Below are 55,367 nucleotides of genomic sequence, written 5' to 3'. Positions count from 1 at the left end.
CTATAATCAGAAATTTTTGTGTCGGATTCATAAAGGTTTTAAAGAAATACAAGATACATTAGAATCAATGTTTTAACTTAACCGACAGAATGGTTTTTTCCATTTACACATAATTCTTGACGCAACCATCCAAAATGAAAAAGAAAAAAAGTGTGAGGTTATCTAAAAATAAAAAATATAAAAAAATAAGCAAATCTTGGAAAACATTTATTTATTCATTTTTCATAATAATGGGTTTAGTCAGTTCCTATTTATTTTTTAAAGCGTATCATTACATTAATGATATTCCGGAGGCACAAAATATCACTCAAGCAGAGATATATAGTTTAACTAGGATTGAAGACACAGATACTCGGTTAATCCGCGCTTTAAAAAATAATGCATTCGAATCGTGGCTTTATGAGGCAAATGATGAAAAGGTTAAGCAATTACCTAAAAATAAAAAATTACTATTAGAAGTAATGGAAGGTAAAACAGACGTTTCAGATATTGATGATGCGATGGATAATATAAAGAAACGTCTTGATATTATCGAAGATGTCGATATTGAAGAACTGTATATTTTGTACTATAAAAATAGATTGCCCAAACAATATGATGAATTGCTAGATGCTTTTAGAAAATCAACTGTTACAGATGCTGAAGAGATGAGCAAAGATGCACAAGAATTGTTAGATTTATTGAACAAAATATATAATCAAGAGGGCATGTTGGTAGTCACAAATGAGCAAAGTTTTAAAAAGTCTGTTAGCTTATTGGACGAAATAAATGATAACATAATTGAAGCGAATAAAATTAAAGATTTAGTTTATTCTTATGACAATCTCGTAGAAGATATTCCTACGCCAAATACTAAATTTGGAATGGAATTAGGTAAATATATTGATGAGGCAAATAGTTATCTTGAGTCCAAAACTATGGTGGAGGAGTTTGAAAGAAAGTACAGTGAATTACAATCTAATTTGAAAACTAATGAGAAATTAATCAAAAAGTCAGTAGACATTCCTGATTTAGTTGGTATGACTGTTAGAGAAGCTAAACAAGAAATGAATCAATTAAACTTAAGTTTAAGTATACAAGGATACACAAATACTAAGTATAAAAATGGTGAAATCGTTCCTGAGAATATCCGAGGTATTGAATCGTGGGATGGGAATGAACAAGATAAAATTTTAAAACAAGATCCTTCATCACAAGCTTATAATTTTATCATTAAAGGGTCTACTATTCAAATAATAGTTGAAAATCAATCTGTTGCCAAAAGAACCCAATCTTCAGAATCAAGTAGTTCGTCTACGTCTGAGTCCTCATCAACTAGTGAGACAACATCATCGACCAAAGAGTAGACAACAGATTTAACAAATAAGAAAAGGAGGTTTCGAATGTCCTCGAAAAAAGTTTATAAGAAGCGCTCTCGATATCTTAATCGACGTCATGTAGTATTAATCATTCTAGGTATGATAGCTATGCTTGTGATAGTGTCTGTGTCAGTTGGAACTTATATCATAAGCAAACGTTATAGTCCTTACAGTTCATTACTTGAAATTCAAAATATTGATGAGAAAATTACACAATCTTTTATTATTTTAGATAAAAACGATGAACCGTTAGATAAAAATAATGTCGTCGTTAAATTTGATCCAGTTCTACATAAGCCAACTTGGAATGTTGATAAATTGTATATAAATACACTTCTTGCTGTGGAAGATGCCTCTTTTTATACGAGAAAAACACATGGCTTCTCTATTAAAGACACAATGGGAGCCGCTGTTTCTCAAGTCAGAAAAAAAATGGGGCAAAAAGTTGTTTCTAGAGGTGGATCAACGATTGAGCAGCAATTAGTGAAGATTATGGTTTTTGGCACAAATAATAAAAATTCATTGTCAGATAAGATTATTCAGTTAATTGATGCTAGGAAGTTATCATTAAAGTATAATCGTGATGATATTTTAAAAGCTTATTTAAATGAACTTCGTTTAACCCCTAATACTGTAGGAGTTAGGGCAGCTTCAATTGAATTATTTGGTAATGATATGTCTGACATAGACAAGAATGATCCAAAACAGGTAGCTCAAATTGCTTATATGGCTGGTTTGGGTCAATCGCCTTCAGTATATGTTCAAGACTTCGAAAAGAGTGGAAAGAAGCGGACTCTTACCGTGTTATCCATTATGAAAGAAAAAGAACTCATCAGTGAAAAAATATATAAGCAGACAGTAGACCTGGTTCAAAGTGAAAATGAAGAGTTTACGTTAAAAAGATATAAACAACAAGGGACACCGAAAGAGTATCAATCTTACGTTTCAAAAGTTAAAGACGAACTGAGTGTTTTAAATTTACCGCAAAATACCACCATTACAGTTAAAACTTATGCAGATAGTAATCAATTAAAAGAGTTGCACAGTATTGTAGAAGGAACATACCCTCAAGATGATCAGCTGCCTAATGGATACATCGAGCATAAAGAAAGCTTGACCGCTATTTCAGTGATTGATACTCAAACAGGACACATTATCGGTCTAGCAACTAATTCAGATAATCCATTGATTCCATATACTGCAACGCGCTCATCAGGTTCTACGATAAAACCTTTGTTGGATTATGCTCCCGCCGTTGAGTATGCTGGATTGACACCAAATACGATTCAAAACGGGAATTCTTTTACAGTGGGAGATTGGAAAGTTAATAATTATGGCAATGAAAATTATGGTAAAGTGAGTGCATCTTATGCATTAGGATTATCACTGAATACTGCTGCTGTAGAAGCCTTTCAAATGACAAACGATCAGCAAAAGAATAGTATGATGGAACCATTTGGTCTAGCTTCTTATAACCCAAAAGGCTCAACTTACACAGCCGAACAAGCGATTAATTTTCCAACGAATGTTTTAGCATTGTCATCTGCATTTAGTGTGTTTGGAAACGATGGTGTTAGAGTTGAACCGACAACTATTGAAAGTATTAAAACCGACTCTGTTAAAATAAATCTTTCTGATGCTGAAAGTAAGCGAACCATGAGCTCAAGTACTGCAAAAACGATGGTGAGCATGTTAAAAGAGGCAACTGGAGAGAATGGATCAGAGCCATATGCTGGACCTAAATACACAGGCTTTAGTCAGGATACCTATGTCATGAAATCTGGATTAAGTAATTTTGATAGTTCTGTACCAAATAGTCAAAATAAATCTCCAGACGCACTTCTTGTGATGGCTTCTCCTGAGATTTCAATTGCCACATGGTTAGGTAGTCCAACCTATGTTGATGCGACTTATGCTCCAACTACCTATCCACACGATACAGCAAATCAAGGAAGAGTATATTTAATGAATAGTGCTTTTAAAGTCATGATGAATGGTCGACAAGCAAAACCGTTTAAATTTGGAAATGAAGTATTCATAGGTGATAAACAATCTAATCCACTTATTCCAAAACTTGATACCCTATCTGATACTGATTTAGATGATTTAAATATACAAAATAAGAAAATTGATGAAAAGGATATAGACGAATATCATTCACTTGAAGAAGAGTATTTAAAGACCAGAGAAATATTAAATCAGACATATCAAGATTAGAAAAATCTAGATATTATGTTAAAGTTTAAAATGTAAAGTAGCTTTTTAGATTATATTTCTTTAATTAGAAATATTAAAGAAATGATACTTTTGACCATAAAAATACACCTCCGTTTAGTTTCATTTTATATGAATTAAATGGTGGTGTTTTTTATAGTTGTCCCACCTTATGGTATTAGTTCCAAATGTCTTTAGAAGTATATGGATAATGATATTTTGTCTAGTTTTATGTGACAAATAAATTTGTTTACATTAAGTTAGAAAAATGATTGCTATTATTTCCCCTTCAAAAAAACTATATGGAATTTAATATTATTTACGTTATTTTTACACATTCCTGTTATAAATATGGTATATTTTACGAAGAATTAATTACTTAAAAAGGAAGTGTCGATTGTGTCAAAGAAAAAAATACTGGCTATATTATCTATCATTAGCTTAAGTGCAGTTTTATTAGCAGGATGTGGTACTAAAAAAGCAGATTCTAAAAGTGAAACAAAAGAGGAAACCTTGGAATTGCAATTTGTTCCAACTAATAATGATGGTTCTATGGAAGCAAAAGCAAAACCGTTTGGAGAATACTTATCTAAAAAATTAGGTAAAAAAGTGAATGTAACATTAGCTACAGACTATTCAACAATTGTAGAAGCCATGGCTTCAGGAAAAGTTGATATTGGAATCATGCCTCCATCAGCTTATGTACAAGCAAGAAATCAAAATGCGGCGACTGCTATACTATCTTCAGAACTTGGAGCATATAACAGAGAAACAGGAAAACCTGAAGAAGGTAAACTATCTGGGACATTTAAGGGTGAAATATTAGTTAAAGCAGATAGTGGAATGGATAAATTAGAAGATTTAAAAGGGAAAAAAATTGCAACACTTAGTCCAAATTCAGCAAGTGGTTATATATATCCAGTTGTAGAAATGAAAGAAGCTGACATTGATCCATTAAAAGATGTGACATTAACTACAGTAAATGACATACCTAGTGAAATAACCGCTGTATTAAATGGTCAACAAGATGCGGCTTTTGTCTTTGAAGGTGCAAGAAATGTATTTGCTTCTAAATTCGCTGACCAAGACTTATTTAAAGAATTAAAAGTTCTTTATTTAACAAAAGGGGATATCCCTAATGATGCTATTGCTGTTCAACCGAAAATGGACGATGATTTAAAAAATAAAATTAAAGAAGCTTTTCTAGCAATGCCAGATGATAAAGAAGGACAAGAAGCAATGGCAATGTGGGGTCACAAAGGATACGTAGAAGCAGATGATAAAAACTATGATACTGTCGAAGAGTATACAACGAAAGCTGCGGAATAAACAGTAAATAAAAGTGAGAGTCTATATTTAATTATGGACTCTTTAAATATTTTTATGTAGGAGAAAAAGATGATTGAATTTAAAAATGTAACGAAGACATATGCAAATGGTGTAAAAGGATTAAATAATATATCCATTGATATTCAGGATGGTGAATTTGTCTCTATTATCGGACTAAGTGGGGCAGGGAAAAGTACTTTTTTAAGATCAATAAATCGTTTAAATGATATTTCAGAAGGTGAAATAATAATAGATGGAAAGTCATTAACTAAGGCCAATAAAAAGGAGTTAAAATTAATCAGAAGAAATATCGGAATGATTTTTCAACATTTTAATTTGGTAAAAAAAATGACCGTACAAAAGAATGTCATCTCAGGTCGATTGGGATACTATTCTACGATGAAAAGCATTTTTGGTGTGTTTTCTAAAGAAGATTATCAACTGGTAAATGAATCATTAGAGCTTGTAGGATTATCAGATAAATTACATTCGAGATGTGATGAATTGAGTGGTGGGCAACAACAGCGAGTTTCTATTGCAAGAACACTTGTTCAAAATTCATCCATTATTTTGGCAGATGAGCCTGTTGCTTCATTGGATCCTATAACAACTGAAAGAATTATGGATGATTTAAAAAGAATTAATAATGAATACAATCGTACCATTATTATTAATCTACATTCTGTAGAACTAGCAAGAAAATATTCGACACGAATTATTGGTTTAAGAAATGGTGAAGTAGTATTTGATGGGGCAGCAGCAGAAGCGACGGATGAAGTATTGAAAAATATATATGGTGAAAAAATATTAGAAGAAGCAGATGGTGTGCTTGTATGAGATTAAAAGATACTATTCATTATAATTTATATAAAAAAATATTCATTTTATTTATTTTAATCATCTGTATTATGGCTAGTGCATCAGTTACAGATGTTCAAATTAGTGAAGTTTTTAATAATGTAGATCAAATGGGTTTATTTTTAAAAAGATTTTTACAACCTGATTGGAGTTATCTCTCAGACTTACTTTCCCCTATGATGAAAACTATTAAAATGTCGATTGTAGGGACGCTATTAGGAATGCTTTTTTCGATACCATTTGCATTTTTAGCCACTACAACCGTGACAAATAATTGGTTTGTCACAATCATAATACGATTTATACTCAGTATTGTTCGAACCATACCCAATTTATTATTAGCAGCCCTTTTTGTCGCTATGTTCGGAATAGGTGAATTTACAGGTGTTTTGACAATTGCTGTATTTACTTTTGGCATGACCTCTCAATTAATTTATGAGGCGATAGAAACAATTGATAAGGGACCGATAGAAGCGGCAAAATCAGTAGGAGCAAATAAAATGCAAATAGCTGTTTGGTCCATTTACCCACAAATAAATCAACAAATCATTAGTTATTCTTTGTATGCATTTGAAGTCAATATAAGAGCATCTACTGTGTTAGGTTATGTTGGAGCTGGAGGTATAGGAGTTCTTTTAAATTCTTCATTGAGCTTAATGAGATATGATAGAGTATCAATCATTATCCTATTTATTTTAGTAGTTGTAGGGATTATTGATGCTTTTAGTGAGAATGTAAGGAAGAGGTTATCTTAATATGTCTAATGTTAAAGTAAAAAGATATTTTCCGATTGTAATAGTAGTCATTATCATACTATATTCAGTTTTTACTATAGATTATTCAAGTGTAAGTGATATTTCATTTAATATGATTAAGTCTGTTATGGGAGGTTTATTTCAACCTGACTGGAGTTTTGTGTATGATGGATCGGGAGAAGATTTAATTAGTTTATTGTTATTAACTATATGTATTGCTTTCTTAGGTACGGTATTGGCAACGATTTTAGCTATCCCATTAACATTAATTAGTGCTCATAATTTATGGAAATCAAATATTATTGTGTCGAAAATTGGTAAATTTGTATGTAATGTGTTACGTGCATTTCCAGAATTAGTATATGCTATTATATTTGTTAAAATGGTTGGGCCTGGGCCTTTTGCAGGTGTTCTTGCTATTGGTGTCCATCAAATTGGAATGTTAGGCAAGTTATATACAGAAGAAATGGAAGCGATGGATGAAGGTCTTGTAGAATCAATGACAGCTGTAGGGGCAAATTTTTGGCAAACAATGTTTTATACTAGGTTTCCGCAAGTAATGCCAACTTATATGTCTTTATCATTAAATCATTTTGAAATTGCAGTTAGAAGTGCTGCGACTTTAGGGCTTGTTGGAGCTGGTGGAATAGGAGCCCCTATGATTTTTGCGATACAATCAAGAGCCTGGGATAAAGTAGGGATTATCTTATTCGGAATTATTATAACAGTCTTTGTTATTGATACCTTTACCGGTTATTTAAGAAAAAAATTACAGTAACGACAATGGAGAAGAATATGACAAACATTTCTATTATAGGAACAACAGATATTCACGGTTTTACTTTAGAAAAAAACAGTGGAATCTTTGCTTTGCCGTCGATACGCAGAGATTATGATGCCCCAATTTTGATTGATAATGGAGATTATTTAATAGGTAGTCCAGAATCAACCTATATGAATAACGAGTGTGACATTTCTCCATTAGTTAGCTTAGCTAATGAAATAGGTTATGATGTGATGATTCCTGGAAATCATGATTTTGACTATGGTATTGACTTTTTAAAGAAACAAGTAACACACTTTACTGGGAAATATTTATGTGCTAATTTATTTGATTTAGATGATCAACCTATTTTTGACCCTTATACGATTATAGAAAGGCAAGGTCTAAAAATAGGAATCATTGGTGTGATAACTAAAGCGATGCCTCAAATTACCCGGTATGAACTCATTAAGGACTTAAAATTTGTCGATGTAATCGAAACTTTGAGTTATTGGGTTCCGATAGTGAAACAACAATCAGATATCGTGATTGTTTGTTACCACGGTGGAATTGAAAGGAACATGGAAACAGGTACGTTGACTCAGTATGATACTGGAGAAGATCAAACATATAAAATAATTAATGAAATCAAAGGAATTGATGGATTAATTTGTGGGCATCAACATCGACTAAATTCAGGTATATGTCAAAATACTGTATTTGTACAACCTGGATATAAAGGTGAACATGTTGGTATACTAGAATTTGATTTAAGAAACAAAAAAATAGTTAATAAAAACAGCTATATTTTATCAACAAACAAATATCTAAAAAATAAAAAAAATGATATTATTGATTGTCAATTATATAATAATTGGCTACAAACACAATTTTTGGAGACTGATTTGATTGAATACTTATCAAATAGAATTGAAAATAGCCAAGTTGAACTCAGACTTGATGGAAATAAGTATATAGATTTACTGCAAGGATTTTCTCAACCTTATACTTTGTCTATGTATCACCTATCATCTGATGAGTTAAAGAAATTAAATGTAACAGTAAGTAATTGCAAAGAAGATTACAAAATTGTCACCAATTCAAACTCTCTTTTCCCGGATTATAGGCTTGAAGAAAACTTTGTGTATAATATTTTTGATGAATTTATTAGATATGACAGTAGAGAAATAAAATGAATTCATTTTTTGTTAAATGTTTAAAATTAGAAAGTAAATATTAAGAATGAATCCTTGGAAAACTAAAACTTTTTCCAATCTAACTGTGTTTATATTTTATTGACAGTGAAATTAGTTAGGGTTCTCTTAAAACAGAAAATATCATGAACTCAGTTTATAAAGGCTTTTTATCAATTTGGACTGATGATTTAAATCGATAAGATGGTGAATTTGAGAATAATCTCATATTTATCATCTTTTTTAGTTATTTAATTTTTATAATGCTGTTTGTCAATAAAATTTTTATTCTCATATTGTTGAATGGTTTGAATCCGTATGACATTCTTTTAGGTATTTTAATATGAGTATTTCAGTCATCCTTTCTAGCTAATATTTTGTGTTTATCGATAAAATTATTCATCTATGTATATTAAAAATAACATTGCTATTTTTAATTACTCTTCTTAATCAAGAGGTTTTAAGTTGTTAGTATCTTTCTTGTTAAATATAAATATTAACAAATGCATTAATATTTTTAATGAAACGATATAACAAATTTGAGTTATATAAGTTATAATTGATATAATAAAAAGGTTATCATTTGATATATGTATATAAAACAAAGATTATTTATATAAGGAGTTTCCTACAGTGATTACAAGACAAGAGGAAAATATTTTAAAACAATTGAGTGAAGTTGGAATCAATGATTTAAATATGCTAAAAAAATTACAACGAAAACGGATGATTGAAAAACTAAATTTTTCTGATGAACAAATCAGTTTGATTGAAGATATGAAAGAAAATGAGGAGAAAAATTTTTTTTATGACGAAGAATTAAAAAAATTATTTGAAAGAAAACCTCAAAAGCAAGCTAAATTTTTTAAAGAACATGGGATAAACTATGATACCATTTTTCAAAAAAATTTATTAACGTTAGTCGAACAAACAGGTGGTATGACGACATCAAAGATTGAGGTATTTAAAGAGTATAAGAATCAATGTCTACGGATTAAATATAATGATACAACTAAAGACAATGAAAAATCAGATGTTTCAATCATTACGTCTAAATATCTTGAAATATTTGGTGGGTATTTAACTAAAAATCAAGAAGAACAAATTAGTTTAATAGTAGAATCGAAATTTGATGAAGTTGGTTTTGAGTGTGTTGATCTGATCTTTTTTGGTAAAGATATTTTAGGTTGCTTAGATATTGACTATGAAATAAAATTGGCCAAGCTAGATTTAGAACGGTCATTAGTGTTGAGTATTATAAAAAAAGAAAGAAAACCAATTAGTCTATTTTCGATAAAAAATAAAATAAAATATTTCATTTATGAAAAAATAGATATTCAAAAAATTTTACAACAGTTGTCTGGTGAGGGATTTATTAGGTACACATCTGAAGGAATACAGTACCATACACCAACGATTGAAGAGTATATAAATTGTAATCGGGATAAATTTTTGATTTTAGATAGTCGATTAAAAGGAGCAACGTTAGAAATGATTGGGGAAGCTTCCTCTGTTACAAGAGAAAGAATCCGGCAGAAAGAAAAAAAGGAATTAAAACAAATACCACTGGAAGAAATATTCGAAACAAGATATGTAAAATATTTTAGCCATTATGACTTATCTCCTGAAGAGTTTTGTCAAGTTTTTTCATTAAGTATGTATCAATATCGTTTTTTAAGTTTATATCATAAAAAGGAAAACAGGCTATTATCAAAAGAAGCATTAATGGAATCAGAACAACTAACGTTCAAGGAAAGAGAATATTTAGAAACGATATTAAATAAAAATTTTTTAATTATTGGAAATAAAAAAATAAGAAATAGAAAAATTGATTTAATCGAATACTTAATAGAAGAATATGCACAAGCTGAAATAGCACGAGATGATTTTAATCAGATAGTAGTGGAATATAATAATGAACATAAACTTGGCTTTGATTTCTCATCAAAAAGAGCAATTGAAGGTGTAGTAGATCGTGCCAGTAATGTCTTACTGAAATATGGAAGACGAATGATTCATTATAAAGTAGAAAAAGAAGACGTCATAGATACAATTAATAAATTTGATTTCCTTCATTTTGTAAATCAAGAAATTACGGCTAAAAAGCTTTTAGAGGCATATAAAATGCCATTAAATGACATTGATATTTACGATGAATATGAACTTCATAATTTGTTAAAAAAGTATAGTAATATCTTACCAGAGTATGTAAAATTAACGCGAATGCCATTTATTGAAATAGGAACAATAAAAAGAGATGAACAGGTTTTGAATTTGTTGATAGAGCTTAGTCCAATTAGTGTGGATAACTTTGTTTTAGCCTATTCAGAAAGATATGGTGTCATTGAACAAACGATCAAAGCAAATTTTTTAACGGTATTAGAAGAATTTAGAAAAGAAGAGATGTATTTTGCCGACACACCTATCATAGATACGGAATTAATAGCCAATTTAGAATCAATGTTGGTTAATGATTTTTACTTTAAAGAAGATATTCAAAAAATGTATGAGGAAAAGTATGGTAGTACACAGATTCCAGACTTTATTTACAAAAAAATTGGTTATAAGAACTATTCGGAATTTATTTTAAAAGATAGCTATAACCGTGCTGATTTGTATTTTGAAGAAACGTATCTCAATAAAGAGATGTTTGATGTAGAAGATCCTCGTTTGTATGTTCTGGGTAGTTTTAGAAAAAATTTGGATCAAAAATTGTCCGAATTTACTGTGTTTCAATATGCTAAAAATGCCTACATAAATATCAATAAATTAACAGATTATGCTGGAATTCAAAAAGAAGACATTTATATCCTTTTACAGCAAATAACTGATTATATAGGGGATCGATTTTTTACATTTACTAACATTGAGTTTTTAGTAGAGAAAAGTAAATTAAATGATTTAGGTTTTGATTCTCTCTTTTATGAATCTATATTAAAAGGGGCTGATGACTATAGGTTTCAATATTTAGGTGGAACAACTGTATTTAAAAAAACAAAAGAAAAATTTTATTCATATGATTTAATGGAGGATATTGTTTCAAGGTATAAGTCGATAGACATTTATGATTTGATCGATTTGCTAAATCAAAACTATGGTATTGTTCTATCCAAAGAAAAAGTATTAAATGCTTGTATGAAGCGTGATTTATACTACAATCCAATAATGGAAATGATTTATTTAGATATAGACGATTTTTATGAAATGATGGAGGAATAATTTATGTTATTATCAGAAGGAATTAATCAAGGGTTTGTTATCCCTACAGACTATACAAGAAAGTTAACCCTTGATGGTATTACACAATCTTATCAAGTATATAAAATTAGGTTAGATAAATTATATTATAATGACCAAAATGACCGTATTGCGACTTGGGTAAATAAATACAAAGAAGAAAATAATATAGAAGATTTTGATGTGCTAAGTGATGACTATAATCAAATAATAGAAAATTTTATTTTTGAGAGTAATCCTAAAGCAATTGAAAAAACTAAAAAGAATATAGAACTTGTCGGTCAAAGGGAGCCAGGAGTTGTTTTAAATGATGGTCGAATTATAGATGGTAACAGAAGGTACACATGTTTAAGAAAAATTCATGAGACCAATCCTAATACAAATCATTTTGAAGCAGTTATTTTAGATAGGGACATTAGAGAAAATAAAAAAGAAATAAAACTTTTAGAGCTTTCCATTCAACATGGAGAAGAAGGAAAGATTGATTATAACCCGATTGATCGTTTAGTTGGCCTACACAATGATGTGATAAAAAATGAATTAATTACAATAGATGAATACCAAAAGACAGTAAATGAGTCTAGAGCAAGTATCAATAAAAAAATAGAACAAGCGAATTTGATGGTTGAGTTTTTAGAATTTATCGAGGCTCCTGAAAAATTTTATATTGCACGTGATTTAGAATTAGATGGCCCACTAGGTGAAATTCCTGCCATTTTAAATAAAGTTAGGACAGAAGAGGAAAAAGAAGATTTAAAATTGATTATATTTTCTAATCTGTTGATGAAGCCTAAGGGAGATATTACACGATTTGTTCGAAAGATTAAAACAATTGCTGATTCAGAACATGTTAGTGATTTTGTTGAAGAGCAGCTAGAATTTGTTGAAGAAACTGCTGAAAAATTAGTAGAATTTGAAGATATTAATTCAAAAGTAATTAACAACGAGTTTAGAAGTGATGAAAAACTACAAAATAAAATGGTTCAATCATTGGAAAAATATGAAATTAAAACGAAAAAAGATTTAACTAGAATGAAACCCGTCCAAGATATGCAAAAATTTTATGTGACGTTAGAAAATATGGATACAAATATGTTTTCTAAATTAAGTTTTGAAGAACAAGAAGAATTAAATCAAACTATATGTGCCTGTAAAGAAGAACTAGATAAGCTATCAGCTAAGTTAGGAGAGATGCAAGCAGATGCCTAGTTTGACCATGAATGATGACCAGTTTATGTTAGTATTTTCTGATAATAATCAAATTAATCAATTTATCAGATCGCCTAAATATAAACTAAAGATAAAAAGATACGTTGATAGAGTAGAAAATCTAACTATTTTTTTTAAAGAAACCATCACAATACACGATGTAAAAAAAATGATAGGAATATTAAGTCAACAATTAGATGATTTACAAATTGAATCAGACGTAAAGATGAGTATTGACGAACGAGAATTTTATATCAATAATAGGTATCGTGTTGGCAATGATATTAAGAAGAAAGATGAGGCTATTGTAGAAAATTATATCTATTTTAAGTCGAAGGTTGACCAACTTCTAATCCGTCCATTAACAGATGAACAAATGTGGAATGCGTATTATATGTCTGTTATGAAGAATTGTTCTAATTTTTCTGTGCCAGGATCAGGGAAAACAGCGACAGTAATCGGAACATATGCTTTTTTAAAAGATAAAAAAGAGGTTGATAGAATCATTATGATTGGGCCTAAAAATTCTTTTGGGTCATGGATTGATGAATTTCAAGTATGTTTTGGTTTGGAAAAACAAGCAAAAGATTTTTATTTAAACATTCACTCAAAAGAAATGAAATCGACACAGGATAGAAAATATCAACTGAGTTTTGAGTCAGGAAATAAAGAACTTATTTTAATTAATTATGAATCATTGTCTAGTTTAGAGTCAGCGTTGTTAGATAGTATTGATGATCGAACATTATTAGTATTTGATGAAGTTCATAAGATAAAGAATCCGTCTGGACAACGTGCAAATGTGGCTATTAGGGTGTCAAAAAATGCCAAAAGAATCGTTGCTTTAACAGGAACGCCTATACCTAATTCTTATCAAGATTTATTTAATGTACTGAATATTTTGTATCCTGAAGATTATAAAGATTTTTTTGGTTATTCTGTTAGAGAGTTGAAAAATGCTGGAGAACATGAAATCGTTGAGATTAATCAAAAAATGAAGCCGTTCTTCTGTCGTGTCACAAAAGAGCAACAACAAGTTCCTCTTCCAAATGCAGATATAATCGAAAAAATAGAAGTGACAGAGTTTGAAAACAAGTTATTTAAAATAATTTATCAAACGTATAAATCTAATTTATTTGCATTGATGGCCAGATTAATGCAATTAGGTAGTGACCCAAAATTATTATTAAAAAGCTTGGATGTGTCAATTTTTGAATCAATTATTGATGATGAATCAGATTTTTCTGTGGATATTGAAACTAGAGATTACGCCGAAGATATTGTAGGTTTAGTTGATAAAATACCAGAAACAAGTAAAACAGCCACTACTTTAAATTTAATCAGTAACTTAGTGTCTGACAATAAAAAGGTGATTGTTTGGTGTGTATTTGTATCATCGATTCAATTATTAGAAGAAAGATGTAGAGAAAAAGGTTTAAATGTTAAATCAATATATGGAGAAACCCCTTTAGATGAAAGATTACAATTAATAAAAGATTATCAACAGGGAAAATTTGATGTTCTAATTACCAATCCTCATACATTAGCAGAGTCTGTTTCACTACATCAAGTCTGTCATGATGCCATCTACTATGAATACAGCTTTAATTTAGTTCATCTTCTCCAATCAAAAGATCGAATTCATCGCTTAGGATTAGCTCATGATCAATACACGCAATATTATTATATGGAAAATAACTATGTTTATAACAATCAAAATTATAGTTTAGACAATAGGATTTATACACGTTTGATGGACAAGGAACAAATCATGTTAAATGCAATTAACAATGATACATTAGAGCATGTCACTTCTTTTGAAGAAGATTTAAAAATTGTATTTCAAGATTTTTTTGATTAGCAATTTTTATAAATTAGTAGGAAATGTAAATGATGATTGATTTCTAATAGTACAGAAACTATTAAACTAATAAATATAAACTCCATGAAATCAATATTTTAATAAACTGATTTCACGGAGTTTTACATTTGTAAAGAATAAATTTTGTTTAGTTTCTATTTATTATTTTTCCAATTCGCTAGAAGACGAAATAATATTTGTGACAATACCATATTCTTTTGCTTCTTCTACAGACATCCAGAAGTTTCTGTCAGTATCTTCTGCGACTTTTTCATAAGTTTGTCCAGTTGCTTCAGCAATTAAACGGTTGATTCTTTCACGCATTTTCACGATTTCACGCGCTTCAATTTGAATTTCAGTACTTTGTCCTTGAACGCCACCAGCTGGTTGATGAATCATAAATCGAGTATTTGGAAGAGAGTAGCGATTTTCTTTTTTTGCTGCTAAAAAAATTGTAATCCCAGCACTTGCTACCCAACCAGTCCCAACTATTTTTACTTCAGGTTTCACAAATTTAATCATATCGTGAATGGTGTCTCCTGCTTCAACATGCCCACCTTGGCTATTGATATAAATAGTAATAGGGTCATCATTTAAAGCTGAAAGCAAGAGTAATTGACTGCTGACTTCTTTTGCTAGGTCTTGATCGATTCCTCCATAAATTAAGATAGTACGTGTTTCAATCATTTTTTGAGTTAACATGGTATTTGTATCCATTGGTGTTTTATCTGTCATAAAATAAAATCCCCTTTCAAGTCATTATTTAGTAATAGTTTAGCATAGATACTTAAAATATACGCATTATTAGCGTTTTGTTTTACGTCCTAACCCAACTGCATTTTTCATTTTTCGTAACGTTTTATTTGCTACTTTAGATGCTTCAATAGCACCATCATCAAGGATGGTTTGCAATTCTTCAGAATTTAATAATTCATTATAACGCGTTTGAACAGGCTCAAGAGCAGCAACTACAACCTCAGCTAAATCATTTTTGAATTCTGCATAACCAGCATCTGCATATTTTTCAACTAGCTCTTCAATACTGTAATCAGATAAAGAAGAATAAATAACGAGTAAATTAGATACACCAGGTTTATTTTCTACATCATATTCGATTTTGCCACTTGAATCTGTGACAGCTGAACGGATTTTTTTACGTATCATATTTGGTTCATCTAGCATTGAAATAAAACCTTTACTGTTACTATCTGATTTGCTCATTTTTTTCGTTGGATCTTGTAAACTCATGATGCGACCACCAGCATTTTTATCCGGAATTTTCACCTCAGGTAATGAAAGAAGAGGTTGGTTAGGATTTTCAGCATAACGAGAATTGAAGCGTTCAACAAAATCTCTTGTTAATTCTAAATGTTGTTTTTGATCTTCACCTACTGGAACTAAATCAGTATTATAAAGAATAATATCTGCAACCATAAGTGGTGGATAAGTCAGTAATCCAGCACTAACAGAAGTTGAACCGACTTTTTGTGATTTATCTTTAAATTGTGTCATGCGTTCCAATTCACCAAGGGATGTGTTACACTGTACAATCCAAGCAGCCTCAGCATGTGCTGGAACTTCTGATTGAATAAACACGGTGGCTTTTTCTGGATCAATGCCAACAGCGAGATATAAAGAGGCTAGTTGTAAAATTTGTTGTCTTAGTTTTAAACGGTCTTGTGGGACAGTAATCGCATGTTCATCTACGATACAAAAGAAACAATGATAGTCATTTTGCAGTTGAACAAATTGCTTCATTGCGCCAATATAGTTTCCGATAGTTGGAATGCCGCTTGGTTGAATCCCTGAAAAAATAGTTTTCATAAAATAATCATGCCTCCATAAAATTTTCTAGTCATATGTGTATTATACTAGAAAGTAAGAATAAATAGGGAATAAAAAGAAAGTAAATTTTATGGTGTACGTTGATTTGTTATAAAAAGGTAGAATTGCATGTGAAAATTTCGATAAAAGATTAAAAAAACATGTTTTTTTATACGATCGATATTCTAAAAAAGTATTAAGATTAGGCATATAATAACAAAAAAACCTAGTAATCATAGGTTTTTTATAGTACAATTTACACATACTATAGTTTAGTTAAATAAAATTTTTTCTACTTATTACTTGTGAAAGGAAGTGACATATATGTTAAAATTATACACTTCACCGAGTTGCACATCTTGTCGAAAAGCGCGTGCTTGGTTGCAAGAAAACCAAATAGAGTTTGTTGAACGTAACATATTCTCTGAGCCGTTGACACAAGATGAACTAAAGGAAATCTTACGAATGACAGAAGATGGAACGGAAGAAATCATCTCGACACGTTCGAAAGTGTTTCAAAAGTTAGATGTTGATTTAGACGAGTTATCACTTCCAGAGTTATTAGAATTAGTTCAAAAAAATCCTGGATTATTACGTCGTCCAATTATGATTGATGAAAAACGACTTCAAGTAGGGTTCAACGAAGATGAAATTCGTCGTTTCTTACCAAGAGAAGTTCGAGCGATTGAATTAAAACAAGCACAACTGATGGCAGGCATTTAACAGATAATTTTGTACAACATAATTAAATAGCGAAACTTGTTATAAGAAGATGGATTTGACGTATGTTCAAATGTATCTTTTTTTTCTTAAAAATTCTTAATTTTCGTAGGGAAAATAGACGAAATAAAGGTGATTTTCTTTACTTTTTACTAATATGCTATACAATGGAACTATATAAATACTTTTGAAAAGGGGTGTAGCCGTATGGAAATGGAACGAATTAATGAAAACACTATTCGAGTATCAATTGGAAACGATGATTTGGCAGAACGCGGAATTACTTTTTTAGATTTGTTAGGAAACCAAAAACAAATTGAGACTTTCTTCTATAGTATTCTAGAAGAAGTGGATGTGGATGAACAGTTCCAAGGAACAGACGCTGTAACGTTCCAAGTGCTACCCAATCATGATGGACTTGAATTGTTTATCAGTAAAAATGCGTCAATAGATGAAACAACTGACTTTAGTGGATTTGAAAATGGACAGGCAGATGGTTTTGTTGATTATCTGAAAAGTCAAATGCACTCTACAGAAGCAACCGATTCTGTAGAGGAACCAACAGAAAATGGTGAATTTAATTATTTAGAAGATAGTATGTTTGGCTCAACTTATGAAACAGTTTTTAAAGCAGAGGATTTTGAAAGCATAGTAGAGTTAGCTAAAAACAGTCAATTACTAAATGTGTTATCGTCACTTTATTTCTACAACAATACATACTACTTACAGTTAACTTTTTTACTTGAAGACAGCTCTATGGATCAAGCAAAAAATGATGTCTCAAAAATATATGAATTTATGCAGTTAACTAACATCACAAAAGATGTGTTGGATGAATATGGTGAGTTAATTATTGACCGTAATGCATTAAGTATTATGAAACACTACTTTAAGTAAAGAATGTTTTCGGACATTCTTTTTTTATGATTGAATATATATTTGGAGGTGATAGAGTGATTAAACGACGTGAATTGTTGTGGTATAGCGTTTTTGGAACAACAGCGACATTTATTTATTTTTTTATTCGGTTTATGTCTAAAAATTGGACGGATAATGTATTGATAACAGTTATGTTAGCGCAAAGTGTGGCAATCGTTTTTTCATTCTTCGCCAACAAGTTTTTTGTGTTTAAAAATACTGGATTAGGATTTGCCCGTTCGTTGAAGCAGTTTATAGAATTTATTGCAGGTCGGTTTTTTGTGATCATGTTAGATTTAGGGATTGCCTACTTTTTTGTGGAAAGATACAGTCGAGTCATGATTTCTTTGCTTCATTTACAACGAATTAATTATCAACAATTATTATTCCGCCACCCATTAATTGGTCCGTATATGGGAAATGCCTATTTACTAAATGAATTTATTTTTACCGTCTTATCACAAGTTTTGGCTACAATCATCAACTATGTGGTTTCTAAACGAATTGTTTTTAACGCAAAAAAGAGCTATGAAGGAGAGTTGGTCTCTTCCTCATAGTTCTTTTGTTAATAAGTTGAATTTTTATTTACAACCACAGTATTTTCAGGCACAGAACGTGTAATCCATGTTCCACTTCCAATGACTGTATTATCACCAATAAATGTGTCTCCTCCAAGAATAGTTGCCCCAGCATAAACAACCACACCATTGCCAATATTTGGGTGTCGTTTTCCATATTTTGCTAGTGTTCCATCTTCTGTTACGTTAAAGCTACGCACGCCCAAAGTGACATTTTGATAAATTTTGACACGTTCACCTATCACAGTTGTTTCTCCAATGACGATACCAGTTCCATGATCAATGAAAAAATATGCGCCAATTTGAGCCCCTGGATGAATATCTATCCCAGTTAAACTATGCATTTTTTCAGATAACATACGTGGCACAATGGGGACATCTAACAGATAGAGTTCATGTGCTAGTCGATGAATGCTAGTAGCTTTAAATCCAGGGTAAGTTAAAATGATTTCATCGGTGCTTTTAGCTGCAGGATCTCCTTGATAGGCTGCTTGAACGTCTGTATCAATTAACTGTTTAATGTTTGAGAGACGTTGTGTTAACTTTGTTACAATAACCTCACTTTGATTTTTTTGATCGATAGTGAAAGATAATAACTGTTCAAGAGAATGGTTAAAGGTAGATGTTGTCATCGTTTGGTCAAGTGAACCAAAAAATGCTGGAAATAGTAATGCAAAAAAGTCAGAAATAACCTGTTCGACAACTTGCTCCATTCCAATGTAATTCTTACTCATAGTTTTTGTCCTATTCTGTAAACATAGGTGTAGATAAATAGCGTTCCCCAGTATCTGGTAACAATACTACAATACGTTTATTTTTATTTTCTTCTCGTTTAGCTAGCTCCATTGCAGCAAACGTTGCAGCTCCTGAAGAAATTCCTGCAAGCACTCCTTCTTGTTCTGCCAATAAACGTCCTGTTGCAAAAGCATCTTCATTGGATACAGTGATAATTTCATCGTAAACTGATGTATCTAAAATTGATGGAACAAAGCCTGCACCAATTCCTTGGATTTTATGACTTCCAGCTACTCCAGTAGATAAGACAGCAGAGTCAGTTGGTTCAACAGCCACAATTTTGACGTTTGGATTTTTTTCTTTAAGGAATGTTCCAACTCCAGTAACAGTCCCACCAGTTCCGACTCCAGCAACAAAAATATCAACGTTTCCTTCAGTTGCGTTCCAGATTTCAGGTCCAGTTGTTTGATAATGGATTTCAGGATTAGCCGGATTAGAAAATTGTGACGGGATGAAACTGTTATCAATGCTTTCAGCTAATTCTTCTGCTTTAGCAATGGCACCTTTCATTCCTTTAGCTCCTTCAGTTAGAACCAATTCAGCTCCGTAAGCTTTCATTAATTGACGGCGTTCAACAGACATTGTTTCAGGCATAACAATAATCAACTTATAGCCACGAGCTGCTGCCATCATAGATAATCCAATACCAGTATTTCCAGAGGTTGGTTCAATAATGGTTGTTTCTTTTGTCAATTTTCCAGTTTTTTCAGCTGCATCAAGCATAGCTTTGGCAATTCTATCTTTGACAGAACCACCAGGGTTAAATGATTCAACTTTAGCTAAGATTGTTGCATCAAGCTTTTGGCTATCCTCCAAAGATGTTAATTCAAGTAAGGGTGTGTTTCCAATTAGTTGGTCAATCGATGTATAAATATTAGACATAAAATTCTCTCCTTTTTATTAAAATATATTTAGCACATTTTTTAGATATATAAATTATAACGTGTTTAACTGACTATTCAAAATATAAAGTTCATATGAATGGAAAAACATTTAAATAAATCTATTTATCGGCTTAATAGTTGGTTATAATAAATATAGTGCAATTATTAAAAGGGGGATAAATATGGCTAGACCGACAACAAAAGAAGATTTAATCCTATCAGCTGAAAGTGGATTTGAAAAATTAGAAAAAGTATTGAACAGCTTAACAGAAGAAGAAATTAACGGAACATTTGATTGGAATGGGCAGAAAATAGGGAAAGAAGCCCATTGGAATCGAGACAAAAGTGTAAAAGATGTATTGATTCATCTGTATGAGTGGCATGTGTTACTAATAGATTGGATTGATAGTAACATGGCAGGGAACACGACTTCTTTTTTACCAAGTCCATATAATTGGCGAACTTACGGACAAATGAATGAAGAATTTACCAAAAAGCATGACAATACAACATATTTAGAAGCAAAAAATGACATGGAACGAACACATAAAGAAGTCATGAAACGTATTCAATCATTTAATAATGATGAACTATTTAGTAAAGGGTATTTTAGCTGGACAGGTGGGACAACATTAGGGAGTTATTGTGTATCCACAACATCAAGTCACTATGATTGGGCTATAAAAAAAATAAATAAGTATAAAAAATCTTTAAAATAACCCCATTATCAATGTTTTAAGTATGGAATGGTTTTTTTGTTCATAGTTGTTTATAAAATGTTAGAATAATTAATGCTGATGTCATCTCTAGTTTATTAATATTTAGTATCATAAGTATTATAAAATAAGTCAAAGAAAAGAGTTGATACGTATGAGATTAACCTCTAAATATTGGATGATGGCATTAAGTAGTTTAATATTAGTTGGTTGTTCAGGAAATAAAGCTAACCAAACAACGCAAACAACGAGTGAAAAAATGGAAGAAAAACAAGTTGTTGTCAGTAATAGCTCATCTAAAACGCAAGAAACATCTGATAAAGAGAATGCTGTCTTATTTGATGAACATGAATATACTTATGACGTTGTAACAGGAGCGACGCAAACAACATTTGGTTCCACGCCTCCAGCTATTTATACAAAAGAAGAAAAAATGAAAAAAATGTTTTGGTCAAATCAACCACCATTAGGATTACTTGAGGGGTATTATTATAAAAATGAAGGCCTATTTCAAGGAAATAACTATGGGATTGTTGAAGTGGTAACAGACCCAAAGACACATGATATTTTAGATGTTGAGTTTACTGAGTTTGCTAGTGATAGTTATTATGAACCTAAATATGCTAGTGCAAATAAACGGTTGTCAGACTATGCCTTTTTTCAAGCAGATAATACACGAACAGATGAAACGCTTGTCACTGTGGTTAATGGCATCACATTTTTAGAGCAACAAATGAGAGATGAAAATCGTGTGACAGGAGATTTCTTAACTGTAAAAGGTTCTTCTACATCAGCTCGTGCAGGATTTATGCCATTAGCAGAGCAAATGCAAGATTGGATACGAGAACCATATGAAAATAAATATTTTGGTTACGCTAAAGAAATGTCGAATGGATTAATAGGACGATTACAAGTAGTGACGACAAACGATAAAATCACAGAGGTTAAGTATGATGAATATTTCGCAGATGAACCAGAAAAAATGACAGAAGATGCTCTAAAACCTTACTATCGTCAATCTAAGTATTATTCATTAGATTATAATAAAGCGACTAAAAATGAGTTTATTAATTTTGCGGATAAACTAACTGAAGAAATTAAAGAAAAGCAAACGTTAGATATCAATAATCAAGAACTACAAAAGCATCCATCTTATCAAACTTATCAAGAATTAAAAGAAAATATAGATATTTCGAAAAGCTGGTAAAGGTGGAAAACTAGAAAAACAAATAGTCATTTAATTAAGTTGATAAACACTCTCTGCTATTGTTGTTGGTAGTTACCAACAATAGAAGAGAGTGTTTTTTGATTGAATGACTAAAATGTTAAGAATTCGGGGTTAGGCGATAGTATTTAAGAGGTTTAAAGTTGGATATTTTCTATTTTTTTTAAAAACATTTTAGCAGTATTGGATAGAACTGTATCTTTTTTCCAAATTAAATTAAGAAATGCTTGCAATTTTGGGGAGAGTTCAACAAAACATAAGTCAGTATTAGTTGTGTTGATAATTCCATCAATACAAAGAATACCAACAGTTGGATCATGACATAAAAGAGAAGCATTGTATAATAAATTATAAAAACCAATGATATTTAAAGGAATATTATTTCCTTGCCATTCTTTTATTTGATTTTCTACCATAGCTTGGTTAGAAATAAACAAAGGAATTGTCAGAAGATTGTCTGCAGTGAGTGCTACATTAGAAGCTAAAGGGTGTTCCTTATTTAACAATACTCCCCAAGTTTCATTGTATGGTAATTTAAAACAATCGTATTTTTCTTTTTGAACAGGATCAATCACTAAACCAAAATCAAGTAATCCTTCATCTATTTTTCGAGTAATCTCATCAGCATTTCCACTATAAAGATTACATTTAATAGAGGGGTATTCCCTATGCATCTCATTTACTACGGATGCAACAATCTGGAACCCTCTAGTTTCACCACTTCCAATCATTAGTTGTCCACCAATGACATCTTCACTCATTAAATTCGAAGTAGTTGATTGAACAAGGGATAAAATTTCTTCTCCACGTTGTTTAAGATAATTCCCTTCTTCTGTTAAGGTGATTTCACGATTTCCACGAGTAAAAAGAGTGACACCTAATTCGTTTTCCAATTCTTTCAATTGTTTTGAAAGAGTTGGCTGAGATAAATGTAATACTTTAGCAGCACGACTAATATTTTTTTCTTTGGCAACAGTTAAAAAATAAGTTAAAACTCTTAATTCCATATGGAAACACTCTCCTATAATTTTTATCTATATTTAACTATTAAATATAGATATTATACATAGTTAAATTAACAGATTATACTATATTTAACAAGAAAAATAGGAGGAATGATTGATGGCTATTAAAGAAAAAGTTGTCATTATAACAGGGGCATCATCAGGTATTGGAGAAGAAACCGCATATCTTTTAGCAAAAAAAGGAGCCAAACTTGTTTTAGGAGCAAGGAGAGAAGAAAAATTAAGAACTGTACAACAAACAATTTTAAATCAAGGAGGAGAAGCAGTCTTTCAAGTAATGGATGTGACAAAACCACAAGATAATACTTCCCTAGTTGAATTAGCAAAAAAAGTTTATGGAAAAGTTGATGTTATGTTTTTAAATGCGGGACTAATGCCTAATTCTAGATTATCTGAATTAAAAATGACCGAATGGAATCAAATGATTGATGTGAATTTAAAAGGCGTTTTAAACGGAATTGAAGCTATCTTACCTGAATTTATCAAACAAAAATCAGGTCAGATTATTACAACCTCTTCAGTTGCTGGATTGAAAGCTTATCCTGGTGGAGCTGTTTATGGTGCAACAAAATGGGCGATTCGAGATTTAATGGAAGTGTTGAGGATGGAATCAGCAGAGGAAGGGACAAATATCCGTACGAGTACCATCTATCCAGCTGCAATAAACACAGAATTATTATCCACTATCAGTTCAGAAAAAGTATTAAATGATTTTCAACAAATGTATGCTCAATATGGTATTTCACCTGATAGTATTGCACGTATTGTAGCCTTTGCTATTGATCAGCCTGACGATGTTAATGTGACGGAATTTACTGTAGGACCGACAACACAACCTTGGTAGAAAGGAGAAAAATTAGGATGGTATCAGATTTATTAACAAGTATTCAAGGAAAAGAAATTGATAAAGGAACGGAACTATATGAACAAATTCATCGGGCAAAAGGAGAGAATGAACGCCTTGTGATGGAATTAAATCAGTCTTACAAGGAACAAGCTGATGTTCATAAAGCGTTAGAAAAAATAACCAGAAAAAAAATTCCATCAACAGCTCATATTTCTCTTCCGTTTTATACTGATTTTGGTTGTCATATTATATTTGGGGAGAGAGTATTCATTAATCAAAATGTGATGTTCGTTGATTTAGGAGGGATTACACTAGAAGACGATGTGCTGATTGGTCCAATGAGTCGACTAATCACAGTCAATCATATACAAGATGTCCATCGACGAAGAGGATTATCAGTAAAACCTATTTTGGTTAAACGAAATGCATGGATAGGTGCGAATGTCACAGTGTTACCAGGTGTGACAATTGGTGAAAATAGTATTGTTGCTGCAGATTCAACAGTGACAAAAGATGTAGAGGATAATGTTGTTGTGTCAGGAACACCTGCTAGGAAAGTAAAGAGATTGATTAATGATGAAACAAGCTAAAATAGGTTTACTTATGTTTCTGTTAATTATATTAACAGGTTGCGAGCAAGTACTTAATGATACAGGAGAAGAGATGATTCAATCACAGGATATAAAACAAAGTGAAGAGTTATTACTACAAAGTGATGGTGAAGACATAGAACTACTTATTGTTAATCAAGAAATAGTTAAGGAATTACAAGACTATTTACCTCTGTCATTATCACTTCATGAATTAAATGGTAACGAATGGTTTACTAACTTGCCATTGGAACTCTCTATGAAATCTGAAAATATAGGGGTAATTGAAAAAGGTGATATCACGTTGTTTGGAAATAACACATTGGTTATATTTTATGAAACGCATGAAACAAAGTATCCATACACAAGGGTAGGTAAAATAAAAGATGTATCTTATCTGGAAAATATAAAGAACTCAACAGAAATTTTAATAAAGAACAAATAACCCACCATGATACAACATGATGGGTTTTCTCTTTATTCGAATGTAAAGGTTGGATTATATTCTCCAGAATAGGGAGTATGTTCCACAAAGACGGTTACTTCTTTCCCATCTTTATCTTTACCAGTACGTTTGTAAGTAAATTTTTTATCATTTAATTCTGTTATTTCTAATACAGCGCCATATTTATTTTCCCCAATTGAGACATGGGTGCGTAGTTTATTATGATCAATGACTTTAAAGTAACCAAAATCGCCTTTAGACTCTCCAGTGTCAATATCAAAAAATTCATATTGATTATTTGATGCATCAAATTTTGCTAAGCTGATAAACATATTATTTTCTTCCGTTAAGTCATTACCATTTTCATCATAAACTTTTGTTCCATTCCATAATGTTTCTCCTAAAATAGTGTCTCCGGGAATATTAGTTTCAATTGTTCCTGTTTCGGTGGTTAGCTCTTCACGACCTTTAGTAAAGCTTAACTCTTTGTCATAGGGAATGTGTTGAACGAAGACTTCTACCTCATTTCCTTCTTTATCTTTTCCCATACGTTTATAAGTAAATAACTCGTCGCTTACTTCTGTTAATTCAACGACTGCTTGATAATTTTTAGTACTAGAGATTAGGATACGTTTGTTTCCGTCATTTGTAATAAAAAATGTTCCCTCATCACCCCGAGTTTCCCCAGTTTCTTTATCAAAAAATTCATAGTATCCAGTTTCTGCATCGTATTTAGCTAAACCAATAAATTCTGAATTTTCTTTTGTCAAATCTTGCCCTTTTGCATCTTTTACAACAGTTCCTTGCCAATTAGTAGATGATAGGATAGAAGTATACTTCCCGCCTTTCGAGTCATCTTTTGCTACCCCATCTTTTTTAGAAGAATCAGTTGTTGTACTTGACTGAGATGACGTAGACTCACTAGAATTTGAAGTTTGATTACCTGTCGAGCATCCTGTAAGAAGGGCTCCTGTTAGGGCTGTCGTAAATAATACTGTATATACTTTTCTTTTCATAATATGTGTCCTCCTCTTGTTATCTATAACCTTAGTATAGGGGTTAAAAATAAACACCAAATAAACTACAAGTGAACTATTATTAATGAAAAATGAATCAATATGAACGATTCGATAAATCTGTTTATAAAATAAGCTTAATAGGCTACACTAGAATGAAAGAGGAGGCCTGTTATGACGATAAAAAAACGTTTTATGTATTCTTATATAAGTGCCATTATGATTACGATGGCATCTCTTTTTCTCATTATCTCATTAGTTTTTTATGTTGCTTTAGGTAAAGTACCAAATATTACAACGATTTATAAAATGATTACCACACAACGGTCATTGACAATGGATGAAAAGAATAGTTATTTAGGATTAGACCATTTAATACAAGAAAATCCTGATCAACTAATGCTTCCTTTAGCTGATAACGTGACACAATTAATCAAAACAATAGAAGAAAAAAATCTTTATGTTGTGATTCGAAAAGGAGATGATTTTTCCTATTATTCAGATGGTTTAGTTGAAAAGTCTCTAAAGGTTCATGCTCCCGATTATGAAATAAATAATTTTGAGCCAGTAGGAACACTAGATAATGCTGGACGGATGTACCACTATATTAAATCGGATTTTTTGTATAAGGATGGCAAATACGGCAGCATGATTATTTTAAAGAGAGAAAGCAATTTGTTAGAGTTCTTCACCAAATGGGGGATATGGTTAATCCTGTTCATTATCCTTTTAGCCGTATTGATAGCTTCTTTAATTATTCATCGTTTGAAAAAAACAATTATTCAACCTATTGAACACTTAGAAGAAGCCACTTATTTTGTGAAAGAATCGGATAATTTATCTGAAACAATCGAACAATTTCCAGAAAAAAATATTGTGCGAGAAGTTGAACGTTTGCAAGTAAGCTTTAAAAATATGTGGATTGAATTAGAAAAAGCAGAGAAGCTTAGTAAGCAGTATGAAGATAATCGTAAAGAACTCATCGCTAATATCTCACATGATTTAAAAACACCGATTACTTCTATTATGGGGTATGTTGAGGGAATGCTTGATGGTGTAGCGAACACAGAAGAGAAAAAACAACGATACTTACAAACGATTTATAAAAAATCTCAAAGTTTGAATGAGTTAATCGAAGAATTATTTTTATATTCAAAATTTGATATGGATGCCGTTCTTTTCCATTATGAACAGATTAATTTGACAAGCTTTATACAAGAATTTATGGAAGATTATTTGGTTGAAGAAGAGGTTGAATGGACATTAAATTTACCTGAAGAAGCCATTTATTATGAGATAGATACTATTCAATTTCACCGAGCATTGACTAATATTATTCAAAATAGCTTGAAATTTTTAGATTGGACAAAAGAAATACCTAAGATAAGTTTATCTTTAATTAACACAGAACAATCTATCATTATCGAGGTAATAGATAATGGAATAGGCATGACAAAAGAACAAGCGAATAAAGCTTTTCACCGATTTTACAGAGGAGATGAGTCAAGAACCCCTTCTACAAAAGGATCAGGATTAGGTTTAAGTATTGTAGAATATATTATTAAGCAACATGGAGGAGACGTCTCTGTAACCAGTGAAGAAAAAGAATGGACTAAGATGCAAATTATTCTACCAAAGAAAAAAGGAGCAGATAACAATGAGTCATGTATTAATTATTGAAGATGATGAGAGTATCGCAAGTTTACAAAAAGATTATCTTGAAATTAACGAGTTTGACGTTCATGTAGAACATGATGGAAAAAAAGGACTGGATGAGGCGATAAATGGCGAATATGATTTGGTTATTCTAGATATTATGTTACCAAATATGGATGGATTTGAAATATGTAAGCAAATACGTTTAAAGAAACAAATTCCTATCATAATGGTTTCTGCAAAAACAGAAGACATTGATAAAATAAGAGGCTTAGGATTAGGTGCAGATGATTACATGATTAAACCATTTAGTCCAAATGAGTTAGTTGCCCGTGTAAAAGCTCATTTATCTCGTTTTACTATGTTGACTAACCAATCCTCTACAGAAAAAAATGTGATAAAAATTGATAATGTTGCGATTGACTCATCTGCTAGAAAAGTTTTTATTAATAATGAAGAAGTAATTTTTACCACGAAAGAATTTTCATTATTACTTTTTCTAGTGACACACCCAAATACTGTTTGGAGTAAAGAGAAATTGTTTGAAATGATTTGGGAACAAGATGTTTTTTATAGTGACGTATCCACAATCACTGTACACATTAAGCGAATTAGAGAAAAACTAAAGCAACAGGGTGTTCAAAATTTTCCAATTGAAACAGTTTGGGGAAGTGGTTATCGATTTAATTCATAATATAAATCATCCTATTTTAAAATGAATAGGTCAAAAAATGGTTATAAAAATCCAAAAATTGACCTACTTTAAAAAATGAAACAAGATAATATAAAAAGAGAATAACCATTTTAGGGGATGACACAGCATGGAAATTAAAGAATTGATTTCTTATTACACAACAGAAGTAAATAAAATGAAACAAGAAAAAGAAAAGGGCTATGTTGATGATTTTGAATCAGAATGGACAACTTCTCTTTATCAAGAATTTGTTGAAAAATTAAAAGAATTAGATGAGTATAATCAAAAGTAGAATGGTTATGAATAGAAATAGAAAAAGCATCTATGAAATCAGGAATGATTATCTGATTTTATAGATGCTTTTTGGTGTTTGAATAAACTGATTATTTTTCATGAACGTTTTCTAATGAGTTCATTTCTTTAATTTCTAAATTTGTTGGATTTGTTCCAGGAGAACCTGCCATTGCACTTGAACTTAGCCCACTGTTAACAAGATTTTTCCCCCATTTTTTCTCTAAGTTAACTCCTTGAGCTCTTAACTGATCATTTTTCATACGGATTTTCTCTGACTTCAATAACTTTTTCTCTGACATAAAAATCCCTCCAATGCTTTTTTTAATTATACTATATATTTTTATAGAAAGTCGAATGAAATAGTGAGAAGGTTAGATTAACGAAAAAACAAGCAGCCAAATTTTAGGCTACTTGTTATCTCTATTTCTTTTTATTCTTCATGTAACTGTCACGCAATTTAGCAAGTTGCTCTTTTTTGTCGATTTTATGTGGTGTTTGTTTTTCATGATATTTAGAAACAGCTGTTTTTCCTTTTTGATCTAATTGGTATTTTCCCATAGTATCACCTCTTTTAATTGATTTGTCTTCGCTTTTATAATATACCTTAATATAGGGGTAAAACCAATGAAAAGATAGGAGAGAGTATATGGAACAGGTAGATAAGCAATTATTAAAAGAATTTCAGACATCTTGGGCTAAACATAAATATTGGATCATGTCTCGTTCACAACAAGCGTATAATGATATCCGTTTACTAGCTAAAGGCAATCAATGGACGCAAGAAAAACATACCCAATATAAAAATACGTTATCAGAGTTAGCCACTTATCAACCAACAGATAAAACATTGACTGTTGCATATCAACATATTTGGGGTTATTTTAAAAAGGTTGCGACCATTGATGAAAAAAAACAATACAAAGATTTAATTGAAACCACACCTTTAAACAGTAAAGAATTAGAAATTTTTTTAAAAGAGTTAAGTCAAAAGTACCACCAGACTTATTTATTAAATATGAAGTGGGATTTAGCACCTAAATAGGCAATCATAAAAAACGAATTATTGGACAGATTTTTTTTATAAGTGCTATCATAAACGTATAATAAAAGTAAGGAGTGATATGATGACAGACTATCAACTACCAAATGTATGGCAATGGGAAGATGAAAATTCCAATAGAGGTGGAAATCGACCAACAGCAGGCAGCAGATTTGAGAAAAAATTACCAGTAGGAAATGCGCCATTTCAAGTGTATTCTTTAGGGACGCCAAATGGTGTAAAAGTTACCATTTTATTAGAAGAGTTAAAAGAATTAGGTGTGAAAGGTGCATATTATGACTTATATAAAATTGATATAGGTGAAGGAGATCAGTTTGGATCGGATTTTGTTTCCATTAATCCCAACTCTAAAATTCCAGCAATGGTTGATCAAAGTCAAACTCCTCAAGTAGACGTGTTTGAATCTGGTTCTATTTTAGTGTATTTAGCTGAAAAATTTGGAAAATTTTTGCCAACAGATATACATGGAAAAACTGAAACACTTAATTGGTTATTTTGGCAAGTAGGTTCAGGACCTTTTGTTGGTGGTGGGTTCGGACATTTCTTCCACTACGCTCCTGAAAAATTAAAATATCCAATTGATCGCTACACAATGGAAACAAAAAGACAGCTAGATTTGTTGGATAAAGTATTAGCTGATAGAAATTATATTGCAGGAGAGGAATATACTATTGCAGATATTGCTATCTGGTCTTGGTATGGTCAACTTGTATTGGGTAATCTTTACAAAGGTTCTGCAGAATTTTTAGATGTTTCTAACTATTCTAACTTAATCGAATGGACAAACCGAATTGCTGATAGACCGGCAGTAAAACGTGGATTGTCAGTGAAATATCAATCAATTGATTAAATAAAAAATCATCTAACTTATCATAAAGGTTAGATGATTTTTTTTGATTTATTTTGTTGAAAACTTAAATTTTGCAAACACAGCTGTCATACTACCTAATAAAAGTAACATCAAGCCAGGTAAAACAGTGTTTGATTGACTAGTTTGAGGTAATTTTTTGTTATCTGCATATTTTTCACTAGTATCACCTGTTTTTTTAACGTTATTAACAAACTCTTTTTCATTTTGTTTTACAGCATTTGTTTTGTTATCTGTCGTATTTTTAGACTCAGTTGTGTCATTTTGATTTTGGCTATTGTTTGTCGTATTTTCAGGTTGTTCCACTACAGCGTTATTTGTATCATTGTTTTCGCCATCTTCACTAGGTTGTGGTACGTTAGTAAAAATAACTCTAATGAATGCACTGTAAGTACCGTTAGGAGTTTCGAAGAACGGTGCACCATCACTTATTTCTCCACCAAGATATGGAGTCGGTCCAACTTGTCCTGGATAATTTTCTTGACCAACATTCATGTTTCCTTTTGTTGGTTTGAATACTAGTTTATCTCCCTCGTCATAAATTCTATAGTATAATTCTGAATCATATTTATTATCTAGCACAGTATGGAAAAGTCTGACAAATCCAATAAGATTAGGATCAGATGGATCATGTTGATAATTAATAGTTTTTAATTCACCGGGCTTTAAACCTTGAAACTCTGCAGGTTTTGCTACAGAAAACTCATAGTCTCCACCTAGATGCTCATAATCATTAAAAGCTTCACCAATCAATGTCACTTTACCTAAATTAGGTTTGACATCGTCCACTTGTTCTTTAGCAACTTCTTCAGTTTTAACCTCATCAGTTGTTTCCTCTGCCAACGTGTAAACTGATGTTCCGCCAACTAACAATAAAGCTGAAAATAACCCAACGTAAACTTTCTTTTTCAATTAAAATACCTCCAATATTATGTTATAATACATTAACATAATAACACAAAAAAAAGGAAAAAGTAAATTAAAATGAAAAAAAGAGAAGAAATAAGAAGAAATAAACAGAAACTAAACAGAAGAAGAACGATATTATTTTTTTTATCATTTACTATTATATTAGTGTCTCTAGTTTTAGTTTTTAATGAACCATTAACCTCTTTTATTTTAAAGTGGGATGACAAACCAAGTATTAGTGAAACGGATAAAGATAAGATAAAAAAACATTCTAAAGAATTGGATAATCATGATTTTGATTTTTCGAAATCTAATAAAGCAGATATTACGGCAGCATTAAAGTCGACTTTTAAAGATGATAAAGTGCCAGTATTGGGTGGTATAACGATTCCTGATTTAAATATCAATCTACCTATATTAAGAGGAGTTTCTGATTATGCTATTTTAATGGGTGCTGGTACGATGAAAAAAGACCAAGAGATGGGAAAAGGAAATTACGCTTTGACTAGTCATCATATGTTAAATCAAGAAGTTCTATTTGGACCAATCATTCTTGCTAAAGAAGACATGTCGATTTATTTAACGGACTTAGAAAATGTATATGAGTATAAAGTGAAAGAAACGAAATACATTCAAGCAACAGATGTTCATGTGATTGAAGATCATGACAGTCAATCAGAGTTAACACTTATTACATGTGATGAAACAGGAGAAGGGCGTTTTATGGTTAATGCATCTTTTTTAAAGAAACTACCTGTTGAAAAAACTGAAAAAAGAATTATGGAGTCATTTTATCAAAAACAAAATGTATATGAGTAAACGAAATATATGATTATCGTGGTACAATGAACCAAATAGGTGGTGGATAAAATGGAGAAGGAAAATAGAAAGCAGAAAGTATTATTATTTGTTTTAGGTATTCTATGCTTGCTAGTCGTTTTGGGATATCAACAAACTAAAATACAAGAAATTAGGTCAAGTAAACAGATAGAGTCATTAGCAATTGAGGATAGTGATGTGATGGTAAGTCTTAATTTACCGTTTTATCGAAGCATCAATTCTATTAGTACTAATCAAAGTGTACAAGAGCCGACTACTATAGAAATTCGTTTAGAAGATAGAATTGATTGGTCTATGGCAAATAATAAAACAATAGAAACTAATTTGTATCGTTATTCAGAAAATATAAAAAAAGTAAATATTATCAATAGTAAAGGTGAGATTATTTATACAAAAGATATTGATTAGAATAAGGAGAGATAAAATGAAACGTGAAAGAAAAGTGAATAATAAGAAAAGCAGGAATGGAATGGTTGAAATTGTATTGGATTTATTGACATCAGTCTTAATATTTTGGAAATAACTTTTCATATTAGATTGATTGAAAATTGACATTTTAAAAAAGATACGTTATCTTTATTAAAATTAAATGAGAAAAGGTTCGGTTGTTCCACCGATCCACTTAGCAACGACTTATGTTTAAAAAACGTTGTCAAATTTCCGAGAATTTGGTTATGGAAGAGGAGAAAATCCAACTCGTTTTAATTTAGAAGAGCTAGTCGGTTAATTAGAAGGAGTCCGCTATGGATTTGCCTTTTCATCTGGTATGGCAACAACAACTGTTTTTAATTTGTTTAAAACAGGGGATAAAGTATTGTTAAATTGTGATTTATATGGTGGAACTTATCGATATGCTGATAAATTATTTACTAGACAGGGAATTGATTTTGAATTGGTAGATGATGTGAATCAATTAACAGCAGCAGATTTATCTGACAATGTTAAAGCGATTTTTATTGAAACCCCATCTAATCCACTACTAAGAGTAATAGATATTCAGCGTTTGAGTGATTTAGCTCATGAAAATGACTGTTTGGTTGTCATAGATAATACATTTATGACACCTTATCTTCAAAGGCCATTTGAATTAGGAGCTGATATTGTGGTGTATTCAGCAACAAAATATTTAAGTGGGCATTCAGATATTATAGCAGGATTAGTTACAGTAGAAAATGATGAGTTGGCAGCAGAAATCAAAGTACTTCAAAGTACATTAGGTAACATATTAAGTCCAAATGATTCTTATCATTTAATTCAAGGCATCAAAACACTTACTGTAAGGATGGATAAACAAGAGGAAAATACGAAACAGATTATCCAGTTTTTGGAAAATCATCCAAGAGTAGCTAATGTGTATTATCCTGGATCTTCTTCAGCTGTTGAAGCAGAAATTCAAAACAGACAAGCATCAGGAATTGGGGCAGTCTTTTCAATTGAACTTGTGCCAGAAGCAAGCCCAGAAAAATTTGTGGATGGACTAGAAATTATTAATTTAGCCGTTAGTTTAGGTGGTGTAGAAAGTTTAGTATGTCATCCAGCAAGTATGACTCATGACTACTATAGTCCTGAATTAAGAGAAAAAATTGGAATATCAGAAGCGTTACTACGCTGTGCCATTGGAATTGAAAATGCCAATGATTTAATAAATGATTTAGAACAAGCACTTGAAAAATCAATATAAAACAAAATAAACCACCCTAGACAAGAGTTTTTATTCTTATTTGGGGTGGTTTTGCTAGTTTTACTGAATTCGTTGAAAAAAATGTGTTTGCCATTCTTGCGTTTTTTTTGCTGTGTTATTTAAATTTACTTCCCAATCAGGATAGACCCTGATTCCCATTTTTCCTTTTTTAGAAGCTGTTTGTAAAATAGTTTTCTGCAATAGAATCTCTTTAGGAAAAGTAAATAACCCTTTTTTGTTATCATCTATAACCCAAATTAAAGTGTTATCAGGAGCTTTTGAAAAAGAATAAGGTTGATTGTTATTTGAGGTATCTTTTTCCCAGAAAGAGACGAAATATCCTAGTTTAGAAGGTGTTTTTTTCGCCAAACGACTTCTATAAGATATAGAACAATGATAGAAAAACATCCCCTCATAGTCAGCATTTTGTCTCTCATAAGATAAAGAATAGGGTGAAAAATAGTGATTAATATAGGCTAAAGATATCAAAAATATTATCCTTTCTCAGTACTTATTTTTGGTGATGCAAATAATCTATTATTAATCCAACGATAGAAAAGGCAATAAAAATGAGCGGAATAATGATTAATGGTGTTTTAAGTAAGAGTGTTTTATCAAGAAGACCGTTCATTACCCCTTGATCCAATAATAGATAATTAATATAGCTGAGTAATTGTAAAATAAATAGCATAATTAGTCCAGTAGCTAGACTGATTAGATAATATTTCTTCATATTTTATCCTCCTTTTTTTACATAATACCTTATAGGAAATAACTAGTCTAATAAAAGAAAAAAACAGAACAAAAATTTGTTCTGTTTCAGTATAATTATTTGTTTAAATTCCAGGAGCTTCGTTAAGAGTTGCTTGTAGCATCCATACTTTTTTCTCTAGGTCTGTCTTAAATGAAATAAAGATATCTTGAGTTCCTAGGTCGCCTTCTTTTTCACTCACTTCAATTCCTTTTTCATAAACACCGATTAGATATTTATAACCAGCGACTAAGTTTTTAAGTCGTTCAGGAATTGGTTTAGTATAGCTTCCTTTTTCATCTTTAATACCAGTGTTGTCAATAAATTCTTGTAAGGTAGAGTAAGGCTCACCACCTAAAGTGATTAAGCGTTCAGAAATAACGTCTAGTTGATCGTTTATTTCATCCATATACTCGTCCATTAATGGGTGTAATGATAAAAATTCAGGTCCTCTCATATACCAATGCGTTTGATGAATAACCACCGAAAACTGACTTAAATCTGCTACTAATTGATTCAATGTACGTTTAGTTTCTTCTAATTTCATATATATCACCCTCCTGTCTATATGATACAACTAAAGAAGAAAAATTACCAAAAATTTGAATACCCTTTATTGTTCTATCAAAAAATTGATAAAATCATGGTAAGTCTTATATTTTATCGCTTCTTCTAATGTATTTTTATCAGAGAAAAATCAATAATTGACAATTATCTCGTCATGTAAGATAATTTGAGTAACTTAATATGAGGGAATGAATGTCTCCCACAGTTCGTTATAGATACTGAAACCGCAAAAAATGCTAATGACTTCTACATATCTTATTTAGGTGTGTAGGAGTCATTTTTTTTAGGAGGAAAAAATGAGAGAGTCAATCAAAAAACAAATAATTTTAACGATTAGTAGTATTATTATTGGGGTAATGGTTGGTGGATTGGACACTTTTTTTGGTAAAATATTGATTTGGTTATCCACTATGAGAGTGGAATATTTTTATCAGCTTATACCATTTTTAGCTGTTGCTGGTATGATTTTTATGCATGTATTTATGAAGTATGGCAAAGAAAGTTATAAAGGTATGTCTCTTGTTTTTGAAGCAGGGCATGAAACAAGGCAGGAGATTCCATTGAGGTTGATTCCTTTTGTTATGATTGGAACATGGATGACGCATCTATTTGGTGGAAGTGCCGGTAGAGAAGGTGTCGCTGTTCAACTTGGTGCAACAGTGTCAAGTTGGTTTGGGCGACTCATAAAACAAGAGGAGTTAAAAAGTCATTTTATCATTATAGGGATTGCAGCAGGTTTTGCAGGATTATTTGAAACCCCTATTGCGGCAACTTTTTTTGCGTTGGAAGTTTTAGTAGTAGGAATATTACGTCATGATGTACTATTTCCTACGTTGATTGGGGCTTTTGTAGCTAGTCAGACATCAAAACAATTAGGACTGGAAAAATTTCAGGTTCTATTAACGACAAAATTAGACATTGATTTATCGTTGTTTATTACTTTAGTTTTATTAGGAGTATTATTTGGGTTAACTGGTCGACTATTTGTCGGACTTTTAGAGCATACTAAAGGGTATTTGAGCAAATTAATTAAAAATCCTGTTACTAAAATTGGGATAGGTGGGGCAGTTTTAAGTGTATTATTGATGCTATTGGGACAAGGTAGATATTCAGGTTTAGGAACAAATCTTATCGAGATGTCATTTACTAGCCAACCGGTTCATTATTATGATTGGTTGTTAAAATTGTTATTAACTGTGTTAACCTTATCAGTCGGATTTCTAGGCGGGGAAGTCACACCATTATTTTCTATTGGAGCGACATTAGGTGTTGTCTTGGGGCACTTACTTGGGTTACCAATAGAACTGACTGCAGCTTTGGGATATGCGAGTGTTTTTGGTAGTGCAACGAACACCCTTTTTGCTCCTATTTTTATTGGAGGAGAAGTATTTGGTTTTAGTTATTTACCGTTCTTTATTATTGTCTGTGTGACATCATTTGTGTGTGGAAAAGGAAAAAGCATTTATCCTTTACAAAAACACAATTAAGAAAGTTATTAAAAAATGTGAGACAGATTTCTGCTTTTTAATGTATAATATTTATATAGTTGTTGATTAATTTATCATAGGAGACGTATCATGAATAAAAAATGGAAAAAAATATTATTAGTATGTGCTGTGTTGGTGAGTGTTACAGCTTGTGGGAAAAGTGGTAACTTTGATCAATCAATGCAAAAGACAAAAGAAGCGATTGTCGAGAAAAAGTTTGAACAAGCTGAAGGATTTGTAGAGATGGCTTTAGAGAGTAAACCAAAAGATGAAGAAGCAAAAAAATATCAAAGTCAGTTAAAACTTTACATTAATGCGTTGGATAAAAAAGAAAAGAAAGAATACGACGAAGCCAATGCTAGTTTAGATGCTGTCATAAAAATTGAACATGGCTCTGATAAATTAGTAGAGTATGCTAAAAAAGAAAAAACAGAAATATCTAAGATGAAAAAAGAAGCCGAAAAAGATGACAGTAAAAAAGAAGAAAAAACAACAGAGAGTTCTGATAAAAAAGAAGAGGCATCAAATGCTATATGGAATGATAGCAAAAAAGATAGTTTAAGAGAATTTATGTCACAGTTTAGTCGTAACATGGGACAAAATTATAAAGAATATAGCAAAACAAATAGTGTTGATTTATATGGTGTCAATGTTCCAGGAGATATCTTTAGTGGGCAATGGACTATGGCAATTAATAACCAACCAGTAAAAGTTGAATGGTCAGAAACAGGAGAAGGTAGCTCACCTTATCAATTAGTAGCTGTTTATTCAGATGCTGATACACAGCCTTATTTACAAAAACATGTGTATTTCTTTATTATTGAAAATGGTCAACCAAAAGTTTATGTGACACAACAAAATCAAGGAAATAATGAAAATTTCCTTCACTTTAGTGAAACGCAAAACCCAGATATTAAAGCAGGATTTAGTCAGATTGTTGGAGGAGAACAAATTTCCATTAATGCAGAGAAATCTTCTGATATAGCTAGTTTTGATGATGCTAAAAAATATCTTTTAAATAATAAAACATCTTGGAGTTACGCTACTCAAGATAAAAATGCATCCAATATTGAGGTAATTAGTGTCAATGAAAATAATAAAGAGCAGCATCAAGATGGGAATGGTAGTTATTATTCAGTAGTGATTCAAACAAATGATGATGATGGAAGCACTACTGGTGGAGGAAAACAGTTTAGAGTATATACAGATGGACGTATCTACCAACGAGCAGGAATGCATGATTTTAGTCAAGTATATCCTTAAAGAGAATTATGTTTTATTATAAAAGTATGATATAATGTATATAATATGAAAAATATTTATTAAGCGAAATTTGGAATATTTTAATGAAATTTATTCAAACTGGCGTAGCTATAGGGCTACAAGGATGCAATAGAGGTTCGGGATTGCGTCGTTTAAATGAGAAGTAAACCTAAATGTAGTAAATAGTCACTCACAACTTTAAAACTTAAATATTGATTAGTTAGATAGCCTGTTTTCCCACAAGGAAGACAGGCTATCGTTCATTATATAGAAGAGAGGTGTAAAAATGTATATTAAACAACTACATTATGATGGAGTAGAGGAAGGTTATTTTCCTTACAACTTACCCTTTATTAAAGATATCAATAATATCTTATTTACTAGACCAATGACACTGATTACTGGAGAAAATGGTGTTGGAAAATCAACTTTTCTTGAAGCGATTGTTGAATTATTAGGTTTGAATTTAGAAGGAGGGTCTAAAAATAATCAATTTCTGACTCGAGAAACACAATCTGACTTGGCAAAAGATTGTCGATTAATACGATATGCTTCTTATCCTAAAGATCACTATTTTTACCGCGCAGAATCATTCTATAATTTAACAACTGATTTAGATGACTTAGGTGTGTCAGATGATTTATTTGAGCGTCCTCTGCACTCTTTTTCTCGAGGTCAATCGATTAAAGCTCTTGTGCAAAAGCGATTTTTTGGTCATGGTATTTATCTGTTTGATGAGCCTGAGACAGGATTATCATTACAATCACAACTAGAGCTAATGGTAATGATGAATGATCTAGTGAAATTAGATTCACAATTTATTATCTGCACGCATTCTCCCATTCTATTAATGTTTCCAGAAGCAGATATTTTAGAAATAACTGAAGAGGGAATCAAAAACACAACATTAGAAGAATCAAACATAATAGAACAGTGGGATATGGTATTTAGTAGAAAAAATCATTTTTTTAATCAATTATTCGATTCTTAATCCCTTGTTTTTACCATCAGCGTACATCTTCCTACGCTGATCTTTTGTTGTGTTTGATTAGTAATCACAGCTTGCCAAACTTGTGTCATCTTTCCAATATGGTTTGGTGTTGCAGTGATAGTTAGACTATCTCCTTTAACAGCAGATTTCAGATGATTGACTTGTAAATCAAGTCCTACAGCAACTTGTTTTGTTGTATCAAGCGAGTCATTTGCACCAATACTTGTTGCTGTTTCAATTAAAACAGCATTTATCCCTCCATGCATCAGCCCAAAAGGTTGTAGGTGCTTATCATCTACCATCATTGTTAGCACCACTTTTTCTTTTGACGTTTGTTCTAATTTGATATCTAAATAATTAAGAGTATTCATTTATTATCAGTCCTTTAATTTGAGTAGATTGATTATAACATTGAGTAGTATTTTATAAAAGTTTCGTCCAAATAAGCATCCATCCTACTATTTCATAAAAGATTGTGTATAATTGGTGAGTAGAAAAATAAGGGGGAACTTTATAAAATGTACGATTGGAAAACAATTAAAGAATATGATGAGATTTTATTCACACAACATGGAAAAGTGGCAAAGATTAGTATTAATCGTCCCCATGTACATAATGCGTTTACACCTAAAACAGTGTTTGAATTAATAGATGCGTTTACAATTAGTCGTGATATGACTGATATTGGAGTGATTATTTTAACTGGTGAAGGAGATTTAGCCTTCTGTTCTGGTGGCGATCAAAAAGTTCGCGGTCATGGTGGTTATGTAGGAGAAGATCAAATTCCTCGTTTAAATGTTCTAGATTTACAACGCTTAATCCGTGTGATTCCTAAACCTGTTATTGCCATGGTTAAAGGTTGGTCAATTGGTGGAGGGAATGTCTTACAATTAGTGTGTGACTTAACCATTGCAGCAGATAATGCTATGTTTGGTCAAACTGGACCAAATGTTGGTAGTTTTGATGGTGGTTATGGTTCAGGTTATTTAGCGCGTGTGATTGGTCATAAAAAAGCAAAAGAAGTGTGGTTTATGACAAAACAGTACACAGCTGAAGAAGCATTAGATATGGGATGGATTAATACGATTGCACCATTAGATAAAGTAGAAGAAGTGACGATGGAGTGGGCAAAAGAGTTGTTAACTAAAAGTCCAATTGCTTTACGTATGATTAAAGCTGCGATGAATGCTGACACAGATGGATTAGCTGGTATTCAACAATTAGCAGGAGATGCGACACTGTTATATTACACAATGGATGAAGCAAAAGAAGGACGCGATTCATTTAAAGAAAAACGCGACCCTGACTTCGATCAATTTCCAAAATTCCCTTAAACGAGTGATTGAGATGTTACCATGGTTAAAAAAACAAGTAGAAACGAACCCTAAAAAAGTAGGGTTATATACTAACAGTCAATCTTGGACCATTCAAGAAATAGCTAATGAAGTGGATGAATGGGCAAAAAAAGTGATGGCGTTTTTACCAGAAAAAGAAAAACGTGTGGCTATTTTGAGTCAAAATTCAAGTGAGCTATATTTTTTGATTTTAGCATTATGGGCGTTGCATAAAGAAATAGTCTTTTTAAATACGCATTTAGTAGCGGATGAATTATCTTTTCAATTGAGTGATTCAGAGGTCAACACAGTATTTGTATCAGATAGTTTATTAGATAAATCATTGCGTCATTGCCAAGTTATCTCTTTTTCAGAGATAAAAAATCAAACTCAAAGTCAGAACATTCCAACTACTAAATTTTGTTTGGATAATACGGCTTCTATTATGTATACGTCAGGGACAACAGGAAAACCCAAAGGAGTTATCCAAACTTTTCGTAATCATCAAGCAAGTAGTTTGAGCACACAAAAAAATATGCAGATTACATCTGATGATGTTTGGGCATGTGCAGTACCTTTATTTCATATTAGCGGTTTATCTATTCTGATACGTCAACTAGTGTTAGGTTGCAGTATTTATATTTTCGAAAAATTTGATGCACGTCAATTGACCAATCAATTACAAATGGGAAATGTCACTGTTGCCTCTGTTGTGAATGTCATGTTAAAGCAACTGCTAGCTGATTACCCCAAACAAGGCTATTCTGATCAATTTAAATGCATGTTGGTAGGTGGGGGACCTGTATCAAAAGAGATGTTGCAAGAGTGTTTTACAAAAAGCATTCCTGTAATTCAATCATTTGGTATGACAGAAACATGCTCACAAGTGATTGCTTTAAGTTATCAGGATGCTTTAAATAAAATCGGCTCATCAGGTGTTCCATTAGAGGGGATTGCGCTCATAATTAGACAGGGTGAAAAAGATTGTCAGCCATTAGAAGTGGGTGAGATTTTATTATCTGGTGAAAATATCAGCACAAGGTATTTAAATCAACTAGCTAAATCTAGTTGGACAAAAGATGGCTATTTTAAAACAGGTGATTTAGGCTATTTAGATAAAGATGGGTATTTGTATGTTGTGAGTCGACTGAGTGAGTTAATTATTTCAGGTGGTGAGAACATTTATCCAGCTGAGATTGAACATTGTATCGGAAAAATACCTGGAGTAGTAGAAGTAGCTGTTGTTGGTGAGGAAGATGAGTATTGGGGAGAAGTTCCTGTTGCTTATCTTGTGACAGAAAATAAAATAGACTCATCATTTTTAGACAAAGTGTGTCAACAATCTTTAGCAAAATATAAATGTCCTAAAAAATATTATGTTATCGATGCCCTTCCACGAACAGCTAGTGGAAAAGTGGCCAAGAAATTATTATTAAACAAATAAAAGAAGCACTGTGTTTTTTTTAACATAGTCTGCTTCTTTTACTTGTATTAAAGGAGTTCACGTTATGTTTTTTTTATTACCAAATCAGTTACGTCAATTAGACATAAATACACCAACCTTAATTAGTTGGGTATTTGAATTGACAGATGTGTCACATGATTTAGTTGATTATTTTTATTTAGCAGAAGCATGTGAGACACGCTATTTTTGGCGGACACCAGATGCTTCTTTTTCATTAGTAGGGATTGAGGCATGTCAAACATATTTCTCTAAAACATATGAAGAGATGGCACTTTATCAGCAAACAATACAACAAAATATTGTTACTAATAAGTCAGAGTTTGGAACAGGGCCAGTGATATTAGGTGGATTTCCATTTGATGATTCTGTTAATAGTCAAAAAGTATGGAATCAATTAGGAAATGGGTATTTATTTTTACCCAAAATCATGCTAACAGAAACGCACCAGGGACAATTTCTAACAGTTAATGTAATGGCTGAGTCAATGAGTGATTTAGAGGATAAATGGCAAGAAATAACTCATTTATGGCAAGAAGTAGTGAATAAAAAAATAGCATCAACATCTAGTGATGCATCAGTTGAAATGACTGAAGTATCTGTTCCAGAATGGCTAACCACAGTTGAACAGGCCATTGATGAAATCAAGTCAGATAGTCCGATTAAAAAAATTGTTTTAGCAAGAGGATTAAAAATAGAATCAGAATCATCAATTTCTGTTAATGAGGTGTTAAAAAATAGTTTAGCTCAACAAGAAAATACTTATTTTTTTGCATTAGAATTAAATGACGTCGCTTTTGTTGGGGCAACACCGGAACGATTATTGTCATTATCTGAGGGAGTCGTGTCAACTGCTTGTGTGGCAGGTTCTATTCCTCGAGGAAAAACGACGGTAGAGGATGAAAAATTAGGTAAACAATTATTAGAGGATATGAAAAATCAGTCTGAACATAATATTGTGGTCGATGCGATTGAGAAAGAAATGAAAGCTATCACGACAACATTATCTGAAAAAGGTCAACCGTCACTATTGAAAAATCGAGATATTCAACATTTATTTTTTCCATTTAGTGGTCAAAAAAAAGCAGATGTTTCCTTTTTTCAATCAATAAAGACATTACATCCTACACCTGCTTTGGGTGGAGAACCAAAAGAATTGACGACAAAATGGATTAAAGAATATGAACCAGGGTGTCGAGGACTTTATGGAGCTCCAATTGGGTGGTACGCTATCTCGGGAGAAGAAGGAGAGGTTGCTGTAGGGATTCGCTCAACTCTTATCAGCCAGAATGAAGCTCTTTTGTATGCGGGATGTGGGATTGTCTCAGATTCTGTTCCAATTGAAGAACTAAACGAAACACGTGTAAAATTTCAACCAATGCTGCGAGCAATAGGAGGAGAAAAAAGTGTCACATCAAAGTAGTATGACCAATTATATTAATGCGCTAATTCAAGGTTTGATTGATGGGGGAGTGAGACAAGCGGTTATTAGTCCTGGCTCACGATCAACTCCTGTTTCTATTTTGTTGCATCAATGTCCAGAGGTGACAACGTATATTGATGTAGATGAACGCTCAGCTGGATTTTTTGCATTAGGTTTAAGTAAAGTCTATCAAGAACCTGTTGCTCTAGTTTGTACATCAGGAACAGCTGCAGCTAATTATTTACCTGCCATATCAGAAGCAAACCAATCAAATTTACCTTTAGTTGTGTTAACGGCCGATCGCCCACATGAGTTACGAGATAGTGGCGCTCCTCAAACAATGAATCAACTGAATTTGTATGGGGCACAAGTCAAACAGTTTGTCGAGCTTGCTTTGGCAGAGGACTCTAAAGAGATGTATCAATATGCTTACACGCAAGGAGTAAAGTCGACAACCTTATCACAGGTGTTGCCTATGGGACCAGTTCATCTTAATATACCATTACGTGAGCCACTTTTACCAGATAACCTTTTACCTCGACCAATTGTTAAACAGGTCAATACATTCATTGGTAAAACGGAATTATCATCTGAAATAACCAACTCGCTGTCAGACGAATGGTCAAATAAAAAAGGCGTCTTCGTTGTAGGGCCTTCATTTAACCAAGAAGCGATTAATTTATTAATAGATGTGTCAGAAAAATTAGGCTGGCCGATTTTAGCTGATCCATTGGCAAATATTCGCACGTTTGGACGAAAAAGTGAAACAATCTCTCCTTATTATGACACGTACTTACGTTACATGAAAAAAGAGATAACACCTGATGTGATTGTTCGTTTTGGAAAATCACCTGTTTCTAAGCCATTGAATCAATGGTTATCTAGTTTGACTGGTGCTTATTATTTGGTTGAGTCACAAACTGAATGGCTGGATTCATCTAAAATGATGACAACATTGATTGCGTCAGATGAGGTCTCTTTATTATCTCAGTTATTATCTAAAGAGTTACTTGCAACAGAGGATAACTGGTTAAAACTATTTAAAACATTAGACAAACTTGTTTTAGAAACTATGACGAAACAAGATGAGACGTTTTTAAGTGAAGTGATGATTACACAAGTTGTTTATCAAACAATGACAGAAAATGATCAACTATTTGTTTCAAATAGTATGCCGATTCGAGACTTGGATACCTATCTTCCAGTAATGGATACACGATTTTCGATTTATGGTAATCGTGGTGTGAATGGTATTGATGGGGTGACGTCAACCGCCCTAGGTTTAGCAGCAAGAAACAAAGAGATGAATACTCGTTTACTAATCGGAGACTTGGCTTGTTTTCATGATACAACTGGATTAGCGATGGCAAAAAAATATCAGTTACCTGTGACCATTATTTTAGTCAATAATGATGGTGGAGGTATTTTTTCAATGCTGTCACAAAAAGAATTACCTAAAGATTTGTTTGATGATTTATTTGCAACCTCAACAGGTGTGACATTTGAACATGTCGCCCATATGTATGACATTGAGTATGTTTCAATACACTCTGTTAGTCAGTTACATGAGGTATTAAGTAAAAAATCAACTAAGCCGAGATTTATTGAAGTTTTTACTAATAGGGAAGAAAACGCGGATATGAGACGTCAATTTCAGGAACAAGTAAAAAAAGCGATTGAGCGTGATTTTTTATGCTAATGGACGTCAAAGGTGTGACGTATTCCATCCATTATTTAACAGAGTTTACTCCGTCACGTCCCACGCTTGTTTGCCTTCATGGGTTTACTGGAACATCAGCTACATTTGATTGTTTAAACGAAGCTAGATTATCGCATAATCTTATCGCGATTGATTTGATAGGTCATGGTGATACGAGTGTGTTTGTTCATCCTTATCGATACACAACGGCCTCCCAACTGTCTGATTTGGATTGGATAATCTCTGCGTTAAATTTAGAGAAAATTGATTTATTAGGTTATTCAATGGGGGGACGGTTAGCGTTATCTTATGCGGTAAAACATCCCACAAAAATTAATCAACTAATATTAGAAAGTTCTTCTCCAGGTTTATCTGGATATGACGAGAGAAAAAAAAGACGTATGTCAGATAACCGACTAGCGTGTTTACTAACCGATAAAGGGATTCATCATTTTGTCGATTTTTGGGAAAATATACCATTATTTGCGACTCAAAAAAAACTATCAACATCGACTCAAGAAACAATAAGAAACGAACGATTGTCTCAAAATCCATATGGACTAGCGATGAGTTTACGCTATTTTGGGACAGGAATTCAACCACCATTATGGGATAAGTTGTCTTTATTAAATGGTGTACCTGTTGCCTTATTAGTGGGAGAGTATGATAAAAAATTTGTCTCATTGGCTAATCAAATGGTTGAAAAAATAAGTAGGGGTCATGTGATAACTTTTTCAAAAAGTGGTCACTGTATTCATCTTGAAAAGCCAAATGAATTTGCTGAAACGATAAGAGATATTTTAATAAGTGAGGGACCATAATGAACATCACAAAAATTGAAAGCTATCGCATAAAATTACCATTACTTTCTCCATTTAAGACAAGCTATGGTTATTTAACACATAAAGCTATGGACATTTTAGTTGTGACAGATGAATTGGGTAATCAAGGGTTTGGTGAGCTTGTGGCATTTGAACAACCTGATTATACAGAAGAAACGCTAGAAACAGCTCGGCTTGTGCTAGTACATCATTTACTTCCTTTAGTAATAAACAAAAACATACATCATCCAAATGACGTAATCCCTTTATTCTCAGTTGTGCGTGGAAATTGGATGGCAAAATCAGCCATTGAAACAACTATTTGGGATATGTATGCAAAACGACAGAAAATGAGTTTCGCAAAATTATTTCATAGTCAGTCTACGGATATAGAGGTTGGAGTGAGCATTGGTATTCAAAAATCTATTTTTGATTTATTAGCTGTCGTATCAGGGTATGTTGATGCAGGATATCGACGCATTAAATTAAAAATAGCCCCCAATCAAGATATTTCATTTGTTAAAGCTGTTAGAGAAGCTTTTCCTAATATTTTATTAATGGTTGATGCGAATTCAGCATACACATTAAATGATGTATCTATTTTTAAAGAATTAGATTGTTATGAGTTATCAATGATTGAGCAGCCGTTTGGTTATTCGGATTTTTTAGAACATGCGATATTACAAAAACAAATTAAGACACCAATTTGTTTAGATGAAAACATTCGTAGTGTGGAAGATGTCATATTGGCTCATCATTTGGGAAGTTTAGGAGCAGTTAATTTAAAAATTTCGCGAGTAGGTGGTATTTTTCAAGCACAAAAAATAGTTGATTACTGTAATGAACGAGGATTAATGCTGTGGTGTGGCGGTATGTTTGAATCAGGCGTAGGGAGAGCGTTAAATATCGCGTTTGCATCACAACAAGGATTTAATTTTCCAGGAGATATTTCCGCATCAAATCGTTATTTTGAAGAAGATATTATTAATGAGTCTTTTGTGCTAGATAATGGGCGAATTTCAGTTCCTAACAAAGATGGGTTAGGAGTCAGTTTAAATGAAGAGATGCTGAGTAAATATGGGACACATCATATACTTTATCAGGTTTAAATTTTTTATAGATATTATTGTTCAGATTAAAATTCCTCCGTTATACTAACAATAGAATGAAAATTTAGTATATTGGAGGAAAAAATATGTTATCAGTGTTTGCCAGTCCATCAAAATATATACAAGGGCAACAGGCGATGAAAGAAGGAATTCCCTACATCAAAGAATTGGGTAGTTGCGCATTACTATTAAGTGATGATATGGTTTATGATATTGTAGGGAAAGAATTTGAAAAAGAATTAATAGCACAAGATGTTGCAGTTTGTTATGCGCGATTTAATGGGGGGGCAACATTATCTGAAATTAATCGTATTCAAGAAGTAGCAAAAAAAGAACAAATTGATTTAGTAATTGGATTAGGTGGGGGACAAACAATAGATGTGGCAAAAGCTATTTCTAATCATTTAGAAAAAGCAGTGGTCATTGTCCCTACGACAGCTTCAACGGATGCCCCAACGTCTAGTATTTCAGTTGTTTATACGGATGAAGGATTATTTGATCATTATATTTATTATAAAAAGCATCCTGATTTAGTGTTAGTTGATACAACGGTCATCTCAAAAGCCCCAGTAAAATTACTGATATCAGGAATAGCCGATGCGTTATCCACTTGGGTGGAAGGTCGTTCGATTATTGAACGAGGAGAAAGTACGCTGATGCAAGGTGTTCCGACATTAGCTGCAGAAGCTATAGCTGAAAAATGTGAAAAAGTTTTATTTGAAGAAGGATTACAAGCCGTTGCGGCTAATGAAGCCAAAATAGTCACACCTTCACTAGAGGCAGTGATTGAAGCAAATACCTTATTAAGTGGTATAGGGTTTGAATGTTGTGGCTTAGCAGCAGCACACTCTATTCATAATGGCTTTAGTGCATTGAGTGGGGAAGTTCAGAGATTAACGCATGGTGAAAAAGTTGCTTATGGGACATTAACACAACTTGTCTTAGAAAAAAGACCTAAAAAAGAATTAGATCGGTTTATCGATTTTTATCAGAAACTAGGATTACCTACAACACTAGATGAATTATACTTAGATAAAACAGATACAGATGAGTTGTTAAAAATAAGTCTACAAGCCACAAAACCAGGTGAAACCATTCATAAGTTGTCTCCTAATATCAAGGCAGAAGAAGTGATGAATGCTCTTTTATTTGTTGATACTTATGTGAAAAAATATTTTTAATATTAATAACAATTTTTAAAGCAACTTTTTGATTAAATGGTTGCTTTTTTATTTTATTTATTTATAAAAATACAATATAATAGTTAAAAGTCTAATAGTGAATATTTTTTAATCAGTCTTAAGTCGGGGAATAAATCGCCCTCTGGTTCAATAGATAGAAACAGTATTTTGGTTTAATCTATTGATAGCTATTATAAAGGACAATTATTTGGAAGTAAGCATAGGAGGATACATATGACATCAGTTGTAAGTGTGAAAGATTTAAAAAAAGTATATGGAAAAAGCAATGAGAAACAAACTACTGCTTTAGACGGTGTGACGTTTGATGTAGAAGAAGGTGAATTCATTGGTATTATGGGAGCTTCTGGTTCAGGAAAATCAACCTTATTAAATATTTTATCAACATTAGATAAACCAACAAAAGGTTCTGTAAAAATTGCTGGTGAAGATGTGACAACATTAAAAGGAAATAAATTAGCAGATTTTCGTGCAAAAAAAATTGGGTTTATTTTTCAAGATTTTAATTTGCTTGAAACCATGACGGCAGCCGAAAATATTGCGATACCTTTATCATTACAAAGCGTTAAACCTAAAATGATTAAAAAGAAAACCAATCATGTGGCAAATCGTTTAGGGATTAATGAGATTTTAGAAAAATATCCTACGGCACTATCAGGAGGACAAAAGCAACGGGTAGCTGCAGCAAGAGCGCTAGTCACTGAACCAAGTATTTTATTAGCAGATGAGCCAACAGGAGCACTTGATTCAAAAAGTGCTAAAGATTTGCTTGATATGATGGATGAATTGAATTATGAGGACAATGTATCTGTTTTAATGGTAACGCATGACCCGTTTTCTGCTAGTTATTGCAAACGTATTTTATTCATCAAAGATGGTATCATCCATCAAGAGTTAAAACGTGATGGTAAATCTCGTGATGAGTTCTACCGAGAAATCCTTGTTTCTTTAGGTAATTTAGAACAGTAGAAAGGAGAATACATCAATGATTTGGAAACTATCCATGACAGGTATAAAAAGTCGTTTACGAGATTATATGATTCTCTTTTCAGGCTTAGCTATAGCATCAGCTATTTTTTATATGTTCCAAAGTATCGCAACAAACAAAGCCTTTTTAGAAAGTAGTAACACAGTCAAAATGGCGGCTGTCATTTTTCAATTTGGAACAGTGTTATTAGGTATTATTACAGTGGTGTACATTTTATATGCGAATTCCTTTTTGATGACATTACGGCAAAAAACATATGCGATGCTCATGATGTTAGGAGCAAAAACGAAAAAAATTGCTCAAATCATTTTTTTAGAAACGTTTATTATAGGATTTGCTGCAACTATTATTGGAACACTTGTTGGTGTTGGATTAACATCTATTGTTAATTCTTTATTGGTTAATCAGCTAGATATTACAGTAAAACATTTTTCACCGTTTAATGTATCAGCGATGATCTGGACATTTGTTTTCTTTGGCATACTATTTATTGTTACAGCATTTATTAATGCAGGTTCTATTGTTAAAAAGCCTATTTTGCAATTACTAAAAGAACAAGCTATGCCGAAAACATTAAAAATTAAACCAATCCTATTATTTTTAGAAACAGTCATAGGGGTTATCAGTTTAGGCATTGGCTACTATATGTTAGCACATATTAATAAATATCAATTATTTGGTATTGCTGTCGCCCTAGTTACAATAGTATTAGGAAGTTACTTCCTATTTCATGCGATTGCGATTTTTGTGCTAAGTATTCTAAAAAATGTTGATGCTATTTCTATGAAAAAACTAAATAATTTTACTTTATCACAATTAACTTTTCGTATTCGTGATTACACACAAATTTTAACAATGGTTGCTATTTTATTTGCTTTGGCCATGGGTGCTATAACAGTTGGTTTAGGTTTTAGAACCCAAACACTTGATTCAACTAATAAATCTGCAACATATGACTTGGTGTTAAACAATGCGCAAAAAATAGATAAAACACAAATTAATCAGTTAAATCCAATAGTAAATGATACTTACAGTCAAAAAGAAGACGATAAGACGTTGTACTATAATGAGGAACAGTTTAACGAGCGTCCTTTCCAAAATAAAGATTTTAAAACTCAAAAAGTGATAAGCTATACCGGTCAAGATATGTTGAATGATCCACATATTTTAGAAAGTTTAAGATGGTATGGCACACCAGAACAACAAAATAAAGACATCAAATTGGTTTCAGCAGAAGATTTTAATCAATTAGCTTTACCAGAAGCAAGTTTGGAATTAATTAGTGTGTCTAATTTTAAAGAAAGTTTGCCTCAAATTAAGAAGTTAGTAGCAGAAAACACCAAAAATAATCCAAGTCTCAGTAAAGGAGATGGATTTGATCAGACAGCACAAAAATATGTGATGTATCAATTATCTAATTCAATGTATTCAGGTTTTCAGTTTATGGGATTCTTTTTAGGTTTAGCTTTCTTAACCATGTTAGCAAGTTGTCTGATGTTTAAAATTTTATCTTCTGCTAATACAGATAAAGCAAGATTCCAAATGTTACGAAAAATTGGGACAAGACCATCACTTCTTAAAGGAGCTGTGAGAAAAGAAATCGGTGTATTATTCTTATTGCCAGGTATTTTAGGTGTGATTCATGTATTGTTTGGGTTGCAAATGTTTAAAGAATTAATGAGTGATCCATATCATGGCATTTGGATTCCATTTTCAATCTTTATCTTCTTGTATGCTATTTATTATGTTTTAACAGTTGTGATATATAGTAGTATTGTGTTACCAAAAGAAAATAATTAAAATAAGAGTTAATCACTAGTTTGGTGGTTGACTCTTTTTTAATATCATGTTTTAACCTAAATAAAAACAATTAATTTAAAATTAGTTTATTTATTTTATAAAAAAATTAACTATAAATAGAAAATAATAAATATTTGTTCGCTTTTTTATTGAAAATAATTAAAAAAGTTGATATGATATCGAGGTAATAAAAAACCATATAATTCTAGTAATACGGTCTAGGAGTTTCTACAAGTTACCCGTAAAGTAACTTACTTTGGCAAATGAATGTTATTATTCTGCCATGATGAGTTTTTTTAACTAATAGGAGGAATAGTAAATGAAGGAAAAGATTGATCACTATTTTGGGATCACAGAATCAGGCTCTACGTTTAAACGAGAATTCACAGGAGGATTAACGGCATTTTTTGCCATGTCATATGTTATTTTTGTTAATCCGATTATTTTAGGTCAAGCAGGAATGCCAAAAGATGCTGTTTTTATGTCCACTATTTTATCCTCTGCGATAGCGATGTTAATCATGGGATTATGGGCAAAATTTCCTTTAGGGTTGGCACCTTGTATGTCAATGAACGCTTTTTTCGCTTATTCAGTTGTTTTGCAAATGGGAAAATCATGGCAAGAAGCTCTGGCCTCAGTATTAGTGGCGTCAGTTTTATTTTTAATGTTAGCTTTTTCTGGCGCACGTTCTAAGATTATTAAAGCTATTCCATCAAATGTGAAACAGGCTGGAACAGTTGGACTAGGGATCTTCATTGCTTTTGTCAGTTTTAAAAATTCTGGAATCATCGTACCAGATGAGGGGATGTTTATTACGTTTGGTGGCTTTTCTAATCCTAATGTGATTATTGCTTTTTTTGGTATTATTACAGCTGCTTTCTTTTTAGTTAGAAAAAATCAATATGCTGTTTTTTTAGGAATGATTGGTGCAGCAGTATGTGGGTTGTTTATTCGTTTTGGCGTATGGATGAACTGGTTTAATTTAAGTGCAGATGTTGTGGCAACCTTACCTCAATTACCAAAAGGCTCACCAGTTGTCATTCCAACTGAACCGATGAATGCCATGATGAATGATACGTTTATGGTTGCTGTGAAAAATTTAGACAAAATGTTATCGCTAGACTCAATAGTTATTATTTTGACATTTTTATTTTTAGATTTCTTTGGGACAGCGACAACACTTTCTGCTGCAGCGACACAAGTATCTGATATTAAACAAGAAAATTTTGAAGACAATAAACGAATTTATAGTGCAGATGCGTTGGGAACGTTCTTTGGTTCTATCTTGGGAACGTCTAGTTTATCAACTTATATCGAATCTGTCTCAGGAATTATAGCAGGAGCTAGAACTGGTTTAATGAGTGTGATTGTTGCCGGATTGTTTTTATTATCTGCTTTCTTTTACCCAGTCTTATCTCTTGTCACCACCGCAGTAACAACTCCAGCCATGGTTGTGATTGGAATCTTTATGATGCAAAATATCACAGGCATCGATTGGGATGGAGGCTTTGAAGAAGTCATCCCAGCCTTTTTAACCATTGTCATGATGCCTTTAACTGGATCAATTGCTTTAGGGCTAGTATTAGGATTTTTATCTTATGAGTTGTGCATGATTTTTGCTGGACGTATGAAAGAAATACCAACAGTGATGCATTTTATTACAGTTATTTCTGTTTTATATTTATTTACAATATAATAAACATTCCTCCTATCTTAATTTGCAAGATAGGAGGAATGTTTTATTTTGTGTAAACAGAAATGCGTGCTTTATCCACTGTTGGGTGAAGAATTTCTTTGATTAAGGCATTAGCATAATCTTTGTAACTAATGTAACTTTCACCATTAGCGTTAGTCGTTAAAATCTCACCGGCAACAGCATAATTTCCAGATTCCTCTCCATCAGCTTGAAAATCAGCAGCAGGGCTGACATATACCCAGTGAACATCATTAGCTTTCCTCAAGACATCCAGTCCAGCACTCATACTGTTAACAAGTAATTTAAATTCTTCTGGAAAGTCTGGTGTATCTTTAAGCTGTTGTGTTTTAGATTTATCTACATATAAACTTCCAGCACCACCTACTACATAAAGACGAGTATCTAGTCCGCTTAATATCTCAATTAAATGTTCGATAGATGTTTTATGTTCAAACATTTTATCGGGCTCCCAAACGCCAAACGCATCAACCACCACATCAAAATCTTTGACATCATCCGCTGTTAAACTAAATAAATCTTTTTTTAAAACATGAGTAGCGTTAGAGTGGTTGTCATTTCTAGTAATAGCTGTTACTTCTATACCATTTTCTAATGCTTTATCGACAATCAATTGTCCAGACTTCCCGTTTGCTCCAATTACTGCTAATTTCATTGTACATTCCTCCTGTAAGTTGAATAAATTTTTTTATATGATTATAATAAACCTATTAATTACAAAATGTAAGTAAGCACTTTTTAGTAACCTAGTTACCTATAAGAAACTATTAAGTAGAAAGAAGGATTAGCATGGAAAAAATATTACCAGATTGTCCAGTTGAAACAACATTGTTGCTAATTAATAATCGTTGGAAAGTATTAATTTTAAGAGATTTAATGGATGGTAAAAAACGTTTTGGTGAATTAAAACGAACTGTTGGAAACATTTCTCAAAAAGTCTTAACGGAAAATCTTCGTGATATGGAAAAATTTGGGTTATTAACAAGAACCGTTTATGCAGAAGTACCACCGCGTGTTGAATATGAACTAACAAATGTTGGTTATAGTCTCTCATCTGTTTTAAATAGCCTGTCAGAGTGGGGTGAGCACTATAAACAAACCCAAGGCTAAGTTGTTTGTTGACTAAAAGCCTTTATGCTAAATACCAAGATACTTGCTACAAATAATAAAAGACCAGTGATATAAAAATAGATTAGATAAGGAGAGTCGCTACCTGCAATATCTAATACCCCTTTTAGAACAATGGCATTTACAAGCATTGCAATACCCATATTATATAAATTAAAAGCAAAACGATTGGTTAGGGTATGCAATGGATAATTAAGAATGATAATGATACCACGGATAAAATATCGATTGTATACCCATCTTTGACTAAGTCAATCAGTTGATTCATCTCATATTCAAAACGGTTTCCTGGTATTTTTAGTAAGTCCGGTATCATTTGTGAATGGAATCCTCGTAGTCCTGTTTGAGTATCTTCTAACTTAATTCCTGAAGAAAGAAAATAAATAAGAGACGTCATACGATTACCATAATAACTTTTGATGGGGGTTGTTTGTTTATCAAAATGCCTAACACCCAATAGTAAAACATTTAAAGGCAAATATTCCATGCGTTGTATCATGCGTTTGATGTTCTCAATACTATGTTGTCCATCACCATCTGCAGTCACAATATGACTTGTTGGGTAAATTTTTTGAATGTATCTAAACCCAAATTTTAGAGCATATCCCTTACCATGATTTACTAAGTAGCTAAGAACAGTCACACCCATTAGAGAAAGTTGCTGAAATTTTTCTTGATACAACTCACCAGAACCATCATCTACTACAGAGATAGGAAATGGTTCTTGTGTTAATTTTTTCATAAACGCAATTGTTTTATCAGTCGGTTCAAAAATAGGAATTAAAACAACAGAATTAAAACAACAGAATGCATGTTTATCGCCTCCAGTAGTTAGGTTATTATTAAGTATAAATATTAAACTTAAAGGAGGCTTAAAGTGAATTGTTTAAGTCATGTTAGAGTATGAGTGGAAGCATTCCTGTTTTTTTGCTACACTAGGTCTACTAAGTATGATAGGCGGGGGATTAATGAACGAATCAGTGAATTTATTAGTGACGATTGACGAAAATTATATTGAGCCTTTAGAGGTAATGTTGTTTTCTTTATTTAAAAATAATCCTAAAATGACAGGAACTGTTTGGCTAATTCATGAAAATATTTTAGACGAAGATAGTCAGTTTTTAACAAAATGGGTAGAGAGTTTTAATTGGGAATTTCGTGCGATAAAAATAGATAATGATTATTTTAATGGAGCAAAAACGGTTGAAAGGTACCCAAAAGAGATGTATTTTCGTTTGCTTTGTGGGGATATTTTACCCAAAGAGGTTA

At 32.0% G+C, this 55,367-nt stretch carries 56 protein-coding genes, 1 pseudogene and 2 riboswitches (1 of these 59 only partly in view); of the genes and pseudogenes, 41 read left to right on the top strand and 16 right to left on the bottom strand.

Annotation, left to right across the window (positions count from 1 at the left end; translation table 11 throughout):
- Positions 1-134: 134 nt before the first annotated feature.
- The 10 genes from CBF36_RS03095 to CBF36_RS03050 all read left to right on the top strand — a co-directional run bounded on the left by CBF36_RS03095 (position 135) and on the right by CBF36_RS03050 (position 14,777).
- Entirely contained in the window at positions 135-1,346 is a 1,212-nt protein-coding gene (locus tag CBF36_RS03095; RefSeq protein ID WP_125956522.1) for a PASTA domain-containing protein, read from the top strand.
- Between the two features lie 36 nt (positions 1,347-1,382).
- Positions 1,383-3,575, top strand: a complete 2,193-nt coding sequence (locus CBF36_RS03090; RefSeq protein WP_125956520.1) for a transglycosylase domain-containing protein — start codon at positions 1,383-1,385, stop codon at positions 3,573-3,575.
- A 393-nt stretch (positions 3,576-3,968) separates the two neighbouring features.
- Positions 3,969-4,901, top strand: a complete 933-nt coding sequence (locus CBF36_RS03085; RefSeq protein WP_125956540.1) for a phosphate/phosphite/phosphonate ABC transporter substrate-binding protein — start codon at positions 3,969-3,971, stop codon at positions 4,899-4,901.
- Positions 4,902-4,970: 69 nt separating this feature from the next.
- Entirely contained in the window at positions 4,971-5,738 is a 768-nt protein-coding gene (gene phnC / locus CBF36_RS03080; RefSeq protein ID WP_125956519.1) for a phosphonate ABC transporter ATP-binding protein, read from the top strand.
- Positions 5,735-6,514: a phosphonate ABC transporter, permease protein PhnE gene (gene phnE, locus CBF36_RS03075; protein WP_125956517.1), complete on the top strand. Its 780-nt coding sequence runs from the start codon at positions 5,735-5,737 to the stop codon at positions 6,512-6,514. The genes phnC and phnE (CBF36_RS03075) overlap by 4 nt, the downstream gene beginning before the upstream one ends.
- Position 6,515: 1 nt before the next feature.
- Complete coding sequence (gene phnE, locus CBF36_RS03070; RefSeq protein ID WP_125956515.1) at positions 6,516-7,292, top strand: phosphonate ABC transporter, permease protein PhnE; 777 nt, start codon at positions 6,516-6,518, stop codon at positions 7,290-7,292.
- A gap of 17 nt (positions 7,293-7,309) precedes the next feature.
- On the top strand, positions 7,310-8,473 hold the full coding sequence (locus CBF36_RS03065) for a bifunctional metallophosphatase/5'-nucleotidase (protein WP_125956513.1): 1,164 nt from the start codon (positions 7,310-7,312) through the stop codon (positions 8,471-8,473).
- Between the two features lie 630 nt (positions 8,474-9,103).
- Entirely contained in the window at positions 9,104-11,689 is a 2,586-nt protein-coding gene (locus CBF36_RS03060; protein ID WP_165865363.1) for a hypothetical protein, read from the top strand.
- 3 nt (positions 11,690-11,692) lie between these two features.
- The gene (locus CBF36_RS03055) at positions 11,693-12,916 is read left to right on the top strand and encodes a hypothetical protein (RefSeq protein ID WP_125956511.1); all 1,224 of its coding nucleotides are present in this window, start codon (positions 11,693-11,695) and stop codon (positions 12,914-12,916) included.
- The gene (locus tag CBF36_RS03050; protein WP_125956510.1) at positions 12,909-14,777 is read left to right on the top strand and encodes a DEAD/DEAH box helicase; all 1,869 of its coding nucleotides are present in this window, start codon (positions 12,909-12,911) and stop codon (positions 14,775-14,777) included. Before CBF36_RS03055 ends, CBF36_RS03050 begins: the two co-directional genes overlap by 8 nt.
- A gap of 162 nt (positions 14,778-14,939) precedes the next feature.
- On the opposite strand, the gene CBF36_RS03045 is transcribed toward CBF36_RS03050, so the two are convergent.
- Positions 14,940-15,512 carry an ATP-dependent Clp protease proteolytic subunit gene (locus CBF36_RS03045; protein ID WP_125956508.1) on the bottom strand — a complete coding sequence of 191 codons (573 nt, stop codon included), beginning with the start codon at positions 15,510-15,512 and terminating at the stop codon, positions 14,940-14,942.
- A 69-nt stretch (positions 15,513-15,581) separates the two neighbouring features.
- Positions 15,582-16,601, bottom strand: coding sequence for a tryptophan--tRNA ligase (trpS, locus tag CBF36_RS03040; RefSeq protein WP_125956506.1), 1,020 nt, complete (start codon positions 16,599-16,601; stop codon positions 15,582-15,584).
- Between the two features lie 324 nt (positions 16,602-16,925).
- Here trpS and spxA point away from each other — a divergent pair, with 324 nt between their 5' ends.
- The 3 genes from spxA (at position 16,926) to CBF36_RS03025 (ending at position 18,796) form a co-directional block, all read left to right on the top strand.
- On the top strand, positions 16,926-17,324 hold the full coding sequence (gene spxA, locus CBF36_RS03035; protein ID WP_125956504.1) for a transcriptional regulator SpxA: 399 nt from the start codon (positions 16,926-16,928) through the stop codon (positions 17,322-17,324).
- Between the two features lie 204 nt (positions 17,325-17,528).
- Entirely contained in the window at positions 17,529-18,218 is a 690-nt protein-coding gene (locus CBF36_RS03030; RefSeq protein WP_125956503.1) for an adaptor protein MecA, read from the top strand.
- A 56-nt stretch (positions 18,219-18,274) separates the two neighbouring features.
- Entirely contained in the window at positions 18,275-18,796 is a 522-nt protein-coding gene (locus CBF36_RS03025) for a GtrA family protein (RefSeq protein ID WP_165865362.1), read from the top strand.
- A gap of 8 nt (positions 18,797-18,804) precedes the next feature.
- Here the strand turns inward: CBF36_RS03025 and epsC are convergent, their stop codons facing one another.
- Together epsC and cysK are read right to left on the bottom strand one after the other, a co-directional pair.
- A complete protein-coding gene (epsC, locus tag CBF36_RS03020; protein WP_125956499.1) occupies positions 18,805-19,551 on the bottom strand; it encodes a serine O-acetyltransferase EpsC in 747 nt (248 codons plus the stop codon).
- 10 nt (positions 19,552-19,561) lie between these two features.
- Positions 19,562-20,494, bottom strand: a complete 933-nt coding sequence (cysK, locus tag CBF36_RS03015) for a cysteine synthase A (RefSeq protein WP_125956497.1) — start codon at positions 20,492-20,494, stop codon at positions 19,562-19,564.
- Between the two features lie 184 nt (positions 20,495-20,678).
- Between cysK and CBF36_RS03010 the strand changes: the two genes are divergently transcribed.
- Together CBF36_RS03010 and CBF36_RS03005 are read left to right on the top strand one after the other, a co-directional pair.
- Positions 20,679-21,215 (top strand): ClbS/DfsB family four-helix bundle protein, encoded by a 537-nt coding sequence (locus CBF36_RS03010; RefSeq protein WP_125956495.1) that lies wholly within the window; start codon positions 20,679-20,681, stop codon positions 21,213-21,215.
- 151 nt (positions 21,216-21,366) lie between these two features.
- Positions 21,367-22,419: a hypothetical protein gene (locus CBF36_RS03005; protein WP_243637960.1), complete on the top strand. Its 1,053-nt coding sequence runs from the start codon at positions 21,367-21,369 to the stop codon at positions 22,417-22,419.
- 155 nt (positions 22,420-22,574) lie between these two features.
- Here the strand turns inward: CBF36_RS03005 and CBF36_RS03000 are convergent, their stop codons facing one another.
- Positions 22,575-23,444, bottom strand: a complete 870-nt coding sequence (locus tag CBF36_RS03000) for a LysR family transcriptional regulator (RefSeq protein WP_125956494.1) — start codon at positions 23,442-23,444, stop codon at positions 22,575-22,577.
- Positions 23,445-23,559: 115 nt separating this feature from the next.
- Between CBF36_RS03000 and CBF36_RS02995 the strand changes: the two genes are divergently transcribed.
- The 3 genes from CBF36_RS02995 to CBF36_RS02985 are packed head-to-tail and all read left to right on the top strand — an operon-like array spanning position 23,560 to position 25,344.
- Positions 23,560-24,306, top strand: coding sequence for an SDR family oxidoreductase (locus tag CBF36_RS02995; RefSeq protein ID WP_125956492.1), 747 nt, complete (start codon positions 23,560-23,562; stop codon positions 24,304-24,306).
- Between the two features lie 17 nt (positions 24,307-24,323).
- Complete coding sequence (locus CBF36_RS02990) at positions 24,324-24,899, top strand: DapH/DapD/GlmU-related protein (protein ID WP_125956490.1); 576 nt, start codon at positions 24,324-24,326, stop codon at positions 24,897-24,899.
- Complete coding sequence (locus CBF36_RS02985) at positions 24,883-25,344, top strand: cyclophilin-like fold protein (RefSeq protein WP_125956489.1); 462 nt, start codon at positions 24,883-24,885, stop codon at positions 25,342-25,344. The genes CBF36_RS02990 and CBF36_RS02985 overlap by 17 nt, the downstream gene beginning before the upstream one ends.
- 32 nt (positions 25,345-25,376) lie before the next feature.
- Here CBF36_RS02985 and CBF36_RS02980 read toward each other — a convergent pair whose 3' ends face one another.
- On the bottom strand, positions 25,377-26,363 hold the full coding sequence (locus CBF36_RS02980) for a DUF4822 domain-containing protein (RefSeq protein ID WP_243637962.1): 987 nt from the start codon (positions 26,361-26,363) through the stop codon (positions 25,377-25,379).
- 171 nt (positions 26,364-26,534) lie between these two features.
- Here CBF36_RS02980 and CBF36_RS02975 point away from each other — a divergent pair, with 171 nt between their 5' ends.
- The 3 genes from CBF36_RS02975 (at position 26,535) to CBF36_RS12250 (ending at position 29,002) form a co-directional block, all read left to right on the top strand.
- Positions 26,535-28,040, top strand: coding sequence for a sensor histidine kinase (locus CBF36_RS02975; RefSeq protein WP_125956485.1), 1,506 nt, complete (start codon positions 26,535-26,537; stop codon positions 28,038-28,040).
- Positions 28,018-28,710, top strand: a complete 693-nt coding sequence (locus CBF36_RS02970) for a response regulator transcription factor (protein ID WP_125956483.1) — start codon at positions 28,018-28,020, stop codon at positions 28,708-28,710. The genes CBF36_RS02975 and CBF36_RS02970 overlap by 23 nt, the downstream gene beginning before the upstream one ends.
- Before the next feature lie 127 nt (positions 28,711-28,837).
- Positions 28,838-29,002 carry a hypothetical protein gene (locus CBF36_RS12250; protein ID WP_165865361.1) on the top strand — a complete coding sequence of 55 codons (165 nt, stop codon included), beginning with the start codon at positions 28,838-28,840 and terminating at the stop codon, positions 29,000-29,002.
- Positions 29,003-29,093: 91 nt separating this feature from the next.
- Here the strand turns inward: CBF36_RS12250 and CBF36_RS02965 are convergent, their stop codons facing one another.
- Entirely contained in the window at positions 29,094-29,303 is a 210-nt protein-coding gene (locus CBF36_RS02965) for a hypothetical protein (RefSeq protein WP_125956482.1), read from the bottom strand.
- A gap of 121 nt (positions 29,304-29,424) precedes the next feature.
- Entirely contained in the window at positions 29,425-29,562 is a 138-nt protein-coding gene (locus tag CBF36_RS12245; RefSeq protein ID WP_165865360.1) for a hypothetical protein, read from the bottom strand.
- Between the two features lie 88 nt (positions 29,563-29,650).
- Here CBF36_RS12245 and CBF36_RS02960 point away from each other — a divergent pair, with 88 nt between their 5' ends.
- Together CBF36_RS02960 and yghU are read left to right on the top strand one after the other, a co-directional pair.
- Positions 29,651-30,046, top strand: a complete 396-nt coding sequence (locus CBF36_RS02960) for a DUF1722 domain-containing protein (protein ID WP_125956480.1) — start codon at positions 29,651-29,653, stop codon at positions 30,044-30,046.
- A gap of 82 nt (positions 30,047-30,128) precedes the next feature.
- A complete protein-coding gene (yghU, locus tag CBF36_RS02955; RefSeq protein ID WP_125956478.1) occupies positions 30,129-30,914 on the top strand; it encodes a glutathione-dependent disulfide-bond oxidoreductase in 786 nt (261 codons plus the stop codon).
- A 48-nt stretch (positions 30,915-30,962) separates the two neighbouring features.
- Here the strand turns inward: yghU and CBF36_RS02950 are convergent, their stop codons facing one another.
- Positions 30,963-31,844: an LPXTG cell wall anchor domain-containing protein gene (locus CBF36_RS02950; RefSeq protein ID WP_125956477.1), complete on the bottom strand. Its 882-nt coding sequence runs from the start codon at positions 31,842-31,844 to the stop codon at positions 30,963-30,965.
- 72 nt (positions 31,845-31,916) lie between these two features.
- Here CBF36_RS02950 and CBF36_RS02945 point away from each other — a divergent pair, with 72 nt between their 5' ends.
- The 3 genes and pseudogenes from CBF36_RS02945 to CBF36_RS02935 form a co-directional block, all read left to right on the top strand.
- On the top strand, positions 31,917-32,660 hold the full coding sequence (locus CBF36_RS02945; protein ID WP_125956475.1) for a class A sortase: 744 nt from the start codon (positions 31,917-31,919) through the stop codon (positions 32,658-32,660).
- Positions 32,661-32,711: 51 nt separating this feature from the next.
- The gene (locus CBF36_RS02940) at positions 32,712-33,089 is read left to right on the top strand and encodes a hypothetical protein (RefSeq protein ID WP_125956473.1); all 378 of its coding nucleotides are present in this window, start codon (positions 32,712-32,714) and stop codon (positions 33,087-33,089) included.
- Positions 33,090-33,420: 331 nt separating this feature from the next.
- Positions 33,421-34,362, top strand: a pseudogene (locus tag CBF36_RS02935) (trans-sulfuration enzyme family protein); the annotation flags it as partial.
- A 60-nt stretch (positions 34,363-34,422) separates the two neighbouring features.
- On the opposite strand, the gene CBF36_RS02930 reads toward CBF36_RS02935, so the two are convergent.
- The 3 genes from CBF36_RS02930 to CBF36_RS02920 all read right to left on the bottom strand — a co-directional run bounded on the left by CBF36_RS02930 (position 34,423) and on the right by CBF36_RS02920 (position 35,660).
- Positions 34,423-34,851: a MepB family protein gene (locus CBF36_RS02930; RefSeq protein ID WP_125956471.1), complete on the bottom strand. Its 429-nt coding sequence runs from the start codon at positions 34,849-34,851 to the stop codon at positions 34,423-34,425.
- 22 nt (positions 34,852-34,873) lie between these two features.
- Positions 34,874-35,095: a hypothetical protein gene (locus CBF36_RS02925; RefSeq protein ID WP_125956469.1), complete on the bottom strand. Its 222-nt coding sequence runs from the start codon at positions 35,093-35,095 to the stop codon at positions 34,874-34,876.
- 103 nt (positions 35,096-35,198) lie between these two features.
- On the bottom strand, positions 35,199-35,660 hold the full coding sequence (locus CBF36_RS02920; RefSeq protein WP_125956467.1) for a Dps family protein: 462 nt from the start codon (positions 35,658-35,660) through the stop codon (positions 35,199-35,201).
- Positions 35,661-35,855: 195 nt separating this feature from the next.
- A riboswitch (Fluoride riboswitch) is annotated at positions 35,856-35,936 on the top strand.
- Positions 35,937-35,976: 40 nt separating this feature from the next.
- Here CBF36_RS02920 and CBF36_RS02915 point away from each other — a divergent pair.
- The 3 genes from CBF36_RS02915 (at position 35,977) to CBF36_RS02905 (ending at position 39,421) form a co-directional block, all read left to right on the top strand.
- Positions 35,977-37,167, top strand: coding sequence for a chloride channel protein (locus CBF36_RS02915; RefSeq protein ID WP_125956465.1), 1,191 nt, complete (start codon positions 35,977-35,979; stop codon positions 37,165-37,167).
- Between the two features lie 90 nt (positions 37,168-37,257).
- The gene (locus CBF36_RS02910; protein WP_125956463.1) at positions 37,258-38,430 is read left to right on the top strand and encodes a DUF4767 domain-containing protein; all 1,173 of its coding nucleotides are present in this window, start codon (positions 37,258-37,260) and stop codon (positions 38,428-38,430) included.
- A 286-nt stretch (positions 38,431-38,716) separates the two neighbouring features.
- Positions 38,717-39,421, top strand: a complete 705-nt coding sequence (locus CBF36_RS02905) for an AAA family ATPase (protein WP_125956461.1) — start codon at positions 38,717-38,719, stop codon at positions 39,419-39,421.
- Here CBF36_RS02905 and CBF36_RS02900 read toward each other — a convergent pair.
- Positions 39,418-39,792, bottom strand: a complete 375-nt coding sequence (locus tag CBF36_RS02900) for a PaaI family thioesterase (protein ID WP_125956460.1) — start codon at positions 39,790-39,792, stop codon at positions 39,418-39,420. The genes CBF36_RS02905 and CBF36_RS02900 overlap by 4 nt on opposite strands.
- A 147-nt stretch (positions 39,793-39,939) precedes the next feature.
- On the opposite strand from CBF36_RS02900, the gene menB reads away from it, so the two are divergent.
- The 10 genes from menB (at position 39,940) to CBF36_RS02850 (ending at position 52,952) form a co-directional block, all read left to right on the top strand.
- Complete coding sequence (menB, locus tag CBF36_RS02895; protein WP_125956458.1) at positions 39,940-40,755, top strand: 1,4-dihydroxy-2-naphthoyl-CoA synthase; 816 nt, start codon at positions 39,940-39,942, stop codon at positions 40,753-40,755.
- Positions 40,756-40,768: 13 nt separating this feature from the next.
- Complete coding sequence (locus tag CBF36_RS02890; protein WP_165865359.1) at positions 40,769-42,199, top strand: o-succinylbenzoate--CoA ligase; 1,431 nt, start codon at positions 40,769-40,771, stop codon at positions 42,197-42,199.
- A 64-nt stretch (positions 42,200-42,263) separates the two neighbouring features.
- Positions 42,264-43,640, top strand: coding sequence for an isochorismate synthase (locus tag CBF36_RS02885; RefSeq protein ID WP_125956454.1), 1,377 nt, complete (start codon positions 42,264-42,266; stop codon positions 43,638-43,640).
- On the top strand, positions 43,624-45,339 hold the full coding sequence (gene menD / locus CBF36_RS02880; RefSeq protein ID WP_125956452.1) for a 2-succinyl-5-enolpyruvyl-6-hydroxy-3-cyclohexene-1-carboxylic-acid synthase: 1,716 nt from the start codon (positions 43,624-43,626) through the stop codon (positions 45,337-45,339). The genes CBF36_RS02885 and menD overlap by 17 nt, the downstream gene beginning before the upstream one ends.
- Complete coding sequence (gene menH / locus CBF36_RS02875; protein ID WP_125956450.1) at positions 45,333-46,160, top strand: 2-succinyl-6-hydroxy-2,4-cyclohexadiene-1-carboxylate synthase; 828 nt, start codon at positions 45,333-45,335, stop codon at positions 46,158-46,160. The genes menD and menH overlap by 7 nt, the downstream gene beginning before the upstream one ends.
- Positions 46,160-47,269 carry an o-succinylbenzoate synthase gene (menC, locus tag CBF36_RS02870; protein ID WP_125956449.1) on the top strand — a complete coding sequence of 370 codons (1,110 nt, stop codon included), beginning with the start codon at positions 46,160-46,162 and terminating at the stop codon, positions 47,267-47,269. The genes menH and menC overlap by 1 nt, the downstream gene beginning before the upstream one ends.
- 86 nt (positions 47,270-47,355) lie before the next feature.
- Positions 47,356-48,450, top strand: a complete 1,095-nt coding sequence (locus CBF36_RS02865) for a glycerol dehydrogenase (RefSeq protein WP_125956447.1) — start codon at positions 47,356-47,358, stop codon at positions 48,448-48,450.
- 234 nt (positions 48,451-48,684) lie between these two features.
- Complete coding sequence (locus tag CBF36_RS02860; protein WP_125956445.1) at positions 48,685-49,437, top strand: ABC transporter ATP-binding protein; 753 nt, start codon at positions 48,685-48,687, stop codon at positions 49,435-49,437.
- A gap of 16 nt (positions 49,438-49,453) precedes the next feature.
- On the top strand, positions 49,454-51,256 hold the full coding sequence (locus CBF36_RS02855) for an FtsX-like permease family protein (protein WP_125956443.1): 1,803 nt from the start codon (positions 49,454-49,456) through the stop codon (positions 51,254-51,256).
- Positions 51,257-51,431: 175 nt separating this feature from the next.
- Positions 51,432-51,533: riboswitch (purine riboswitch) on the top strand.
- 42 nt (positions 51,534-51,575) lie between these two features.
- Positions 51,576-52,952, top strand: coding sequence for an NCS2 family permease (locus CBF36_RS02850; protein WP_125956442.1), 1,377 nt, complete (start codon positions 51,576-51,578; stop codon positions 52,950-52,952).
- Positions 52,953-52,995: 43 nt separating this feature from the next.
- Here the strand turns inward: CBF36_RS02850 and CBF36_RS02845 are convergent, their stop codons facing one another.
- Positions 52,996-53,625 (bottom strand): NAD(P)-dependent oxidoreductase, encoded by a 630-nt coding sequence (locus CBF36_RS02845; protein ID WP_125956440.1) that lies wholly within the window; start codon positions 53,623-53,625, stop codon positions 52,996-52,998.
- Positions 53,626-53,759: 134 nt separating this feature from the next.
- Between CBF36_RS02845 and CBF36_RS02840 the strand changes: the two genes are divergently transcribed.
- Positions 53,760-54,080, top strand: coding sequence for a winged helix-turn-helix transcriptional regulator (locus CBF36_RS02840; RefSeq protein WP_125956438.1), 321 nt, complete (start codon positions 53,760-53,762; stop codon positions 54,078-54,080).
- On the opposite strand, the gene CBF36_RS12240 is transcribed toward CBF36_RS02840, so the two are convergent.
- On the bottom strand, positions 54,077-54,229 hold the full coding sequence (locus tag CBF36_RS12240) for a hypothetical protein (RefSeq protein ID WP_165865358.1): 153 nt from the start codon (positions 54,227-54,229) through the stop codon (positions 54,077-54,079). The genes CBF36_RS02840 and CBF36_RS12240 overlap by 4 nt on opposite strands.
- A gap of 41 nt (positions 54,230-54,270) precedes the next feature.
- Positions 54,271-54,849 carry a glycosyltransferase gene (locus CBF36_RS02835; RefSeq protein ID WP_270279550.1) on the bottom strand — a complete coding sequence of 193 codons (579 nt, stop codon included), beginning with the start codon at positions 54,847-54,849 and terminating at the stop codon, positions 54,271-54,273.
- A 217-nt stretch (positions 54,850-55,066) separates the two neighbouring features.
- Between CBF36_RS02835 and CBF36_RS02830 the strand changes: the two genes are divergently transcribed.
- On the top strand, positions 55,067-55,367 hold the start of the coding sequence (locus CBF36_RS02830) for a glycosyltransferase family 8 protein (RefSeq protein WP_125956434.1). 533 nt of this gene lie beyond the right edge of the window; only the first 301 of its 834 coding nucleotides appear in the window; the start codon lies at positions 55,067-55,069; its stop codon lies off the right edge, out of view.

It is taken from the genome of Vagococcus bubulae (genome assembly GCF_003950315.1).
GTDB lineage: Bacteria > Bacillota > Bacilli > Lactobacillales > Vagococcaceae > Vagococcus > Vagococcus bubulae.
The sequence above is the reverse complement of the archived record's forward strand: the minus strand, read 5'-3'. Positions and strand labels throughout refer to the sequence as shown.

Coding starts and splice junctions, on each gene's coding strand:
- CBF36_RS03095 (WP_125956522.1), top strand. CDS start 135: ATGAAAAAGAAAAAAAGTGTGAGGTTATCTAAAAATAAAAAATATAAA.
- CBF36_RS03090 (WP_125956520.1), top strand. CDS start 1,383: ATGTCCTCGAAAAAAGTTTATAAGAAGCGCTCTCGATATCTTAATCGA.
- phnC (WP_125956519.1), top strand. CDS start 4,971: ATGATTGAATTTAAAAATGTAACGAAGACATATGCAAATGGTGTAAAA.
- phnE (WP_125956517.1), top strand. CDS start 5,735: ATGAGATTAAAAGATACTATTCATTATAATTTATATAAAAAAATATTC.
- phnE (WP_125956515.1), top strand. CDS start 6,516: ATGTCTAATGTTAAAGTAAAAAGATATTTTCCGATTGTAATAGTAGTC.
- CBF36_RS03065 (WP_125956513.1), top strand. CDS start 7,310: ATGACAAACATTTCTATTATAGGAACAACAGATATTCACGGTTTTACT.
- CBF36_RS03055 (WP_125956511.1), top strand. CDS start 11,693: ATGTTATTATCAGAAGGAATTAATCAAGGGTTTGTTATCCCTACAGAC.
- CBF36_RS03050 (WP_125956510.1), top strand. CDS start 12,909: ATGCCTAGTTTGACCATGAATGATGACCAGTTTATGTTAGTATTTTCT.
- CBF36_RS03045 (WP_125956508.1), bottom strand. CDS start 15,512: ATGACAGATAAAACACCAATGGATACAAATACCATGTTAACTCAAAAA.
- trpS (WP_125956506.1), bottom strand. CDS start 16,601: ATGAAAACTATTTTTTCAGGGATTCAACCAAGCGGCATTCCAACTATC.
- spxA (WP_125956504.1), top strand. CDS start 16,926: ATGTTAAAATTATACACTTCACCGAGTTGCACATCTTGTCGAAAAGCG.
- CBF36_RS03030 (WP_125956503.1), top strand. CDS start 17,529: ATGGAAATGGAACGAATTAATGAAAACACTATTCGAGTATCAATTGGA.
- epsC (WP_125956499.1), bottom strand. CDS start 19,551: ATGAGTAAGAATTACATTGGAATGGAGCAAGTTGTCGAACAGGTTATT.
- cysK (WP_125956497.1), bottom strand. CDS start 20,494: ATGTCTAATATTTATACATCGATTGACCAACTAATTGGAAACACACCC.
- CBF36_RS03010 (WP_125956495.1), top strand. CDS start 20,679: ATGGCTAGACCGACAACAAAAGAAGATTTAATCCTATCAGCTGAAAGT.
- CBF36_RS03005 (WP_243637960.1), top strand. CDS start 21,367: ATGAGATTAACCTCTAAATATTGGATGATGGCATTAAGTAGTTTAATA.
- CBF36_RS03000 (WP_125956494.1), bottom strand. CDS start 23,444: ATGGAATTAAGAGTTTTAACTTATTTTTTAACTGTTGCCAAAGAAAAA.
- CBF36_RS02995 (WP_125956492.1), top strand. CDS start 23,560: ATGGCTATTAAAGAAAAAGTTGTCATTATAACAGGGGCATCATCAGGT.
- CBF36_RS02990 (WP_125956490.1), top strand. CDS start 24,324: ATGGTATCAGATTTATTAACAAGTATTCAAGGAAAAGAAATTGATAAA.
- CBF36_RS02985 (WP_125956489.1), top strand. CDS start 24,883: ATGATGAAACAAGCTAAAATAGGTTTACTTATGTTTCTGTTAATTATA.
- CBF36_RS02975 (WP_125956485.1), top strand. CDS start 26,535: ATGACGATAAAAAAACGTTTTATGTATTCTTATATAAGTGCCATTATG.
- CBF36_RS02970 (WP_125956483.1), top strand. CDS start 28,018: ATGAGTCATGTATTAATTATTGAAGATGATGAGAGTATCGCAAGTTTA.
- CBF36_RS12250 (WP_165865361.1), top strand. CDS start 28,838: ATGGAAATTAAAGAATTGATTTCTTATTACACAACAGAAGTAAATAAA.
- CBF36_RS02965 (WP_125956482.1), bottom strand. CDS start 29,303: ATGTCAGAGAAAAAGTTATTGAAGTCAGAGAAAATCCGTATGAAAAAT.
- CBF36_RS12245 (WP_165865360.1), bottom strand. CDS start 29,562: ATGGGAAAATACCAATTAGATCAAAAAGGAAAAACAGCTGTTTCTAAA.
- CBF36_RS02960 (WP_125956480.1), top strand. CDS start 29,651: ATGGAACAGGTAGATAAGCAATTATTAAAAGAATTTCAGACATCTTGG.
- yghU (WP_125956478.1), top strand. CDS start 30,129: ATGACAGACTATCAACTACCAAATGTATGGCAATGGGAAGATGAAAAT.
- CBF36_RS02945 (WP_125956475.1), top strand. CDS start 31,917: ATGAAAAAAAGAGAAGAAATAAGAAGAAATAAACAGAAACTAAACAGA.
- CBF36_RS02940 (WP_125956473.1), top strand. CDS start 32,712: ATGGAGAAGGAAAATAGAAAGCAGAAAGTATTATTATTTGTTTTAGGT.
- CBF36_RS02925 (WP_125956469.1), bottom strand. CDS start 35,095: ATGAAGAAATATTATCTAATCAGTCTAGCTACTGGACTAATTATGCTA.
- CBF36_RS02920 (WP_125956467.1), bottom strand. CDS start 35,660: ATGAAATTAGAAGAAACTAAACGTACATTGAATCAATTAGTAGCAGAT.
- CBF36_RS02915 (WP_125956465.1), top strand. CDS start 35,977: ATGAGAGAGTCAATCAAAAAACAAATAATTTTAACGATTAGTAGTATT.
- CBF36_RS02910 (WP_125956463.1), top strand. CDS start 37,258: ATGAATAAAAAATGGAAAAAAATATTATTAGTATGTGCTGTGTTGGTG.
- CBF36_RS02905 (WP_125956461.1), top strand. CDS start 38,717: ATGTATATTAAACAACTACATTATGATGGAGTAGAGGAAGGTTATTTT.
- CBF36_RS02900 (WP_125956460.1), bottom strand. CDS start 39,792: ATGAATACTCTTAATTATTTAGATATCAAATTAGAACAAACGTCAAAA.
- menB (WP_125956458.1), top strand. CDS start 39,940: ATGTACGATTGGAAAACAATTAAAGAATATGATGAGATTTTATTCACA.
- CBF36_RS02890 (WP_165865359.1), top strand. CDS start 40,769: ATGTTACCATGGTTAAAAAAACAAGTAGAAACGAACCCTAAAAAAGTA.
- CBF36_RS02885 (WP_125956454.1), top strand. CDS start 42,264: ATGTTTTTTTTATTACCAAATCAGTTACGTCAATTAGACATAAATACA.
- menH (WP_125956450.1), top strand. CDS start 45,333: ATGCTAATGGACGTCAAAGGTGTGACGTATTCCATCCATTATTTAACA.
- menC (WP_125956449.1), top strand. CDS start 46,160: ATGAACATCACAAAAATTGAAAGCTATCGCATAAAATTACCATTACTT.
- CBF36_RS02865 (WP_125956447.1), top strand. CDS start 47,356: ATGTTATCAGTGTTTGCCAGTCCATCAAAATATATACAAGGGCAACAG.
- CBF36_RS02860 (WP_125956445.1), top strand. CDS start 48,685: ATGACATCAGTTGTAAGTGTGAAAGATTTAAAAAAAGTATATGGAAAA.
- CBF36_RS02855 (WP_125956443.1), top strand. CDS start 49,454: ATGATTTGGAAACTATCCATGACAGGTATAAAAAGTCGTTTACGAGAT.
- CBF36_RS02850 (WP_125956442.1), top strand. CDS start 51,576: ATGAAGGAAAAGATTGATCACTATTTTGGGATCACAGAATCAGGCTCT.
- CBF36_RS02845 (WP_125956440.1), bottom strand. CDS start 53,625: ATGAAATTAGCAGTAATTGGAGCAAACGGGAAGTCTGGACAATTGATT.
- CBF36_RS02840 (WP_125956438.1), top strand. CDS start 53,760: ATGGAAAAAATATTACCAGATTGTCCAGTTGAAACAACATTGTTGCTA.
- CBF36_RS12240 (WP_165865358.1), bottom strand. CDS start 54,229: ATGCTTGTAAATGCCATTGTTCTAAAAGGGGTATTAGATATTGCAGGT.